Source organism: Shinella sp. S4-D37 (genome assembly GCF_040812195.1).
In the GTDB taxonomy this organism is placed as follows: Bacteria; Pseudomonadota; Alphaproteobacteria; order Rhizobiales; family Rhizobiaceae; genus Shinella.
In genome coordinates this window covers 57,139-110,098 of record NZ_JBFNXL010000007.1, presented here as the reverse complement: position 1 = coordinate 110,098, position 52,960 = coordinate 57,139, and the positions used below count along the sequence as shown (strand labels likewise).

Here is a 52,960-nt window from a genome sequence, read left to right as displayed (position 1 = left end):
GCCGTCGGCGCGGTCGCTTCCGTACTTGCGGCGAGCCCGCAATACAGCAGTCTTCTGCTCGGCGACCTGATGAAGCTCGTCATGGAGCCATTGGCAAGGGGCCGGCTGTTCATCGCCTGGCCCTCATCCGGAGAGCGGCGCAAGGCCTTGCCCGGCGGTATTGCCGGCATCGTGTTCACGGCCTGCGTATCCACGCCGGTCGATCGCAAGATGCGCCGGCTTATCGAACGAGGCCAGTTTCCAATCCTGCTGGAACCATCTGAATGGATAAGCGGGAATATCCATTGGATACTGGACGTGCTTGCTCCAGATGCCGGAAGCGCCGTATCGCTCGTTGACAAGTACCAGCAGACGCTCAACAGCCAGACGCTGCGGATTCATCCCCATCTCATCGGCAAGCTCGGCCTGGAGCAGCTTTCCAGCATCGGACTGGCGCAGGCAGCGAAACGCCAGCTCAACTAGCCCGGACGCGCCGCCTCGAAGGCGAGGGAAAGAAGAAGTCCGGATGCAGGAATCTGCCGAGCGGCAGGCTGCACTTGGTCATGCTCTCCGCAGGCCGTCGATGTTACGATACGAAGGTGCGTCCGCTGACCGGATCGGACCGAGCGGCCTCACCGGTATCGCTCAAGCGGATCGTCGGCAAGCCAGGCGGTGCGACCGCGTCCGAAGGTCCCTCCAGACAGAGCGGGGCTGATTGGCATGCCGTGTGGCGACCAAAAGGACATTTCTATTTTGCTGGGCGGCGGACATTCCAACTCATCCGCCACAGTCAGTCGTCAGGAGGCGAAGGCGTCATGCAGAGGCAATCGTCAACCTTCATTCCTGCACGACGCCTAAGGGCAGGATGCGGATGGCGGAAGCATCGCCGTAGGCCATGGGTATATGTCTACCGTCAGTCAGCTCCGACACGCGCGTCGCCGTCTCCTGTACCACCTCGCTCCTCGTCAGGCCTGGTGTCGAAAGGGTTTGCAGAAGGGCGATCACGAAGGGGCTGTCCAGCCCGCTGCCGTCGGCCGCGGTCTTTCCGGGCTGGGTGGAGTGGAGGATGAGATTGTTCAGGGGCGCTTAATGCGGATGCATCGGGCAAGCCCTTGGCTTCGCCCTCCATGGAGCGGGTAAGCTCGGCCTCCGCTTCATCCGCAGACAGGCTGGGCCGTGGGTCGTCGATGGAGCGACGGATACGGGCACGCACCGCTTCTAGGCGTTCGGCATCCTCGATGCGCTGACGCTGCCACACCCGCACGGCATCACGCATGGCTTCGCTGGTGGTGGTGAATTCACCGGATTGAACGCTCTCGCGGATAACCTGCATCTGTTCACTGGTCATCGTGACGCTGACTTTCTCGGCGTTTCGCATGGTCATGTTCCTTTCGCTGGTGGCTCTATGGTAGGATAAATTCCTACCTGACGCCGAGCCTTTCCAAGAACCGGGCATATGGTCTGTATCCTGCCGGCAACGCCGATTCCTTATCTTCTGCTTCCATCCCCGAGGAGCGCCGGATCGCTCCTCACAGCGTGCCCATGCCGCCGTCGATCATGATCTCGCTGCCGACCGTATAGGCGGCCTCGTCCGATGCGAGGAAGATCACGGCCTTGGCGACCTCGGAGGGGTGCCGAAGCGGCCGACCGAGACGAGGTCCTTGATATTCTGCTCGACCGACTCATACGGCCCCTCACTGATCAAAACCCATAGGCCCATTCTCTGCGCCCGATCGACATGATGCGCCAGGGTTGGCTTTCGAGCTTCCGCCAGGCATCGCAGCAATGATCGACGATGTCGTCGTATGATTTGAACACGCGGTTTGATAACCAGTTGTCGCGCATGAAATGCCAGAGGTTTTCGACCGGGTTCAGCTCCGGCGATTTCGGCGGGAGTGGCAGAATGGTGATGTTTTCGGGCACGACGAGATTGTTGGACATGTGCCAGCCTGCCTGATCCATGATGAGGATAGCGTGCGCGTCGGCATCGACGTGTCGGGCGATTTCGGCCAGGTGCTGGGTCATGGCGTAGGTGTCGCACCATGGCATGACCAGCGCGGCCGCCTTGCCGAGCTTCGGGCAGATTGCGCCGAAGATGTAGGCCGACCTTGTGCGCTGATCGTGCGGTGCTGAAGGCCGTGTTCCTCGCCTGGCCCATCGGCGGGTGATCTTGTTCTTTTGCCCGATACGGGCCTCATCCTGAAACCAAATCTCTATGCGTTTTCCTCGGGCCGCTCCAGCGGCAATCTCTGCCACTGCGGCAGGGAAGCTTTTTTAAAACCCTCAATGGCTTGAGGGTCTTGCGCGTGATGTTTGGGCCGGACAGCCAGCTTGCGATAGCCCATGGCCCGCACCTCCCGGCTCAGCGTTTGCTCGCTCACCGAAACGCGAAACTCTTCCCAAAGCCATTGCGCCAGATCGCACAGACGCCAACGAACAACGCCGTCGAGATAGGGTGTCGGCCCACGCTCGATTGCTTGCGCCAAGGCCGCACGCTGCTGATCGTTCAACCGCGACTGCGGACCGGGAGCCTTGCCATTGATCAGGCCTTGGGGACCGTGTTCGTTGAACCGCATGACCCAGTCCCGGACAATTTGGAGCGTGACGCTGCCGAGGCGGGCGGCATCGGAACGCGAGCCTCCATCGTAGATTGAGGCGAGTGCCAACAGACGGCGCGCTTGAGCGGCATCTTTCGTCTGCCGCGCCAGCCGCCGCAGATCGTCTCCATCAAAATCCACCCGTAATGAAATCCCTGATCGCATCGCAGACCTCCGGTTTGCACCAGAGATTCAGATTCACCGCACTTTGGGAAGGCCAAAGAGTCGAGGTCAGGGAGGCGGCGTATCAGGTCCACCTCGCTGAAGCCGCGCTTGCCGTAGAGAGTTTTCTCCTCCCTCAATAGGGAGCCAGTATATCTAAGAACGAACGCGGGGCTGGTATTGTCATCGCATTCACAGTTGGTGGGCTTACTTGGATGTTTGTGTTAACTTACAGGAAGAGACGAAATGCTTGAAACTTTGGGGAGGTCTGGTGAATCCGGTTCAAGCATGGCGCCTATTTTGACGGGACGGAAACTTAAATACTGGGGTGACGATGGCAAAGCAGCGAAGGATAGAGGAAGTCTCAGATGATCTTTCCGCAGCCATAAATGATGCCACGCTAGGACGGCGTGACTGGTCAGATGTATGCGCATATTTAACGACGGCCTTCCCTGGGGCTTATGCAGCCATCCTCAATCAGAATTTTGTAAGACCTGAGGTTAATTTCGCCGTTTCCTCCGGTATAGAAGAAAGCCACTTCAGGTCTTTCCTTACCCACTATTCCTATGTGAACCCATGGCGGAAATTTTGGGAACATGCCAAGAGCGGATCAATAATTGTCTCTGAAAGAGATGCCCCGGCGAGAAATTATGCCGATACCGCATTCTATAACGAATGGATGAGGGCTGTCGGTGATTTCGATGCCGCCATCGGCCTCAGGCTGCGGGTCGATGACGAGCAGATCATCTATGTGCCCGTTCATTTTTCCGAGAAGTTGGCGAACAGCTATACTCCCCTGCTGGATGTTGTCATGCAGGGTATCCGTCACTCTCTCACCAATTCTCTTCAAATCGCCTCCTACATGCGAGAACCCTTGGAGAAGGCAGCGGCGAAATCGGCTTTGATTGATAGAGGCAATGTCATTGCATGTGTTGTCGATGATGGAATGCTCCTGCTCGAGGCCAATCAGAAAGCTGTCGATACTTTTAGCACTGGTTACCCGGTCCGATGTCGTCTGGGGCGTGTTCGTTTTGCCAAGCCATCCATTGATGTCAGCTTGATGGCTGCCATTCGAACCCGGCCACGAGATCTTACCGGAAAATTCGTGATGACGACCGGAAACGACCAATGGCTGATAACGATAAATCAGCTACCGCGGGCGGCAATCGTCAGTTTGGTAAAAGGCCAAAAGCAGTTTCTGCTGCAGGTCCATAGGCTGGCTCCGCAAAAGGGTAAAGTCGATGGCGACCTGCTTTTCGAGGCTTACAAGTTAACGCCCTCCGAAATCCAGCTATGCCGTGCTCTCGCAGGAGGGCTACTCCTAGCCGAGGCAGTGAAATTTAATGGCATCAGCTATGAGAATGGCCGACAGAAGCTGAAATCGATCTTTAAGAAAACCGGCGTTTCCAGTCAGATGGATTTGAATTCACTTCTCAGATTGCTGTGTTGAAGACTGTAGGAGTGAATTGCGGTGGAGCGGGCTGAAGCGATAGGCCAACTCTTCTACAGGATGGCGAAAGCCGCCCGAAAAAATCGGGCGGCTTGGAGGCCGCGCTATGCTGGGCGCGCGGATGCTCACAGGATGAAATCACTTTCGAGAAGGGTGTATTTGCCATCCAGCTTCACGACGAAGTCAGCTTTCTTATCGCCGTCCGTATCGCCGTAGATGAAGCTTTCATTGCCCTTCACCTGATAGCTCAACTCGGCGCCATTACCGGAGAATTTCCCCTTGCCGATGAAGTCGAAGTCGGCGACCTTCGATACATCGATATGGTCGCCGTCCTTCCGGGAGAAGTCCTCGATCACATCGGTCTTGGCCGCCGTGGAATGGGAGGCGGACAAGAAGACGAATGTATCTGCCCCGGTATCGCCGCCGAGCCAATTCTTACCGGATCCGGCGACTAATCGGTCATCTCCTGTATAACCCCAGGCCCAGCCCTCGGCTTTTCCAAGCGTGATATTGTCATCGAATGCAGAGCCGTTAATGTTCTCGATGTTTTTGGCGGTCTCCTTGTTGCCAAACCCATCATCGAGAATATTGACCTTCGCCTTGCGAAGATCCACGACGATACCCTTCTGGCCGAGGTCTTCCCAGAATTCGAAATTAAGGGTGTCGGATCCTTTGCCGCCGTCAAAGCTGTCCTTGCCGCTAAGGCCGCGGAACTCGTTGTCCTTCGCGTCACCCTTGAACTTGTCATTGAAGTAAGTACCGATAACGGACTCGATACTCTTCACAGTATCTATGCTGCCGAAGCCGTCTTTGATCGTTCCATTCTCGAGGTTGGCGACAATGCCTTTCTTCCCGTCGTATTGCTGATCCCGATAATAGCGGACTTCATCCCATCCCTTACCACCGTCAATATTGTCTTTGCCGCTCAATCCGACAAATGTCTCATTCTTGCCGCTGCCGATAAATTTGTCGCCTAAATACGAGCCCCGATATTCCTCGAAGTTCTGGAATTTGTCGTTGCCGCCCCAACTGTTTTTCACGGTACCTTTCGTGGCATCAAGCACGAGACCTGTCTTGGCATGGCCCTTGTCCCAGTAGGACTCCTCATATGTCAGGGTATCCCGTCCCTTGCCGCCATTCATCGTGTTGTTGCCAGGGCTTCCCTTGATGAAGTCATCACCACTGCCGCCAGAAATCCTGTCGTCACCTGCGTTCGTACCGATGATGATATCTTCCTCATTACCTGTCCCTTTGATCACGTCGTTCCCGGACGTTAGACGCGAGACCAGCTCCCAGAAATCCTTCGCCTTAAGCTCAGAGAAGATCTCGGATGCTTTAAACTCGGCCTTGGTGAAGGTCAGGTATTTGTTGCCGGAACCAGCAATGAAATCGACTCCTGTCACCGTCCCCTTGGTTGCAAAATCGCCCTCGAAGGAAAGACCCTTGCCTGTCAGCGTGATCTGGTCTCCGTCATCGTCACGATAAACAGCTTTGGTCGTTGACTTCGAAACCAGCTTCAGCGTGTCCAGATCGTAGAAGTCCTCAAGCCACGCTGAATCCTTGAGAGCCTTGCCAAATGTAATATTTGCCACGCGCCTTCTCCTCGAAAAAGGGATGCTGCCAGAAGGCAGTATCGTTCGGTTAAGGACGGACAAGTGCACTGCGTCTAGAAGTAGAATGCGCCGCCCTGGAGGGTCCCGTCCTGAGGCACCATGGAACATACCGATGGAAGAATGCGCCCCCCATTTGGGAGTTACGGCATTCCTGCAAGTTGTCCCCAACGTCGTCGTTGATTCGTCTTGTTCTTATGCATCCAGCAAAATTGTGCCGCGAATAGCGGAGGCTATCCAATGGACCGTCAGAGCTTTGCGAATGTGTGGGAGACACTGAAAACATGCCGGCCGAGGCCGCGCATATGTCCATTCGGTCCAATCTACCATCATGATGGTCGGAAAAGCGCGCCGCCGAGATCGAGGCACACGGGAAGCCTTCCATTGCCGGAGCGACCGCTTCGATCTGGAAGACGGCCTTCGGCCGTCCTCCGCGCCGCTACGGCCGTGTCTGTCGCTACGCGTGGCGGTACATGTGAGCATCGGATGGGGATATCGGTCCCGCGCTGCGGGAGGGTTCGATCACGCCTCCGGCGCGGATTGAACTGGGAACTGCTGGGTCGGCAAGGGCTCTTGAAAAACCCAAGCTGTTAGGTTAATTTAAAGCATGGTCACCGTTCTTCGTGAAGCAGGAATGCGATTGTCATTTACACGGATGACCACGAGCCGGCGCACGCACATGTCTATGGAGACGGAAGCCGCATCAATACCCTCGATGTCACCGTGTTATCGAACCGGGGAATGACGAAACGGGATTTGGGAAAAGCCCTTGCCATCGTTCACGCGAACAAGCGTCTGTTCATCGAAAAATGGGAGAGCATCCATGGGTGAAGTTGTCTTTGAGGAGCGTCACTACCGCGAAGCTACCATGAAGGGGGACGCAGAGCGCGCCCGCGCGCCAATTCCTGCTTCGGCCCGTTTTGATGAAGCATCCGGGCGCATCGTCGTGGATTTCACTAACGGCGCGGCGTTCATGGTGCCTGCCCGATCGATCCAGGGCCTTGAAAAGGCAACGGTTGCACAGTTGGCAGAGGTTGAGCTCCTGGGCGAAACCGGCCTGCACTGGGAAAGCTTGGACGTGGACTTCACCATCGTCGGGTTGATGAACGACATATTCGGGACTGCCAAGTTCATGGACGCGCAGCGCCGAGGTGGTCAATCGCGATCTGCGGCCAAAATCGAAGCAAGCCGTGCTAACGGCGCCAAGGGCGGACGGCCCCGGAAGATCAGCTAGGTGTGCCTCGGGCATCCTCCGCACGGATTTGATCGCGCCTCCGGCGCTGATTGAAGAGGGAGTGGGCGGGAAGCCCACCCCTGGTCCCTCTGGACTCGATGATCAAGATCGATAGGACAGATTCAACCGGTCGCCGCAACACCCCGAAGCCGGAGGTGATGGTGATTACAGGAATACGGAACTTAGAACGCTCAACGGGGCAGAAATTATTCTCGTCAGGTCGGCCCAATGTTCAGGAACTGGCTGAGGACCTAAACCGGTGTGCGATGATGACAGGGAGCGATTCTTCGACCCTCAGCGTCAGGGCGGTTGTTTCCTCGAAGTTTCTCCTGGAAGAAACGTCTTCTGCTTAGGTTCGACCATTCGCCGCCAGATACTCATCAGCGTTTTCCGGCGGCAAGATGGTCAGCTGGCTCAGATGCGTCCATAGCCGTTCGGCATCTAGCAGTTCTAGTGCCAATTATTCAACCCACTTTAATGGGTTGAATAATTTCAGAAAGTGCATTAACTGAACCATTGAAGGGGTCAATTAATGCACCTAACGCTCCAAATCCATTTTACTGGAGAGTGGCATCACGCCGCGACGCTAGAACTCAAGGACGACGCGGCGGGCTTCCAAGGCGCCTCCATCATCGACTACGATCTCGACTATTTCGTCACTGTCGCATCGGCGGAGTTTGCGGCCGGAGAGACAGTTCTTGACCATCGCGCCTTGTCCGTTGGTTATCCCGTTGATCTCGAAAGCCGATATAGCCGCAGCTGGCCGCCGTTCCTCTTGGATCTCATGCCCCAGGGACATGCAAGGCGAAAGCTTGCCGAGCATCTCAGCCTTGCTGAAGGCTCCCGCGCTTCTGATCTCCCGCTGCTTTTGCGATCAGCAGCAGGCGGTATAGGCAATATCCGGACCAAGGAAGCGGCCGAGGCCGAAATGGAACGCCTGCGTGGTGTGAAACGCCAAGGGGTTACAGAAGCAGACATCCTTGAGCGCTCGGATCGTTTTATGGACGTCGCCGATCGCTTCGAAATGCTCGCCTCCGGTTCAAGCGGTCTTCAAGGCGAATGGCCGAAGGTCTCGATGACCCAGGCGAATGACGGTCTCTACTATCCCGACAGCTTCGTGACCGATGATGAAGCTGTGCGCCACGTCATCGTCAAGCTGGTACGTAGCAACGAGCCTGTGGACCGCCTTATACTCGAAGGGGAAGCCCTCTATTCGCGGATAGCTCAAAGAATCGGTCTAAATGTCAGCGAACCATCGACCTATGCCGAAGGTGTCCTCATCATTCCCCGTTTCGATCGGAAGAAGAAAGAAGGCGGCGGAACCGTGCGGCTGGGCCAAGAAAGCCTGGTGTCAGCCATCGGCGTTGCCGATTTCGGCCATGTCGGCACGCATGAGGCCTATATCGACGTTCTGCGCCAATATTCGGCCGATCCCTTCGCGGATATTGTGGAATACCTGAAGCGAGACATCGCCAACCTGGCGCTCGGCAATCCCGACAATCACGGCCGGAACTCCGCACTCAGCAAGCACCAAGACGGCACGATCCGCCTGTCTCCGCTCTTTGATTTTGCACCAATGCGGCTCGCCAAGGAGGGAATCGTTCGCTCTACGCGATGGGCGATGATGCGTGACGGTGGTCGTGATCATCTTCCCGACTGGAAGCACATTTGCGCTGAACTGATGCTCGATTCTGCAGAGCAGAAAGCGCTCGCGGCTACGCTTTCCGAGTTCGCCAAACATCTGCGCGGGGCTCCTGCCATAGCGAAGGATTTGGGGGCGCCTCCGGACATTTTAGACCGTGCGATGCGACGCTGCATCGAGATCGCAGATAGCGTTTTGGCGGCGTGCCACTGATGGCGAAGGGCAGCTAAATGGCTCGATGGAAGAAACCCACGAAAGAAGAGATCCTCGTAAACCGGCGAACATTGGCGGAGCGTGCTCGAACCGGTGATCTAAGGTTGCCTGGAGCCGTTGCAGATATCCGAAAAGGTTTCGGCATGACCCAGGAGGAGTTTGCCAGTTCGTTGGGCCTTACCAGGCGCCAGGTCGCCGAGATTGAAGCTGGTACCGCAAATCCGACGATGGAGACGTTGGAAAGGATTGGTCGATTGTTCGGCTTTGGTGTGGGGTTTGTGCCCAGAATCGGCAATAGAACCCTATAGAAGCGCCTCCCAAAACGGTGCACGATGTTTCTTCATGGCCCGCCTCCACAACTTGAGGTGATTATATTTCCAGATCTTGATTGGCAATGGAGGTTCGCCATGTCGCCTGTTCTTCGCCTGATCCTTGCCGTCGGCGTTGTTCCTGCCATGCCTGTTCACGCCGAGACGCTGGTTTGCGCGCCTGTTGCTGTTGCGGAGACAATAGGCCTGCCGGGTTCCCTGACAGTCTCCGCCGCCGACAAGGAGTTGGGCAATCCTGTGCTTTTCTGGATCGACACCAAGACCGGGGAATTGCAGGAACATGCAGAAGGGGGCGAGCGGTTCATTACCTACACGGGCAAGCTGGACCTGCAGGAAGCGGACAAGAGCATTTTCATGGCCCATCACGCGGAGCAGGACGAATTCTATCGCATAGACCTCGGCGTCTCCGTCCATCCGTTCCAGCGGAGCGTGGACGGGGCGTTGACGTCGATCGGGGCATGCGTTCCGGCGGTAATGGGGGAACTGCCGCCGGAGGGCGCCGCGCCGACATGGCCCTTCCCCTATCGCAAGGCGGGGTAATTCCGGGCGGATGGTTCGACCCTACAACATTGGGAGGCGGCATGGCTACGAGGATGGGATATATCGCCTGCGTGGCGCTTGCGGGATTCTCGCCGGCCTATGCGCATGACTGCCTGCCCCCGCCGCCGACGATCACCGGCCAGTTGCGCATCGTCGAGAGCAGGCACCCCGATGGGACGCCTATCCGCGCCTTTGTCGTCTTCGTCGAAGAGGGATCATGCGTTTCCCTCGAAGACGTGGACGGCGCGCCGGCCGATATCGTCCTGCGCGATGTCCATCTGGCGCCGAAAGACGGCGAAACTCCGCACTGGAGTGAGGCGGTCGGGAGCGAGGTGACGGTGCAGGGCAGGATGGGCCTTCCCTTCACCCGATGGCACATCGGCTCCTCCATGATGTTCGATGCGACCCTCTCGGCGGTTCACGCGCCAAGCGACGAGTAACCGTCGCCGAGCACATCTCCGCACGCTTGCGTCATGCAAGCAAGGGCACCGCCTTCATTCCTGCACTTCCCCAGGCAGGATGCGGATGGCGGAAGCATCGCCGTAGGCCGTGGGTACCTGCCTGCCCTCGGTGAGCTCCGACACACGCGCCGCCGTCTCTTCTACCACCTCGCTCATCGTCAGGCCCGGTGTCGAAAGGGTTTGCAGAAGAGCGATCACGAAGGGGCTGTCCAGCCCGCTGCCGTCGGCGGCGGTCTTTCCGGGCTGGGTGGAGTGGAGGATGAGATTGTTCAGGGGCGGCGTGGGGGAGACGGCAAGGCCCATATGCATCCTTTCGGGAACGGAAGCATCCGACGGACGGGCGAGACCGCGTGACGACGCGACAGCCTTTGCCTCGACGAACGGATCGTCCCTGCATGCATCTATGATGATAAGTGCGCCCTGGCGTGCCTTGCTTGCCGCCGCTGCCAGGTCTTGCAGCGCCAGCGCGGTCGTTTGCAGCGCAGCCTCGTTCTCCACGGCAGCATCGACCGGGACGAGATAGTTGACGCCACCGGTTTCGACGCCATGCCCGGCATAGAACACCACCACGATGTCGGCCTCACCCGCGCGTTCGGCAATATAGGCCGGCAGGGAAACCAGGTTCTTGCGATCGATGTCCTCGGCGATCTCCACCACGTCGAACCCCATATCCGCCAGCCGGTTTGCGATGATCGCGGCGTCGCGCCGGGCATTGGGCAGGTCGGGGAGCTCGCTATAGTTTCCGGAACCGATGACGAATGCCAGCCGCTTCACGCCATCGGGCGACGGGTTGTCGGGCACGATACCGAACTCGAAGCCGGGAACGAACTCTCCGGCGCGCCGTTGCAGGATCGGCTGCGTCAGCCGCTTCAGGCGCCAGGCGGCATCGTTCCGCTCCAGGAGGTTCGGGGTCGAGTGCGTGCCGTCGAGAATGCGTTCGTAAATCCCGATGGCTTTTTCCTTTTGTCCGCGGGCCTCGGCTGACCGTGCCAGCCCGAGCTGCCAACGCCAGTCGTGCGGCGCCAGCCTTGCCGCTTCGTTGAAGAGGTTTTCGGCGATATCGGGGTTTTTCAGGCTGTCGAGTGCGAGGTCGCCGGCACGGATCAGCAGATCCATGTTCATCGCGTGAGCGTCGGCGCCCGACATGTCGCCGGTTTCACGAGCGGCCGAAAGCATGTCGTCGAAAGAGGCCTGCAGATCGCCCGTCCGGATCTCAATCTCCGATTTCTGAATGAGGGCAAGCCGCCGGAAAGGCGGTCCCAGCGCGATGGCCGCCGACAGATCCTCACGTGCTTTCGCCAGGTGCCCCAATCGCCGCAGCAGAAGGCCACGGGCCATCAGCGCCGGCCCGAACTTCGGGTCGCTCTCAAGGGCACGATCGAGGTCGGAGAGAGCAACACGCATCTCGCCCCGGCGTTCTGCCTCCAAGGCCCGCTGGACAAAGGGTGTGGCATCCGCAGATGTGGCGATCGCCGCCTCGATATCGCCGGCGACATCGTCCGATTGTCCGATGGCCTGATGTATCGTGACGCGCAAGGCGAGGGCTTCTCCCTTCAAGGGGCCTTCCAGCGTGATGGCCGTCCCGACGTCGGCAAGTGCCGCGGCCACGTCCTCCCGAGTCGGAAGGGTATATTGCGCCATCGAGCCGTCGGCATTGGTATCCGGCGCCATGCCGGCCTGCATTACCTGCAGAAAGCGCATGAGCCCGCGGAAGAATGCGGCTTTTTGCCTGTCTGGCTCGCTCGCCGTCCCCTCAAGTACCCGCGTACAGGAGGCCTCGGCGCTCACCATTTCCTCTATCGGCAGCATTGCCGTCTTGACACGCTCGTCAGTGCAGGCGGTCAGGTCCGTCGCGATCTCCGCGTAAGCCGATGCGACGGAGTATAATGTGGAAAGCAATGCGGCATTCAAAACTGCCCTGAGACGCATTTTCATCCCCAGCCCGATAAAAATAGGCTGCCCCTTACGGTTGTCCCGAAGGGAAGACGGGCTTGGCAGGACTTTTATTTCGAGGCTTCACCTTGGCGGCGCTTCGTTCCTACGAAGATCGGATCATGATTTACAATACCGACGCGAATTAATGAGGGGGCTACTTATGCGCGAGTATCTCGGAAAGGTATCTGCCGTCATCGGTGAACACCTCGATGATCCGCCATCTGTCATCCTCATCGTCATCGCCGATCATGCCGAAGTTGAGTGCGTAGACAGTTCCGTCCTTGCCAGAAAGAGCGGCACGTACCCTGGCTTCATAGTCACCGGAAACCACAAGCTCGGTGGCGACCTTCTCCACTTGAATGACTGGCCCCACAAGGAACGCCATTCCAGCGTCCGATGCGCCATTCTCCCAGGCTGCCGCGGTCTCCACATACCATGCCCCATGACCGCCCGGCGGCAAATCCTTCCAGGGGTATTTGGCGTAGATGCCCGCGACAACGTCGATAGGCTCGCCTGCATGAGCGGGCGCCGACAAGCCACCGGTCATCGCCAGAAGCAGAGTCACGGATAGGATGGCTTTGAGCATGTGCGCCCTCTCTGCTCGTTTCCGATATTCATGCCAAAGGCGAAACGAATTTCTTTTTGGTGGCTTCCTGCCTTCTCTCAGCTCGATCGCGTATTCAGGGCGCCAGTTGATCCGGCGATGTCACGTTGATCCCGAATGGCTGAAAATGTTTCAGGTTCGCCGTGATGACCGTTAGACCATGAGCGCTGGCGGTCCCTGCGATCATGGCGTCTGCCGCACCGGGATTATAACCGGCAGACATCGCCTTCGCTTCCAGTTTTCCGCCTTCCCGTGCGACCTCGGCGTCAACCGGAAGAATCCGGTCATCGTACCCGACAATGAGCCCCCGCAAAAATATCTCGATCCCCGCCGCCTTGGCCGTCGCACCTTTTGCTTCCAGCAGCCTCACACCCTTCTCAATTTCGTGGATCGTGACAGCGGATAGATAGATCGCGTTAAGCCGCTCCTGCTCTTCCAGCCACGCTATAAAATCAGCCGTGGCCGTCGCCTTTGACGGCGACAACATCGAAATGACGTTGGTATCGAGCAGGAAGCCACTCACAAATCCACCTCACGCGATGGAGTCGGGTTCCTCGCGAAAACATCGCCGTCGAAGTCCGCATCAGCGGGAAACGTCTTCAGATACTGGACGAGGCTGGGCCGCCCTTTGGCAAGGGCTCTTTTCGCTGCTTCTGCGGCCCGTACAGAGACCAGGACAGCAGCGGCGCGACCATGCCGGGTAATCGTGACGAAATCTCCAGCGGCGGCTTGATCGACGATATGCGAAAAACCAGCCTTGGCATCCTTGAGGCTAATCGTTGACACAGCCACACTCCAAAATGGTCACATATGACCTTTTGTAAGATTCTTATCTCATAAAAGCAAGGCATACATACCGTGAATGCTAGCATAAATCGCTTGCAGATTTGATCGGTGCGCCCTATGTTGCTAGCATGAACAGCAAGCAAAAGAAGACGTTGGCAGCCGTATTCAAGAACCCTGTTTCGGGCACCCTTGAGTGGGCCGACATTGAAAGCCTTCTCGTTGCTGCTGGCTGCGAAGTCGTTGAAGGCAGCGGCTCCCGCGTCCGTTTTGTCAAAGGTGAGAACGTAGCCAGCTTTCACCGTCCTCACCCGGAGAAGGAAGCCAAACGCTACCAGGTTAAGGACGCACGCGAATTCCTTAACTTAATAGGAGTAACTCCATGACCAACGTTATGAATTACAACGGCTACAGCGCTCGAATTGAATTTGACAGCGAGGACGAAATCTTCTTCGGGCGTATCGCCGGCATCAACGATGTTGTTGGCTTTCATTCGGACTCCGTCGCCAGTCTGAAAGACGCCTTTCATGAGGCAGTCGACGACTATCTCGAAACTTGCGCCAAGGTTGGCAAGGAACCCCAGAAGCCATATTCGGGCAAGATGATGTTCCGTGTCGACCCTGCTGTTCACCGTAAGGCCGCCATCGCCGCTGAACTTTCCGGTAAAAGCCTCAACCAGTGGGCCGAAGAGGCTCTTGAGGAGGCGGCCAACTTCGCTGAGTCCAGGCTGGCAAGCTGACGCATAATCAGTATCAAGGCTTGAGTTTTGCTCTTTCAGCGCTGGCCGGGGGAAAATTGCGCAGTGATATTCGTATCGATGAGCAAGCCACTATTCGGCGGCCCAGGATACGACATGAAAGTCGCCAAAGTTCAGCGGAGACCGCTTCAGGGCCGCGGCTGCTTCGACATTGACAAGCAAGCATCGCCGCGGGTTTGATCACGACGTCCCCCCGCAGCTCAGAGCCCCGCGGCCTTGGTGAGGTTGACGCGGAAGCGATCGCGGCGGCGCTGGTAGCGGCGGGTCATTTCGGCCGAGGCGTGGCCGAGCTGCTTCTGCACATGGCGCTCGTCGACTTCCGCCGAGGAGGCGAGGCCGGCGCGCAGCGAGTGGCCGGCGAATTTTTGCGCCCGCTCGGCTTCCGACAGGTCGCCGCGCACGCCGGCGGCCAGCGCCGCCTTCTTGACGAGGCGCGCCACCTCCTGGTCGTTGAGCCGGTCCGGCCCGACATCCTTGCCCTGGCCGGTGACGCGGCGAAACAGCGGGCCGCGGGCGATCTTCGCAAAGCGGATCCAGGTCTCGATCGCGGTGACGGGGCAGGTGGCATCGGACGACCCGCGGCCGATCTCCACCTCGCGCCAGCCCGTCTTGCCGCGCAGCGTCACCAGGGCGCCCTTGTCGAAGATCTCGATCCAGCCGCGCCCGTCCTCGCTCTGGTCGCGGCCGAGGTCGAGGCCGGTGATCTCCGAGCGGCGCAGGCCTCCGGCAAAGCCGATGAGCAGCATGGCCCGGTCGCGCAGGCCCCGCAGCGAACCGCGGTCGAGCGTCTCCAGCATGGCGATGAGGTCTTCGGGAAGCAGGGCTTCCTTCTGGCGCGGCGGGGCGGCATGCCGGTTGCGGATGCCGGCCATGACGGTGGCGATGGCGCGGTCCTTGCGGTCGAGCTTCGTGCCGCGCTGCGCGCAGTTCCAGCCGATCGCCGCAAGGCGGCGCTCGATCGTGGAGACGGTGTTCGGCCTGCCACCACGTTCGGCCGTGCCGGAGGCGCAGGCGGTGACATAGAGGCCGACGACCTCGGGATCCGGCGGAAGGGCCGGCAGGTTCTGGCGACGGCACCAGGCGGAAAAATGCTTCCAGTCGGAGGCATAGGCCTTGCGCGTGTTGGCAGAACTTGCCGCCTCGACATATCCGCGGGCTCGATCCGTGAGATCCTGCAGGTGGGCCGGCAGGGGCGGCGGGGCGGATGCGGCAACGAGGGCGGCCGACTTGCCGTCGTCCACCGGTGTGCCGTGCGGCGTCGCCGAATGTTCCGAAGATTGATTTTCAGTGGCTTCGCCGTCGATTCGCGTCATTCCCTCTATAAAGACCGGAACGAGCGATAACGCAAATTCCGATCCTCCCATACCTTTCAATCTCGGCGACGAATGTCACGACCGGCACATAAGCTGAGCTGACGATGAAGCTGTTATCTGACGACGGCTAGTCGCCCCGCGCGCTTTCGAAAGGGTCCATGGGGGATTTCAGGCGGTGCGAAGCTGTCGGCACTGGCGCGGTCCCATCGATCGTGCCAGTCGGCCAGTTCGGGGATCTCCCCGCCCGACACGAGGAAGCCTTCGGGCAGATAGGGATAGGCTTCGTTGCCATCCAGGAACTCGTTGTCCTTCTGCCGGAACATGAAGTGGTAGGGCATGAAATCGCTCGGATTGCCGAGGCCTGCGGCGCCTGCAATTTCCCCAAGCGCATGCATCGTATTGCGGTGGAAGCGGGCGACGCGATCGCTCTTGTCGCCAAGGTCGATCGCGCGCTGGCGTATCGGATCCTGAGTGGCAATTCCCACCGGGCAGCGGTTGGTGTGACACGATTGCGCCTGTATGCAGCCGATGGCGAACATGAAGCCGCGTGCGGCGTTGCACCAGTCTGCACCGAGGGCCAGCGTGCGGGCAATATCGAAGGCGGAGACGATCTTTCCGGCTGCACCGATCTTTACCTGGTGGCGAATACCCGCGCCGCGCAACGTGTTGTGAACGAAGGTCAGGCCTTCCAGCATCGGCATCCCCACCCGGTTGGCAAACTCCACCGGGGCCGCACCCGTTCCGCCTTCAGCGCCGTCAACCACGATGAAGTCGGGAACAATGCCCGTCTGCAACATCGCCTTGACCATGCTCATGAATTCGCGGCGATGCCCGATGCACAGTTTGAAGCCGACCGGCTTTCCGCCGGAAAGCTCCCGCAACTGGCCGACGAACGCCATCAGACCGAGGGGCGTCGAGAACGTGCTGTGGGCTGCGGGCGATGTACAGTCTACCCCCATGGGAATGCCGCGCGCTTCGGCGATCTCGGGGGAAATCTTCGAGGCAGGAAGCATGCCGCCATGGCCCGGCTTGGCGCCCTGGCTCAGCTTGATCTCGATCATCTTGATCTGGGGATCTGCGGAAAGCTCCGCGAATTTCTCTGGAGAGAACCGGCCTTCCTGATCCCGGCAGCCGAAGTAACCCGATGCGATCTGGAAGATCAGGTCGCCGCCGCCTTGGCGGTGGTAGCGGCTGATGCTGCCCTCTCCCGTGTCATGGGCGAAGCCGCCCTTCTTTGCCCCGGTGTTGAGTGCAAGAATGGCGCTGGCGGAGAGCGCACCGAAGCTCATGGCCGAGATATTGTACAGGCTGGCATCGTAGGGCTGCTTGCAGGCCGGGCCGCCGACGCGCACCCGGAAGTCTGTGTCGGCGATGGCGACCGGTGTCGCGGAATGGGTGAGCCAGGCGTATCCGGAACCGTAGACATTCTCGATGGTGCCGAACGGCCGCTTGTCTTCCACCCCCTTGGCACGCTGGTAAACGAGGCCGCGATCCTGCCTGTTGAACGGAACGGCGTCGTTGTCGCTTTCGATGATGTACTGACGAATCTCCGGCCGGATGCTTTCCAGCAGGAAGCGCAGGTGCCCGACCACAGGATAGTTGCGCAGAATCGCATGCTTGTGCTGGCGCAGGTCATGAATGCCCAGAAGGAACAGTGTGCCGCAGATCGCAGCGACGACGAGGAGCCATCCATTGTACAGGAGGCCACCGCCGAAAGATGCGGCGGCGGCTACCCCGACACCGACGAACACCGCATAGCGCTGATTGGAAACGAGAGCCTTTACCATGATGTCTTGTCCGAAATTCGCTGCTATCGAGTGAGGGCCGGTATGCCGGGATACGCAGAGAGACTGCGGCGAACGGCACGGCCCTTCCTATAATCATCTGTGTAACAGAATGCTTATAGGATGATGACGGGCCGGTCGTTCGCCGCGGACCGGGCCGTTAGAGGCTTACGCCTTCCAGTTTCCCAATCAGCGTGTTGCGATCCTCAATGGATTTCAGCCGCACAGTGAGGGCTTCGCTCTTGACCGGCACCTGGGGCGGCAGGGATACGGCGACGCTCGGAATGTTTTCGGCTGCCCACTGCTTGAAGCGAGGCAACTTGTTCGGGCCGCTGATGGGGAAAGTATGGCTATATCTGAAAGTCATTGCTGGCTCTTCCTGGGTATGGGCAACGGGCCGGCGAAAAGGGGCCGGCGTTGCTCCGCAAGTTTCAATCTCGATTGGGAAACGCCTGACGCCACTCTTGCCCTCGCAGTTAGTGGCGCCAGGCAGTCAGCGTCCGACGCTGACCCTGCGGATGGGAAAGGCGGAAAGCCGCCGGGTTTTGGAACCTGTCTCGAACATCGTCGCCACCTCAGCTTCCGGGCGTGCCAAGGTCGCTGAACGACAGGTTTCGCCCGCCGGAGCGGCTGTTCGGCTCCAGGCGGTCCGGCTCTGTCTCGAGAACTCTTACGAACGCGGCAAGCTCGATATCGTCAAGCTTGCCTGCCGCTGCTTCGAGGGAAAACCACCTTCGCTGTCTTTGCTCCTTCTCGCGCCAATGGCTCAACGTGCCACGCACGTTCATGCCGAACACCGTGACGCGGCAGGCAACCTGCGAACCGTCGCCCCGGGCCTTCATGTATCGATAGGTCGTCACCGGCGCGGGCGAGATGTCACCGATGATCCCCGCCTCCTCGAACGCCTCCCGCGATGCAGCAGCGAAGGGCGGATAGCCCTTCATGGGCCACCCCTTGGGCACGATCCATCGCCCCCGCCTGCGCGAGGTGATGAGCAGCAGCTTCCGCTCGCCATCGCGCCGGATGCGCCACGGAAGAACCCCGACCTGCTGCAATTCGTCCGCATCACTAGCCATCGGAATGCTATCGTCGATTATCGTCGCGCAACTCATCGCCCTGCGTCCTCGCCGAGCCAGAAGAAGGCCCGTCGGGACGCGCTGTGTTTGCGAACAGCGGCACGGCGGGCGGCAGTGGAGGGGATCGACGTCTTGCACCACGGGCAACGGGCCGCGGCGCCCGGCAGGGGCCGGTTACAGGTAACGCAGGTGGGACGGGATCGAAAAGGGGACATGGATTCGCTCCATTGGCACGTCGCATGAACGACGCGAAACGAACCGCACTTTCATCGTGGGGTTCCCGGAGCGGCGGGGGTCTGTGGCGGCGTTACAGGATCACGGCTGCCAGCTCCGGGCGTGGGAGCATGCTTGATCGGTGAGCCTGAAGAAGAGGGACGCTACAGTTTCTTGCATGACGTCAATGTGGGCAGGGGCCGTGCATCTTTCAAGATGACGTTTCGCCGCAACGAGGCGGAATTCCAGAATCTCTGCATCAAGACTGTCAAGGAATTCTCCCGGAACGAGGAAATAGCCCGGTTCTGCCGTGCCTCCACCGACACAGTGTTTTCGCCAATTTGATCCAAGTCTTGATTGCAAGACGGGATAGGGCGCATCGGTAGAGCCGCGGCCGCCTTCCGCCTCACGCCAGCGGTCTTACCACGCAGAGCCATTGGTGCTTAGCAGTTCAAGGTCGGCGAACCGGTTGCGGCATCACCGCTCAGCCCTGCAAGTCAAGGCGCCCTGACCACGGCGTCTTCGGCCGTAGTATCAGAATAACACCCGTTTCAAAAACATCCCGCCTAGTCTGCTGCGCTAACCATCACAGCAAGGGAGGATGTAGGATGGCGAAGATTCTCATGATCACTGGCGATTTCACTGAGGACTATGAAACCATGGTTCCGTTCCAGACGCTTCTGGCCTGCGGCCACAGCGTCGATGCTGTTTGCCCCGGCAAGCAGGCGGGCGATAAAGTGAAAACAGCGATCCACGACTTCGAGGGAGATCAGACCTATTCGGAAAAGCCCGGCCACAATTTCGCTTTGAATGCCGATTTCGCCGCTGCCGACCCGGCGAGCTACGATGCACTGGTCGTTCCGGGCGGCCGCGCCCCCGAATATCTGCGCATGAATCCGGACGTGCTTGCCAAGGTGAAGCACTTTTTCGAGGAGGGTAAGCCAGTCGCCGCGATCTGCCACGGTGCGCAGCTGCTTGCGGCGGCAGGCGTTCTCAAGGGCCGCACTTGCTCGGCCTATCCGGCCTGCGCTTATGAAGTGACGGCATCGGGCGGGACATTCGCCGACATCGCGGTGACAGAGGCCGTCACCGATGGCAATCTGGTGACCGCGCCGGCATGGCCTGCGCATCCGGCATGGCTCAAGCAGTTTCTGGCAATCCTGTAAGGGCAGTCTGAAGCTCCCGGCATGACCATACGGATATAGTAGGCCTCGGCCGGTTCGAAGACCATCTGGACTGCTCCGACGTTCATGGGAAGGGAGACCTTACGATGTGCGAACTCTTCATCAAGGCTGATGCCAGCCAGTGGGAAAGCCGCACCCACAGTCTGCGCATCGACGGGGTCGCCACCTCGATCCGGATCGAGAACCATTTCTGGGATACGCTCAGCGAAATCGGCTTGCGCGACGGCATGACTGTCGCGCAGCTTATAACGAGGCTCTGGCACGAGGCGATGGACGCCGATCACGATCTCGGCAACTTCACCTCGTTCCTGAGGGTATGCTGTGCCCGCTACCATGCGCTCATTGCCGCCGGTGAGATTTCGGCTGATCTCAATATTCCGATCGCTGGCCACGCGGCGCGGGAAATTCTCGCCCGGGAAGCACAGCGGCGTAGTGCGGTGATCAACTGATGAGGAGATGGTGGCTTCGCTTTCGCATCAGCCGGTCTGGTGGTCGCCGAAAGCGTTGCAGTCCATCGCAATGTTACTGGCTAGAAGATTAGGCCGGCTCAGCGCGCCGATCGTTGGAACAAGAACTGCATGATTGGCGCCACCGTTTCGAGTGGGCGCGTAGATGCAGGCCTTCAGCACTGCCGTGGTCTCGATATCCTGCGCTGGCGGGAGCGCCGGCAGATCGTTGAAAGCGCGGTCGGGTCGAAACGCCATGCGGGAACAGCCGTTTTCAGGAACTTGATACGAGACTCCAGAAGCCGGTCTTGCGGCCGTGATCGCGCCTTAGGCTCGCAACATAGGCCTCGTGCGATCCAATGGCCTCGAAGTCATCAACTTGCATCGCCAGCGACCGGCATTCCGCCAGATGCCGGGCTGCATGCTTGTAGCGGCTGGCTCTTGCGCTCTCCAGCGTGAAATCGACCATGGCCCGCAAGACTATGGTTGCGGCGAGCGGATGTTTTTCCGAAAGCACCTCTGCTGCTGGCGTCAGCAGTTCGTAATGGTCGCCGTCGAGCTCGAGGCGGCGCTTTATCAAGAGCTTGGCGGCCTCCGCCGGCGACGGCCATCGCAGGAAGAAATACAGGGCCCGGTGGACATCCGGAAAGCCTTGCGCATAGGCGAAGGCCTTCTCTTCCGCCTCCAGATCGTCGAAGTCAGGCAGGCGTCTGACATAGGCGCGCAGATGTCCGTCGCTCAGCGATTGTTCAAAACACTGCCACCGGTATGCCTGGGCCTCGTCTTCCCGTTCCAGCGCCTCGAGCGCTTCGACGCGGGCAAGCTGCCAGTCGAAGGGAACGTCGTTATGGCCCTCGGCGTCGACCTTGTCGAGCGCCGCCAACGCCTCCTCCGCGCGGCCGGCCGAGATCAACCGGTTGGCGATTTCGGCTGCGACCATCGGAGCGGCCCGGGTCTTTTCCGGCTGCAGGGCGATATAAGCATCGACATCGCCTTGGGCATCGGCAATTTCCTGTAGCCCGTGGCTGATGGTGCGATCTTTGTGGCGGCCAAAGACCTCGTCCTCGTAGATCTCGCCCCGGCTGCTCCAGCCGACGATCTTGCGGCCTGTCCTGGCGGGCTTCTCCTTCGGCTCTTTCGACCAGGCGATAAACAGCGCCTTCAAGCTCTCCAGCCCGGCGTTGCCGAGCGCCGGTGCCATGGCGGTAATCAAGCTATCGAATTGTCCATAGCCGTTGTCCTGCACAGCCTTGAAGGCTTTCTCGGCAAGGAGGTCATGGTCCACATTTGCCGTCTTGGCCAGGACGCCTGCGTCATTGCATGCCTGGTGAAAGCTCTGGATCAGCGTGCCGCTGCCATCGTCGGACCGGGCGAAGATCGATTCCGCCAGGGCGAGAAACTGCCAGACGAGGTCAAATGCTTCGGCGGGATCGTCCTTGGCAACGGTCTCGACGATCATCTTGCGCTGGGTTTCGAGATCGAGCTTCGTCGCCTTCAGCTTTCGCCAATCGATGAATGTCCGGGCGCGGGCGATGCTGGAAAGCCGTTTGCGGACCTGGCGGGCGATCTCGGCACTCGAATGGTTGCCGGCGAGTTCAAGGCGCAGGCGGCGTTTATGCGCGGCATTGCCGGTGGAGATTTCGATGAGAAGCTCGGCCAGGCGTTGTGCGCCGAGCGCTTCGAGGTTCTTTGCATTGAGCGTCGTTTTCGTTGCCATCGGTGTCCCGGAGTTCCGCTGCCGTGTTGACGTCGCTTTGAACCATCTATGCCGGCGACTGGCAATCTGTACGTCAGACAGGAACGGACGATAGGAGAACGCGAACGCCTCTCGTTCACATTTTCTCTGGTCCGCAACGGCGCGAGATCGTGCTATCAATCTCGTGAGATCAAATCGGGAACGCGCGCAGATGCTGAAAACGGATACTCGACAAGCTCACTGGCGTCGTTCCAATCCAGCCAAGTACGACGCTCACCTTGCTGTGCAGCGGGCGGTCAAGGCCGGTGAACTGCAAAAGCAAAGCTGTGAGGTCTGCGGCGCCATATCGGTAGATGCCCATCACGACCGATATGACGAGCCCCTGTGCGTACGTTGGTTATGCCGACGGCATCACACCAGGCTCCATCACTATGGTGAAGACATGTTTCCGATAAGGCGCTCTCGATAGAGTGCACTTACATAAAAGCATGTTTGCGCTGCCCTACTAATGCAGCGCCTCAATACCCCGCCGCCGGATGACGTTCAGCAAGGCGAGCGCCGGCCCCTTGGCCTGCGCTTCACCGCGCTCGAGCTGCGACACATAGCCGGGCGTTACATTGAGATAGCGGCCAAACGCAGCTTGGCTAAGATGTGCTCGCTCGCGCACGGCCCGCACCTCTGCGCCCGTCATCGGCGTTTCGGTTGGCAAGACTTTCTCTCCAAGGTGCCGTGCCGTGATCTTCTCATAGGTCGCCTCGTCCATGATCCCGAGGCGGCGCTGTGCGCCCGCCATTTCCGCTATCTCTCGGGAAAGGCGGCTAGGCTTCGTTGTCGTCATGCTCGATCTCCTTCAAATCTCCGTCCTCAATGGCTTGCCCGACCAGCTCGGCCGGCGCTGCAAGCCAGTTCGCTCCGATCGTGCGCAGGGCCGCTAGCTCGTCATCGTCAATGTTGTCGCGGTCGCTCTTGGCGAACGCATACAGAAACACCGCGCGTCCGGCCGCCCGATAGGCGACGATCATCCGATACCCGCCGGAACGCCCCTGACCAGGCCGCGCCACGGCTGCTTGATGAGGCCGCCGCCAAGATCGGCATCGATAGTGCCGCGCTCGGCCCGCTCGATAGCCTCGCTCAAGCTGGCGTCGGCAATGCGTTGCCGGCGGGCGAACCGCATAACGCCTCTGGTCAAGAAAATCCGCACGGAACCTCCCTGTAGCACCATAAACTATAGTGCATACTATTATAGTTTATGGTGCCTATTGGCGCGTCGGTAGCCCCGGGCAGGCCCGCTCTCATCCTCTAGGGCCGCAGGGATGGCCGAGCGCGGATGATTACATGCTTACCTGCAATCATGTTTGCCTGCTCCGAAAGGAAGCTAAACAGGCAGGCGACTTCCTGGGCGGCGCGTCCCTGCGGTTCCATCTCTTGCGGCGTCTGCCCTAACCTCGGCAACCGGCTTATTCTCCTGGCTGATGAGCTGGCGAGCGTGTGCGATCTGCTCGGCCGACAGGGTAGGGGAGGGGCCGAACCGCACGCCCCGCGCCTTCGCCGCGATCCGGCCGGCGCTCGTGCGCTCCACGATCAAGCTGCGCTCGAAATCCGCAATGCCGGCAAACACGGTCAACACCATGCGGCCGGCCGGCGTGGGGGCGTTGGCGATCTCGACGATCCTGGTGGCCATGAATTTGCTGTTCGTTGTCCGTTTCTGCGTACGCCGGCCTATGAGACGTGCGCGTTTGAAATTCGCGCGTTAAGGCCCTATGGGGGCAGTTGCTGCATTGATAGCGTAATGCTATTATGCAATCAACGCAATCAAGATTGGAAATGAAAAGCAATGCCGTCCATCACAATCCGAAACGTTCCGGAGGAGGTGCATCGCGCGATCCGAGTACGAGCGGCCATGCACGGCCGCAGCGCCGAGGCCGAAATCCGCAGCATTCTGGAACAGGCTGCCAAGCCCGAAGGGCGCTTGAAGCTCGGTTCGCTGCTGAACTCCATCGCCCGCGAAGCCGGCGGCCTAACCGATGTCGAGTGGGAGCGCTTCAACCAGCTTCGCGACAAAGCACCGGCCGAGCCGATGAGCTTTGAATGATCGTTCTCGATACAAACGTGATTTCCGAGCTCTGGAAGATCGAGCCAGATCCCAATGTTCTGGCCTGGATCGACGCGCAGACGGTTGAAACCCTCTATCTTTCGGCGACTACCGTGGCTGAGATTCGCTTCGGCCTGGCGACAATGCCGGAAGGCAAGCGACGCATGATCTACCAGGATCGTTTGGAACGGGAGGTTTTGCCAGCTTTCGCAGGTCGTGTTCTGTCCTTCGATCTAGATGCTTCGCGAGCCTATGCCGAGTTGATGGCACGTGCGAGGGAGGCTGGTAAAGCCATTGGCAAGGCGGATGGCTACATTGCCGCCATAGCCCGCGCACGCGGCCTGATGGTTGCCACACGCGATACCAGCCCATTCGCGTCCGCCGGACTGAATGTCATAAACCCTTGGGATATCACGCAATAAAGGTGATCGGTGGCGGTTGGTGCGCAAATGCCGCTCTGGAATGCTCTATCCAGAACCCGGTAGAAGTCCGCAGTGTCATTTAGCACCGCGACATTGCCACGATCTGTTGATTGCCAACGAACAAGCGGCAAAAGGCGGCGTGAGTAGCTTTCCAATACGGCTCGATAGACATCTATGCGGTCCAGGATGACTGACGAGACCGGAAAGACGAGACCGGGGGGGGAGAACCCGCGCTCGGCGAGAACATGATGGATCAGATAGCGGTGCAGCCGGCCGTTTCCGTCCTCGAAAGGGTGGATGTAGACGAAGCCGAAGGCGAGAGCCGCGGCGGCGAGAACGGGATCGAGATGCTGTGCCGCACTGAGGTCGAAGGAAGCCAGGCCATCTATCAGCGCGGGCAGATCTTCGTGTCGGGCGCTGATATGATCGGGGATCGGTGCCCCTGACAGTCGATCATGCTCGCCGATGAAGTCACCCTCGACACGCAGGCCGAGATGGACGAAGCGCGCGTCGCCGATGACGATGCGCTGCAACCGCTCCAGTTCGCCGCGGTCTATCGGCCGGCGGCCGGCCTCTCCGATCGCCTTGCCCCAGCGCTGGATGCGATCTTGCGGGGGGTCTTCTCCCTCGATCTGGAAACTCGAGCGCGAATCCCTGAGCAGTAGGAATGCTGCGGTGCGTGCAAGCAGGTCCGCCGGCACTTCGGCGATCAACTGCCGCGCTTCGTCGCCAAGCCGGCGCGCAACGAATGCGTCGAGCGAGGGCGTGCGGAAGATCATCGGGCAGAAGGCCGGTGTCCCGGGCAAATTGTTCCTCACCCGATGTCTTGTCGAATTCGTTCCACCCACCGCGAACTGCCGCGCGGGATCGACGACAAGGGCATAGGTGCCCTGTGCAGCGTCGGGCAGATCGAGCCGTGTATCGAGCAGCCATTCGTAGAGAAACCACAGCCGTCGCGCATAGCCGCCAGTAGGCGCCGCGCGCACCATGTCGGCGATCGGTTCAGGACCTGTCTCCCTGAACAAGGCTCTCAGGACGGCAAGGTCCAGCCCTTCATAGCGCAACGCGAAGGTAAGATGTCCCGCAAGGTCACTGTCCGGCTGGTGGCGTGGGGTGTAAATGTTCCAACTCTCGGCCTGATACACTTTATGGCGTGGGCCGATCGCTGACAGGGTGATTGGCACAGGTACGGGTAGTTCAAAGGCATCGATGAGGGCCGCATAGCCGACAGGGATGGCGGCTTCCGGCATCCAGCGGCCGTGAAAAATGCTGACCGCGCCTGAAAACGGCTTTCTTTGTCCATGTTCCATGAATCCTGATATCCGCTTATGAAAATTAGTTCCGGAACGACGCTCTCATGAGAATGTCTATGAGGACGCCGCGTCAGGAAAGAAAGAGGACCGGCCCGGTCTCGCAGCTTGCCTGAAGGCGTTGCGTCGTGGTGATACGCTCGTAGTCTGGAAGCTCGACCGCCTCGGCCGTGATCTCCGCCACCTCGTCAATCTGGTCGACGATCTGACCCAACGGCATATCGGCCTCAAGGTCCTGGCCGGCGAAGGCGCGTCGATCGACACATCGACCGCCAATGGCCGGCTGGTATTTGACATTTTCGCCGCATTGGCCGAATTCGAGCGGCCGTTGCTCATCGAGCGTACGAAGGCAGGATTGGCTGCCGCCCGCGCTCGGGGACGGAGCGGCGGCGCGCCCTTCAAGATGACGCCGGCGAAATTGAGACTTGCCCAAGCGGCGATGGGAAAGCCGGAAACGAAGGTAGCGGATCTCTGTACGGAACTCAGCATCTCGCGGCAGACCCTATATCGTTTTGTCGATCCAAAAGGAGAGCTGCGTGCTGATGGCACGAAACTGCCGGACCGCCGTAAGCGCGGAGGCTGACTGAGTTTGCAAGATGAAGATTCAAATTGCTCTGGCGGAAAACCGCGACCTGAAACCATGGATGATGCTGGCTACGCAGGTAGTTCCGTTATTCGGACCCATGCCTGATTTTGAAGCAGTTCTTGAACGGAAGATCAGACAGGAACAGGCTTTTTGCGCGCGGACCACCAACCAGGGCTCAGTCTTCATCGGTGGGGTGCTGATTGGTGGTACTGGAAATGAACACTGGATACGGTGGCTGGCAGTTTTGTCCGAGCATCGACGGCTCAGCGTTGGCAGAAGATTAGTGGAAACGGCAATTGCCGCGATCCCTGCCAATTCCACGATTTACGTTGATACTTTTGCAGAAGGAAGCCCCGGAGCCTATGCTGCAAACCGCCTTTACCGTGACTGCGGCTTTGAAGCAGCCGAGCTTTGGAAGACTGGAACCGTGATCCGCCAAAGGTATGTGCTGCGCCGTCCCGCCACATAAGCCTCAGCCTACCGTATATCTGTGCCCCTTTAATGTTCAGGGGCCAAGTTGCCTTGACCTCAGGCGCGCTTCTTTACGCTTTGTGCTTAGTGCGGCGCGTAGGTAACCGCTTCAGCATCCGGTCATCTCCGTCGACACTATCGGCCGCGTAGTACGCATTTTTACGCTCATACATTAGCGCATCCGCTCGCCTGATAACGGCTTCGACCGTTTCGCCAGGCATACTCGTAGCGGTTCCGAATGATATACGCAGCGGAGCGCTTGAGTAGAACTGGTTGTTGATTTTGAGCAACTCGTTGATCGTCTCTGCCATGGCAGAGGCGGCCTTTGTATCTACGCCAGGCATTAGGACGGCAAATTCGTCGCCGCCGATGCGGCAGGCGTGATTGGGCTGCGAAACTGCGCCATTCAATATTTCTCCGAACCGGCGTAGCAAATCATCACCCGCATCATGGCCGAGCTGGTCATTGGCTTCCTTCAGGCCATTCAAGTCAAATATGATGGCAGAGACGGGTCGAAGTGACTTTCGCTCCAGCCGATTGATCTCCTCCGCGTAAAAGGCCCGATTGTAGAGCTTGGTGAGCACATCGTGCTTACCGAGATATTCGAGATAGGCCTCCGCCTTCTTGCGCGCCGTGATGTCGGTGAGTGCCACCTGCACGCGAGACCAGTCGAGTTCATGCCCCGGATACACGGAGAAGTGCAGCAAGAGATGGCGCACGGTACCGTCGAGTGCGTAGTTCACGACTTCTCGATGATGATGGAGGTTTCCATTCCATAGTTCCATAAGCTGCTCGCGGAACGGCTTTTCCATGTCGTCGCGGAAAACCTCGTTCAGACGATGCAGCAACTCGTTCTGCTCGGTCGCGCAAAACAGGTCGAGCGTTGCACGATTCAGATCGATGACGCGGATCTCGCTCATACATTGGCGCACAAACTCGGGATGAACATCTATAAAGGTGCGGAAATCACTGATACCCCGGTCCCTGACGCCCTCAATCAACTCCTTGATCCGACTGAAATCCTCGATCCACAAGGAGACCGGAGAGTATTTGAAGATGCCCTCGGCATGGCCTCTCTGCAGGGCTTCGGCTCGCCGTGCGTCTTCGCGCGCTGTAATGTCCTCAGTCGTCAAAAGCAGCTTGCCGAGCGATGTTTCGTAGCCGGGCATGACGGCCCCGCGAAGCTGGATGTCGAGACGTCGGCCTGAGATCGTGTAGTTCGACGTGGTGCTCTCGAACACGAGCTCACCATCGAAAAGCTTGGCGAGTTCGATCACGTGCGTTTCAAGCATGTCGCCACGAAAGATGGTCGAGAGGCTGGCACGCAGGTGGTCAATGTCGTCGGCCTCGAAGAGCTCCAGCGTCTTTCTGTTCACGGAGAGCACCTTGATGCGACCGGAGCACTGCGCGACGCGATCCTGGTCCTCGCGAAGGAATGCGCGGACGTCCGTCACGCCCAGTGCGCGCCAGTCGTCAAACAAGGCTTTTACATCGCTGAAATCCTCGATCCACATCGCCGTGGGTGCGAGATTGAAAATATCGGAATCGACGGTGTCAGACATGTGGCGCTCATGGCTCGGAAAATGTATCGCCGCTAAGGCGTGGTTTCTATTTATCAGCAATAGGTAAACTGAGGTTGAAACGTCTGTGTTACCTGCAGCCTTCTATCCTTGAACATTGAAGCGGCAAACGACGCCCGTGAGGACGATCGCAACGATACTGTCGGCTACGGCATTGCCGGCCAGCGTAAGCGGAATTCGCGACCCGCAAGAGGTCCAGGCGTTCGCGCGCCGCATGGCCGCTAAAGGCGCCTCGCCGCCTGCGAGCACATTGTCGGCGATGCCCTCGAAACACTTTCCCCTATGCGCAGACTGGAAAACGACCGATGATAGATAGAACCCCAAAGCAGATCGCGGAAAACTTACGAAAACGGTCGGAATTCCTTATGTTAGAGGCTCTATGAACAAGAACCTTGTGTTAATCCTGACGACGGTGAACGCACCCTACAGCAATCAGCTGGACGGCGCGATGCTGGCTCATTGCCTTTCGGATATTGAGCTTGCCAAGGTATTTTCTGGCCAGGTCAGTTCTTTCTTCGGCGAGGTGCCGCTCGATCAGCAGACCGAGTTTGCTGCGGAGTTCGGTATTGCAGTCGATGATCTGAAGAGGCTTGCTTCCGATTTCTCGGCGTGGTCCGGCGAGAGCTATCATCTTGCCGCCTGATGGTTGAGGCACACAACCAGCGACCGTCGGAGTGGCGACGGCTCTTTGCCATCGCTTGTGATCTGTTGGATCAAGTCAGGGACCAAACCGGCGGCTACCCGTTTCAGTGGTCCTTTGGCGGTGGCACCGCGATGATGATCCGGATTGGTCATCGGGAAAGCCACGACATCGATATTCTCCTGGATGACAGCCAGATCTGGGGATTTCTCGACCCCGCAAAGCCGACCTGCGCTTCAGGGAGATTCCTGCATCCTACGGCGGAGACGGTGCGCGGTTTCAGAAATTCGCCTTTGAGGAGATTGGCGAGATCGATTTCATCGCTCGGGTGTTGACGACGCGCGCCACCTCCTGGTCGTTGAGCCGGTCCGGCCCGACATTCTTGCCTTGTCCAGTCACGCTGCGGAAGAGGGGTCCCTTGGCGATCTTCGCGAACCGGATCCATGTCTCGAGTGCCGCGACGGGGCAGGTGACGTCGGCTGAGCCCCGGCCGATCTCCACCTCGCGCCAACCGGTCTTACCGCGCAGGGTGACGAGGGCGCCCTTGTCGAGGATCTCGATCCAGCCGTGGCCGTCCTCTGTCTGGTCACGGCCGAAGTCGAGGCAAGTGATCTCGGAACGGCGCAAGGCTCCGGCAAAACCGACGAGCAGCATGGCGCGATCGCGCAGACCGCGTAGCGCACCGGTCGACAGTTTCCAGCGTGGCGATCAGGTCTTCTGGCAGGATCGCTTCCTTCTGCCGGGGCGGGGCTGCGTGTTTGTTGCGGATGCCGGCCATCACCGTCGCGATGGCGCGGTCCTTTCGATCCAGTGACATGCCGCGCTGCGTGCAGTTCCAGCCAATAGCGGCCAAGCGGCGCTCGATGGTCGAGACGGTGTTCTGTCTGCCAGCGCGCTCCGCCGTCCCGGAAGCGCAGGCCGTGATATAGAGCCCGACGACCTGTGGATCCGGTGGAACGGGAGAAAGGTTCTGACGCCGGCACCAGGCAGAAAAGTGCTTCCAATCTGACGCATAGGCCTTGCGGGTTTTGGCCGAGTTGGCGGCCTCTACATAGCCGCGCGCGCGATCGGTGAGGTCCTGCAGGTGGGCCGGCAGTGTGGGGGAGGGGACTTGTATCAAGGCGTGCATCGAAGCGTTGCCAGCGGTTCGCTTCTCGTCGGTGTTCATGGTCATGCCGCCCTGATGTCGGTCTGTGAGAAGTCGTTACCCTTGTAGAGCAAAGGCTCGCCCGTCAGGAAGGCGAGAGCGTAGGAGAAGCAATCTCCGTAGTTCAGCCCTGCCGGGTGCCGACCCTTGCCGTAGCGCCGCCAGGCGCGGCGCGCCTGGTCAGCATCGCCGGTGGATACGGGGACGATCTCGGCGCCGATTTTGTGAAGCCATAGATCCAGTTCGCTGCCGCCAGCCTCGCCAAGCCGCGTTTCAAGCACCATCGCCGCTTCGAGCACGGTAGCTGCAGAAATTAGGCGTACAGGGTCGTCAGCGATGCGTTCTTCGAAGGACGGGGCCTCTGGTTCGTCCAGTGCGATCGCCACGATAGCCGAGGTATCGATGACCATCAGTTGGGCAGCCCGTTCTCGTCGTAGCCAATAATCTCGTCGGCGCTGCGCGTATCCAGCACGGGCAAGCTGCTCCAGCGCCGCCTGCTGGCGGCGAGATCCTCCAGCAAGGCAGCCTTGCGCACACTGGATCCGAGCCGCCGCAAACGTTCTTCGAGTGCGGTCCGCGTCGCAATGGTGATGCTTTCGCCAGTACGCTCCGCGAGTGTGCGGGCCAGACGTTCGGTTTCCGGATCTTTTATACTGAGGGCCATCTTCAAAGGTTCCTAGTGATCTATATTCTACCTATATAGCCGGTTAGGTACCGAATTGCACGCGACGCTGAGCGGCAAAATGTTTCCAGGCGGGGCGTAGCCCTCTCGTGTGTTGGCTGAGCCGGCGACCTCCACGTAATCGCAGGAGCGTGCGGTGATATCCGGCAGAAGGGTCGGCAGGGCAGGGGATTGCGTGTCTGGACGCTGAAAAACCGCAACATCGTCCGAAACCGCCGTGCCGGGAGACGGCGCAGACTGTGCCGAAGGAGATTTTCGCTGCTCTGCTCGACGATAGCGGCCATTTCCCCGGTAAAAAACAAAACGAATGATAAGGCAATCTTATCGAACATTATTTGTTGGCGACGGGGCGCGCGGTTAAGATCGATATTTCTGGCATAAAGTGCGCCTCTGATTTACAGTCAGCCGCATGGATTCACACGCGCCGTCCGCTTCAACCGCTCCCGCCTGGTCGCCCCGCGTGCCGGGATGGGCACTATCTCGTGGTCGCGACATCAACGAGACAGACGCCGCCTTCGGCGCTGGTATCGCTCTGAAATTGCTCGACGATCTGATCCGCGTCGACCCTTCATGGCTCGGCTGCTGGCGCGATCGGCTTGCCCTCAAATCGGCTGCCGTCGCTGCCAAGATGCTTGGCCGCAGCGAAGACGAAGGTGCCATCCGGGACGCCGTCCTGCTGACCGTCGCCGGCGACGATCCCGGCCCGGCTGGAAAGCTGTTTCTGGCGACACGAATGTTGACGCGCCGATCCGGACCGGTCACCACCTTATGCGTCAAAGATATCGCCGACCTTTCTGGCTTACGGTGGGACGACGGACTTGCCTCAATTCCCGATATCGTCGATTCTGCCATCCAGTCCGGGCGAGCAGCACCCTTCGCGGTGGCGGACCTTATGACGGCGATCTCTGCCGTTCGCCCGGATGCCGAGGTGCTGGCGCTTGGCCTGGCCGAGGTCGTTCTGGCGCATAAGCTGAGCTGGCCGAAATCCGTGCCGCTGCTGCTGCCTCAACGCTATGGACCGGCTTTTCGCACGATCGGCGGCAGAGGTCGCGTTCGGCCGGGCGAGCCGGCGTATCCGAAAGCAATCTGTATGGCGCTGGTCGACGGCGTCGACTCCGCGTTGCGCTCCGCCGTCGAAATCGATCGTCTTGCGGCGCGATTGCTCTCCGTGGCGCCGAAGCTGCGCACCAAAGGCGCCGAGCCTGTCATCCGTAGATTGCTGAACGAAGACGCCGTTCCGGCCTCAGTGCCCGGCAGCAGTCTGTCGCGCTGGGCGTCCACGCTGCTGTTCGAGCGTCTCGAAAGTTTCGAGGCGGTGCGGGAGCTGTCCGCCCGCACCTCCTTTCGGATATTTGGGTTGTGACGATGGCGGAAGTGAGCACAGCCAAGACCGGTCGGCGCCAGGCTAAAGATCGACAGCACGTGCTCTTCGATCGCGAGCTCGAAGACCTGCCATCAGATCTACGCTGGCGGGAATGGATGATGCGCGTGGAGGCGGTGAACCGCCCCGGGTTTGCCGGAGGCCTTCTGGTTTAAGTTATGCCGCCATGGCGGGTTCTTCCAGCATGGCGTAGTAGCGTTCCTCAGCTTCGGCCGGCGGGATGTTGCCGATGGGCTCCAGCAGCCGGCGATTGTTGAACCAGTCGACCCAGGTCAGCGTGGCGAACTCGACGGCCTCGAAGCTTCGCCATGGTCCGCGCCGATGGATGACCTCGGCCTTGTAGAGGCCGTTGATCGTCTCGGCCAGCGCGTTGTCGTAGCTGTCGCCGACACTGCCCACAGACGGTTCGATGCCGGCTTCGGCGAGGCGCTCGGTGTAGCGGATGCTGACATATTGCGATCCGCGGTCGGAATGATGGTGAGCGCGACGAACACCCCACCTTTCCTTTTGCGATCGCGGCCGCGAGAACAGCTCCTTCACCGATAGGAGCGGAACGGGATGGTCGAAGATCGCGCTGATGCCATGCTTGAAGCCATGGATGAAGGCATGCATGAAGCCAGGCATGAGGGAAAGTATCGTCGGATCGAGGTGATCACGGGTCGACGCCAGCGGCGGAATTGGACCGACGAGGAGAAGGCGCGGATCCTTGCCGAAAGTGCAGAACCTGACGTGAACATCTCGGCGATCGCCCGGCGCTGGGGCGTCAATCGCGGCCTGCTGAACGTCTGGCGGCGCGAAGCCGGGCTGACCTCTCGACGATCCGCGCAAGCCGGCGCACAGCAGGCCATGTTCGTGCCGGTGACGGTGGTTGGCGATAGAACGTCTTGCGAGAACTCGCCGTCGGATGTCGCCCATGACGCCGCGGGGCGTATTGAGATCGAGATTGCTGGCGCGCGTATGACCGTGATCGGCTCGGTGGCGCCCGAATTGGCGCAGGCGATCGTGGCAACGTTGCGAGCACGCCGGTGATTGGACTTTCGCCTGGTGGAGTGAAGATCATGGTGGCGACGCAGCCGGTCGACTTCCGGCGCGGCATGAATGGGCTTGTTGCGCTGGTGGCGTCAGCGCTTGCAGCTGATCCCTACTGTGGTGACGTGTTCGTGTTCCGCGCCAAGCGTCTCGATCGCCTGCGCTGCATTTATTGGGACGGATCAGGCATGATCCTGGCGACGAAATGGCTGGAGGCTGGCACGTTCGTTTGGCCACCGATCCGTGATGGCGCGATGCAGATGAGTAGCCAGGAGTTCTCCCTTTTGCTGGCCGGTATCGACTGGACGCGGGTCAGGCGAAACACCGTAAAGCGGCCAACGAAAGCAGGCTGATCCTATTGGATTTGCTTGAAGATTCAGGGTCATGTGCTAGGGTCTGCCATGCCGCTTCGACCCGACCCTTTACCTCAGGATGCCGCGCAATTGAGCCGAATCATTCTCTCGCTCGATGCAGAGAATGCCGACCTCAAGGCGCGCGTTGCCTTCCTGGAGCGGCAGCTCTTTGGGCCGAAATCGGAGAAGATGACGGCGATCGACCCGAAGCAGGCGACGCTTGCCCCTTTCGATGCAAGGACTTTTTACCGCCGAGCGAGTGATCGGGTGCGTACATGTTTCAGACCTCATATTGCGGCCATGACATGCCGCGGGCCGGTATGGTGATACGCGGATTGGATTCCATATCAGTGCAACGAGCTGAGGGCTCCCTGAGAACTACTGGTTTATCCAACCCCGATCTGTTCGATCATTTGCCCATGCGGATCATGTCCTCCTCACATCGCCGGCACTCCGACTGAAACGGTCGCCGTCAGCAGACCGCTCCAGTCGGATCTCTGTAGTCTTCATTGCGTACGAGCATAGCCCAAACCACCCGCGCCATCTTGTTTGCCATCGCGATCGCCACCAACATACGCGGCTTTCGGGCGAGCATATTCGAGAGCCAAGATCCGGGTCTTCCGCCGCCGCGGCCCTTCCAATGCACGACCGACATCGCACCTATGATCAGAAGCCTTCTGATATCTCGTTGTCCCATCTTCGAAGTGCGGCCAAGCTTTTGCTTGCCTCCACTCGAGTGCTGTCGGGGGACAAGGCCAAGCCAGGCAGCAAAATCGCGACCGCGCCGGAATTCCTCCATCGACGGCGCGAAGGCCGTGATTGCCATGGCGCAGATTGGCCCGATGCCCGGCACCTTCTGGAGCCGCCGGACTACATCGCTTTGCCTCGCCTCTGCGGCGATGCGACGATCGATCTGATCAATTTCTTCGTTCAATTGGGCGATCTGGCTAAGGTAAAGTCGGCTCATGCTCTGTACCAGCTCGGGTAGATTGTCCGATGTGACTAGGGTTGAAAGGCGCTCCACATTCCCCAGTCCTTTGCCCACAATGACACCATGTTCCGCAAGATGTCCGCGCAGAGCGTTCACCATCTGCGTTCGTTGGCCGACAAGAAGATCGCGAGTTCGGAATAGCATTGCCCGAGCTTGCTGATTTGACGTCTTCACAGCGACCGTCCGCATGGTCGGCCGCATCGCAGCTTCTGCAACAGCCTCCGCATCGGCAGCATCGTTCTTCTGGCGCTTGACGAAAGCCTTTACATAAACCGGCGGGATCAGCCGAACGTCATGGCCGAGCCCTGCCAACTCGCGCCCCCAATAATGGGCTGTGCCGCAGGCCTCCATCGCGACTACGCAAGGGGGCAGTGCCGCCATGAATTTTGGAAACTGAAGACGCGAGAGCTTCTTACGAAACAAAACCCGGCCATCCGATGCTGCGCCGTGAACCTGGAAAACCTGCTTTGCAAGGTCGACGCCGACGATGCTAACTTCCTCCATGGATGCCTCCTCCTCTGTGGGTGACGTAACGCATCACCATCTTGGCACACTGCGATGCCGGTGGGAGGGGCATCCAACCCATCAGTGGCAATCAACAATTTGTCGTAGTTGTCTCATGGTCAGCCTTCTCTTCGCAGGCATCAGCATCTCCTCGTTCGTCACGAGGAAACACATGCCAAGGTTGCTGACCCAAAGGCATCGGTGGACCGCCTAAACTGTCCGGCTATTTATCGGAATCGCGTCCGGTATTTAATCGGAACACCGTCCGGTTAACTCCCGGAATCCGCAGTGGGGGAGCATGCCGGGGCCTTTCGGGGGCTAATTCATATCACGTTTCTCAACATATTTTCGAATCGACTAAAGGAATGATTTTCATCATAAAATCTCCGCGAAGCGGTGGAAAATTCACAGCGCCGGGAGACGATCTCGTCAACTGCTGGGAGTAATCCCTCTAAGTCACTTACAACGGTCGAAGGCCCCACTTCTTCAATCCATCGGAAGAGCGGGAGGGTTTCATCAGGTTGGATTCGCAGGATAGGAATTCCTGCGCCGAGAACCTCTACACGGGCCTTCCCTCCACCAACCGGAAATGACTCGAGATAAAACGTGGGCGATATTTCCTGAAGAGCACCAATTAAAGACGGGACGTTCCCCATGAATATTAACTTTGCCGAATGAATTCCTCTAGTGTCCAAGTATTCTCTCAGAAACGTCTGCTCGGGGCTGGGAACGTCACCAATGTGATAGAATGTCGAGATGGTTCCGGCAAGGAGTTTCTCCAGAACAGCAGGGTATGTATATCTCAAGCTTCCCTGGAATTTATGATATGCTCCTGACGTAACTGCGACTATATCACTTGAGCCTGTTGATATGTTTACACTTTGAGTTGAATAAGGAACGGCCATATTCAGCATAAATGGGCTTGGTGTGAATCGCGTTTTGCAGACTCGATGACACTCTGCCGTTAAATCTATATGATTGTAGTCGGAGCGTGTTGCTCCTAAGCATGGTAGATGATCTGCATGATGCAGAAAATTTACATTATTAGACGATAAACCAGATACTACGCTATGTATAACTACATCTTCATGATGTGAATTTATAAAAATTGAACCTGGCTTTATTTCTTCTAAATATCTCCTAAGTTCATCAGCGCGTTCTATTAGCCCGCTCTTCAACAAAAATATGACATTTACACCGAGACGCCGAAACCTCTCATGGAGTAAGAGAGGCAACTGGGTCCTGAAAATTTCGTCAAACATTATAGATGTAAGTATAAGTATATGTTTTTTATCTGGTAGAGCAGCAACAATATCTTCAAAAACACGCGTGTGTCCTCCGGTTACGTATACGTGAGAGGCGAGATGTACGATCGTGTTGGAATCTAGATTCTTGGGAAGCGACGACAGGCCGGAAGTTGCTAGTTTGTGTAACCATCGATCCGAAATTGGTTCAAATAGAGCCTTTCCGTAGAGTGACTTCTCTCCACGCAATCTTTGAAACAACGTCCGCACCTCGATGAGTAAGGACTCATATTCACCGGAAGAAAAGAGCTGGCCTAGTCTTTTATCAAGTCCACTGATATTAACCTGCACGCGGTTGTCTCCCTTCTATCCAGAACGTTTTCCGATGACTGACCTCGGATCATATAGCTATCAATAATTTTGATCTCTTACCTCACCGTTCGGTATGCAAATGCGCAAAAATTTGCCTATATAGATTACGATAGGGGTGATGCGCCCCGATGCATGTTCGATGGTCGCATCGTGAAATAACGTATTTTCTGACCTGGTAGTACAATGGAATCAGTTCGCCTCATAGAACTTCCCCAAATCCATGATCCCCGAGGGGATTTAACTTTCATAGAGGGGGAGCGGAATATCCCGTTTTTGATTCGGCGTGTTTATTATTTATATAACGTACCTGTAGACGCTGAACGTGGCGGGCACGCCCATAAGAACCTAAAGCAAGTCATATTCGCGCTCTCTGGAAGTTTTCGCATAAAGCTGAACGACGGAAGGAAAATAGAAGAGTATTGGCTTCGTGATCCGAAAATTGGTTTATTTATTGACCGGTTAGTTTGGCGCGAGATAGATTGCTTTAGTCAAGGGGCTGTTTGCATGGTCATAGCATCGGAGTTCTATGATGAAGAGGACTATTTTCGTACATACGATGATTTTCTAAAAGCTAAGGCGGACCTCAAGAATGATTCCCTTTCTTGATCTTAAGGCTACCTACCTGGAGGCGAAGGCAGAAATCGATGCGGCCGTCTCCCGTGTGCTTGACAGTGGGTGGTATATTCTCGGTGCAGAGGTTGAGGCATTTGAGGCGGAATGGGCTGCTTGGTGTGGCGCCTCATATGCAATTGGCGTAGCCAATGGGCTTGACGCATTGACACTCGCACTTCGAGCGCTGGATGTGGGGCCGGGCGACGAAGTTATCGTGCCATCAAACACCTATATCGCAACTTGGCTAGCCGTGTCAGCCGTTGGTGCTAAGATAGTTCCCGTGGAACCCGATCCTAGTACCCATAATATCACGGCGGACTCTATTGAAGGCTTGATCACTTCTGCCACAAAGGTCATTTTGCCCGTACATCTCTACGGGCAGGCCACGGATCTCGACGAGATCGTGCGTACCGCGCGCCGTCATGGGCTATTCATTGTTGAAGATGCGGCTCAAGCTCATGGCGCCACCTATAAAGGCAAGCGGATCGGTACGCATGGGGACGTAATCTGTTGGTCATTCTACCCAGGAAAAAACCTGGGTGCCTTTGGCGACGCGGGAGCGGTTACAACCGATAAGCCACACCTAGCAGAACGCATTCGTCGGATGCGAAACTATGGCAGCCATGTAAAATACGTTAACGACGAGTTGGGGATAAACTCGCGGCTAGATCCGATTCAAGCCGCCATCTTACGTGTAAAGCTAAAATATCTGGACGAGTGGCTCAACCGGCGTCGTCGTATAGCTGAAATATATCAAAATGAAATTATGAATGAGAACATAACGCTACCAGCTGTACCAGATTGGTGTGTTCCAGCGTGGCATCTATATGTAATTCGTTGCTCGATGCGAGATGCGCTACAATCAATACTAAGAGAATCTGGGATAGATACCCTAATACACTACCCTATTCCTCCCCACCGGCAAAACGCATATGCTGGGCTAAAACTGGAAGATAGCAGCTACCCTGTTGCATGCATCTTGGCACGCGAAGTCCTGAGCCTTCCAATAGGACCACATATGACAACAGACGACGCGAGCATGGTGGCACGTATAATTTCAAGCAGGTGCGTCTAAAGCCTTGCTCATCTGACTGTATCTCTCAAACGAGAATGGCCTTTCAATTCGGGGGTGAGCATCTGCGATGACGAACGAGAAACTTCTTTGGCAACCCAACATTTTCGCAAAGAAGGTAAACCGGCTTGAGCTCTTAAGAATTAAAGGAGATAACTCAGAGTCTCAATTGAAACTTGGCGTTATTCGCAATCATACCTTCGAGACAACTGGTAGCCTGGTTCAGAAGTTTCTTCTGTTCTCCAATGTTTCTTCTGATATTGAATTTAGTGGATATGACGATTCACTATCCGCATCATTATCGCAGGTAGCAATAACAATAATTTGGCTCGACTACGCACGCTACAACATGATGTGTTCAGCCGAGCTGGTATCGTGGCTCGTAGGTAAGCTCAATTTCCTGCGCTCTTCGAGTCGCGCGCAACTCATCGTTGCCAATGATCCAGATGATTCTGAGCGTGCCCGTTTAATAAATCATCACCTTGCCGAGTGGGTAGCGGTAACTCCAGGGGTCGCCATTTTAGACCTAGTCAAAATTAAAGAGGCTCTAGGCGAGAGTTCATTTTATGAGCGCCGCCCACATCTGACCGGATCCAGGTTTTCCGATCAAGCTGGCCTCGAGGCTGCCCGGGAACTCGGCTTGCGGCTTATCCCAAATTTCGTTCATCCGAGGATAAAAGCCATTGCCGTTGATCTCGATCATACCCTCTATTCAGGGGTACTTGGGGAAGATGGGATCAACGGCGTTCGTATATCCGATCAGCATGTACAAATTCAAACACTCCTAAAGAAACTTGTTACGCAGGGGCTTCTTATCTCCATAGTTTCCCGAAACGAGCCGGACGACGTGCGTAAATTATTCCAGGAAAGAACAGATTTTGTGCTAGAAGAAAGCGATATATCTTCTTGGCACGTTTCGTGGGGAAAAAAGTCGGAATCAATAAAGGATGCTGCAAAGATGTTCAACGTCTCTCCGGCAAGCTTCCTATTTATCGATGATAATATTGGAGAGATATCTGAGGTTGTATCGGAGATTCCGGACATTCGAGTGATTTTTGCAGGGTTTTCACCCGAAAATACCGCTTTGGCTTTAGAGAAGTTTCCTTGCCTGTGGCCTCAGACGTCTACCCCGGAAGATAGCTTACGCGCCGAGGATGTAAGAGCAAATCAGCAAAGAAAACTCCTGAGCAAAAAAGACGATTTTGCATACTTCAAAGACCTGTCAATTGTACTGGATTTATCTATAGGTAGTAATAATGACATAGCACGGCTATCGGAAATAAGCGCGAAAACAAATCAGTTTAATTTGTCGCTTTCCCGCTTCACACAGGTTGATGTTGCCGAATATGTCAAAGACATCAACCGTCGTGTCATTCATTTCCGCATGAAAGATAAATTAGCAGACTCTGGATCTATTGGATCATTATTTGCTCGCCGAGAAAGCGGAATCCTATTTGTAGATGAGCTGTGTATTTCATGCCGCGCCATGGGACGCAGAATAGAAGATACTCTTATTACTGCCGCCATTCGACGCTTGCTGGAGGATTTGCCGTCTGACGTAGTTAGGTTTGCATATACGAGGGGAGATAGAAACCAACCAGCTCTACGATGGCTCGAAGCGTACTCTGGGCTAGGCGTGGCCAATGATAAAGGACTTGTCGATTTGCCCTGGGCGACACGATATGTGAAAAGGCATATTGAATCTGTTCCCATAACAGTCTCTTGGAGAAGCTGATGCACGACGATGTCGACGGAAGAATAGCGGATATATTATCTACGGTACTCGGCAGAACCGTCTTAGCCAGTGAAAATGTAGAGAGAGACGAAGATTCCTTATGGGATTCATTGAAGCATATTGAGATAATTTTTCTAATAGAGGACGTATTTCACCTTCAGCTTTCGGAAAATGATATAGAAAGCATCAAATGTAGCCATGATATAAGAAATATAGTAGCTGGACGAAATGGACCATAATATATTAATTGATGGGAATACGTTTTCATTGAGGCCGGTCAGATTTGCCGACTCGAAGTTTATCGTGGATATTCGACGTTCTGATAGAGCTAGTAAATATATGCACGACGGGGCAAAGAATGAATATGAGCAGGACTATTGGACTAGAGCGTATTTCAAGAGGCCTAATGATTGGTATTTTATTGTAGAGAGGATTTCAAATAGAGAGGCAGTCGGAACGATATCAATCTATGATGTAGATGAGGGAACAAAGACGGGAGAATGGGGAAGATGGATCATTCAACCGGGGTCACTCGCTGCAATTGAGTCCGCCTTACTGATATATAAAGTAGCCTTTAGCGTACTTAAGTTACGAGGTGTTTTTTGCCGAACCGTAGCAAATAACAGTTCTGTAGTGTCTTTTCACGATTCAAGTGGTGCCATCCGTCGGCGCGTTTTGACCAATCATGTTGAGTTGCGGGGAACTCAGTACGACAGCATCGAACATGCTGTTGATCTTGACGTTTGGAGAGAAATGTGCCCGAGACTCGAACAAATGAGCGCTAAGCTGGATAGGATTATTCAGAGAAATCGCAATGCTTGATTCACTAGATTGTCATTTTCACCATTTGGGAGTCGCTTGTCGCGATATTGAGCAGGAAGCCCGTTCCTGGCTTCGCTTAGGATACAAGAAGGAAACCGAGATATTTGTGGACCCTACTCAACGTGTTAGAGGGCAGTTTTTGGTAGGTGTTGGACCGAGACTCGAATTGCTACAAAGTTTTTCCCCAAATGGGACAATAGCGGAGCTGGCTGGGCGAGGTATCAAGATTTATCATCAGGCTTTTGAAACCACGAAGTTTGAAGAAACTGTTGATTCGTTAAGGGGGCAGAATTGCAAATTGGTAGAGGGACCCGTACCAGCGGTAGCCTTTGAAGGGAGGAGAATTGCCTTCCTTTTTATGCCCAATATGGGACTGATTGAAATTATCGAGAAGGATGCTCGTTGTGAATATTGATGCCGAACAGGAACGTAATAGGCTGGATTCGATAGCATCCGTCTCTCTTTATGGCCATGGAGCAAACAGAGCAACTATTAGTTATTCATATAGAATATTTAAGAGATTTATCCAAGAAGGACCAATACTAGAACTCGGCCCAGCGGAAGGATTTATGACGGATGAGCTTGTAAAGCTTGGCCTTCCTATGACTGCTGTTGAGGGGGCCGTCGATTTTTGCTCCTCTCTAAGGCAACGCTACCCCCAAATTGAAGTTGTCCATGCACTTTTTGAAGATTACGTTCCGGACCGCAAATACGATAGCATCATTTTAGGTCATGTCCTTGAGCATGTGGATGATCCGATCGATATCCTTTCTCGTGCTCGCGAGTGGTTGAGTGAACGAGGCCGTATTCTTATTGCAGTTCCCAATGCCCGTTCCCTTCACCGGCAGGCGGCTGTAATTATGGGAATGTTGGAATTCGAGGAGCAGCTAAACCAATCCGACATTCATCACGGGCATCGGCGCGTCTATAATCCGGAAACGTTACGCCGGGACTTTTTGAAGGCCGGTTTGAGAATAGAGGTATTTGGGGGTTATTGGATGAAGCCACTTTCCAATCCTCAGATCGAGAAAGACTGGTCACCACAGCTCCTCGATGCATTTATGGAGTTGGGAGAGCGTTATCCAGATATTGCAGGAGAGCTTTATGTAGTCGCAGGGTTATAAACGGCGGTGCAAACATCGGCTATGGTAGCGGCGGAAAATTCGCACCTCAACATTTTAATTGTCGTGCTGTATTAAGGCCGGAAAAATAGGGCGTCATGCCTTATCCATTCCCGAAACGCCGGAAATCACCTTCATAGAGCCATCCAATTGCACCATGGAACCTCGATGATGAGCGTGAGCGCCACGAACACCCCACCTTTTCTTGTTTCGGTTGAGACTTGAGAATCTGCCTTTCGATTTGGAAGGGCGATTTGATGGACGACGAGAACGATAGTGCCAATGGGGGTGGAGACGGCGCTTACCCTGATGCCGGAAAAGGGGTGTAAGAAGGGTAAGCGTCCGGTCAGGCCATTTCTGACGGAACTTGCAGGTTCCACGGCAGGAGTTCGTCGATCCGGTTGATGGGATGATCGGCGATGCGGGTGAGGACCTCCCGCAGGTAGGCTTCTGGATCGAGGTCGTTGAGCTTTGCGGTTTATGCCGACCGGCGAACTATGCCGATTAATCAACTTTTTGCCAACGTTTCCGGCACCATAGCGGTCGCCTAGTCGGCATAGCTTAGTGTCTCTCCGTCGCAATTGACGCGAAGGAGAGGACACATGAACGCAACTGACTATTTGAATCGCAGCGCCCTATACCGGAAGCTGGTCTACGGTCCGTATCGGGAGTTTGCGGGCGTTTACGCTGCCAAAATGTCGAACGAAGGTTTGGGTCGGCAATGCACGTGGCGCTCGCTGAGCCTGTTTCGGGATCTGATGGACTGGCATGTTGGCAATGGACATGCTCCGCAGGATTTGAGCGAGGTTCACGTCGATCGCTTTCTTGAACATCGTTTCAAACACTGGAAGCCCGACTCGGGCGATCGATCGGCGCTCCGCCGCTTGCTTTTGGCGTTACGGGAGAAAGGGTTGATACCAGCCGCGCTTCCGATTCAGCGCAGTGAGCACGAGAAGATCGTCGATGTATTCGGGCAATATCTCTCGACTGAGAGAGGGCTCGCCGCCGCGACAGTGGGGAGCCACAAGCTTCTGTCGCTTCGATTTCTCCGGGAGGTGTGTCCTGCCGGCGCAGACGGGTTTGCGGCGCTCACCCCGGAGATCGTTATCGGTTATGTGGAGCGACACGCGCTCGACGGTTCCGCCGACAGTGGTAAAGCCATGTGCGGGGTCGTGCGTGCCTTCCTGCGCTATTTGCATCTGAAGGGCTTAATCTCGACGGCGCTGGCCGACTGTGTGCCGTCCATCCGCCGCTGGCGACTTGCCGGCCTTCCAACATTCCTGCCGCCGGAGAAGGTGCAAAAAGTTCTCGATGCTTGCGATCGGACGACGGCAATGGGTCGTCGGGACTATGCGGTTCTGATGATCCTCGCCAAGCTCGGTTTGCGCGCCAGCGAAGTTGCCACCCTCAATCTTGACGATATCGGCTGGCAGTCGGGCACGATCCTCGTACACGGAAAGGGACGGCGGCAAGCGACTATGCCGCTGCGTCACGACGTCGGAATAGCGATCGTCGCTTATATCCGGCATGGGCGCCCAGCCTCGGCATGTCGGCGAGTTTTCTTGCGAACACTTGCGCCGCATGTGGGCTTTGCCTCCGGCTGCGCCATCACGATGATCGCGAAGCAGGCACTCGAACGGGCAGGCATTGACGGCTATGCGCATCACGGTGCCCATCTTTTCCGCCACAGCCTTGCGACCGACCTTTTGCGGTCGGGCGCCAGCTTTGCCGAGATCGGCCAACTGCTCCGCCATCGAAGCATCGACAGTACAAGGATCTATGCCAAGCTCGATATTGAGAAGTTGCGTGAACTGAGCCTGCCCTGGCCGGGAGGTCTCCAATGAGCCAGCTTCGCACCGCGCTTGAGCGCTACATCGGCATGCGCCAAGGGCTGGGATACAAATATGACGGTCCGGCAAGACGATTGTCGGAGTTCGTCGCTTTCATGGAAGCTCGCGGCGCCGAGACCATCACGAATGATTTGGCAATGGAGTGGGTCACCTCGATGGGCCGGCAGCCGAGTTGGTCCATCCGACTGGCTGATGTGCGCTGCTTTGCCCAGCACCTCACTCATTTCGATCCTTTGACGGAAGTGCCACCGAGCGACGCTGTGGCGCCGGCACAGCGGACAAAGCCCTACATCTATAGCGAGATCGAGATTCAGGCACTTCTGGCGGCCGCACTGTCGTTGCCGCCGGCCAACGCCCTGCGACGCTGGACATATCACTGCCTGTTCGGGCTGATAGTGGTGGCGGGGCTGCGCCATTCCGAAGCGCTCGGCCTGCTCCGGGCCGATGTCAATCTCGACCAGGGCGTCCTCACCATCCGAGAGACAAAGTTTGGCAAGTCACGGCTGGTCCCGCTGCATGCCACGACAATTGCTGTCCTTTCAGGCTATGCCGCCCGACGCGATGCACACCTTGGTACGCCGCGCAGTCCCTATTTCTTCGTCGCCGAACAGGGCGGCAGATTGCTGCATCAATACGTGCATCGCGTGTTCTGGCGACTATCCCGGCAAATTGGATTACGGCAGGAGGGGAATCGAGATGGCCCACGGATTCATGATCTTCGTCACCGTTTCGCCGTTCAGACCCTGATCAACTGGCATCGCGCGGGCGAAGATGTGGAACGCGAGCTGCCGGTTCTCTCGACCTTCCTCGGCCATGCCAATGTTCGCGATACCTATTGGTACCTGTCCGCCACGCCGGAACTGATGAACCATGCCGTACGGCGATTGGATAAGCGCTGGGAGGTCCGGTCATGAGACGCACGAACGACCTAGCCGTGCTGATCGAGCGGTGGTTTACAGATCGGCTCATGAAGCATCGAGGTGTAAGTTCCAACACTATTGCCTCCTATCGCGACACCTTCAGGCTCCTGTTTGCGTTCGCACAGACGCGCCTTGGGAGATCCCCATCGCAGTTGACGCTGCGGGATTTGGACGCTCCCTTCATCGGCGCATTCCTGGAGGATCTTGAGACGAAGAGATCCGCCTCGGTGCGGACCCGCAATCTTCGCCTCACAGCCATCCGCTCATTCTTCCGATATGCGGCGTTTGAGGAGCCGGCACATAGCGCCCACATTCAGCGTGTGCTCGCGATCCCCAGCAAGCGATGTGACAAGCGGCAGCTTCAGTTTCTAACCAGGCCCGAGATTGAAGCGATCCTGGACTGTACGGATCTAAGCACGTGGCTGGGACGCCGCGATTACACTCTGCTATTGCTGGCCGCGCAAACGGGGTTGCGGGTCTCGGAGATCATCGCCCTTGACCGAGATTCGGTAATACTCGGCCAGGGTGCGCATGTGCAATGCGTTGGCAAGGGCCGCAAAGAGCGAAGTACGCCGCTCACAAAGCTTGCACAGCAAGCCCTTCGTAACTGGCTCAGGGAGCCCACAAAGCGAGGCGCAACGGCTCTCTTTCCGAATATGCACGGTGGCAGGCTCAGCGCCGACGGCGTGCAGGCGCTGCTGAACAAATATGTCGCCAAAGCCCGCCATCACTGCGTCTCCCTTCGCTCAAAGCGGGTATCGCCTCATGTCTTGCGGCACTCCGCTGCCATGGAATTGCTGCAGGCGGGCGTCGATTGCTCAGTGATTGCCCTGTGGTTGGGCCACGAAGCGATGGAAACGACGCTGACCTATCTTCATGCGCATCTCGAACTGAAGGAAACGGCACTCGCAAAGCTGAAGCCGTACGAACGCGCCAAGGCCGAGCGGTTTCGACCAAGCGACCGGCTTTTGGAATTCCTGAACGCCCTCTGAGCATGAGGACTATGCCGAGTGCCAACCAACGGCGACCCGCCGAACGGGCCGGGAACGCACGGTTTGCCGCAAACATTGGAAGAGGCACTCGGCATAGTTCGCCGGTCGGCATAAACCGCATTATGCCGCGCGCGGCATAACGCGGTCTCGATCAGCGACAGGATTGCAGCGGCGCGTTCGCCGCCTTTGTCCGATCCCGCGAACAGCCAGTTCTTGCGGCCGAGCTCCATCTTCCGGACATTCTGCCCATATCGGGGAAGAAGTCGAGATCCATTACCGCTGGCATGCATTTTACGGCCGGCAGGTTCGACTTTACTACGGCGAGCAGCGCCGCGGATCCGCTGTCGTCGTTGTCGAGCATGAACCGGGAGTAACGACGGCCGTAGAACGGTGGATGCTCGACCGCGCGACCTGTGCCGCGATGAAGCTGGGAGAGCCGCAGGTATCGGTGCAAGCCCTGACGGACCTCGATCGGGTACTCAATGATCATGGACTCAGGCAAGTCTTTTCAGATGACGCAACAGTTATCGAGGAGGCATGTGATGAAAGCGAGACAGCACCCCGCCATCGTAAAAAGACCCTGCCAGCTCAGCATGACGTTGGAAACGCCCGAGGTGAGGCGGATGAACGCCGCGGAGCGACAAGTGATGATTATGCGCCTCGCGCAATTGATCCTGCAGGCGGGCGGAATAAAGGTTCCGGAGGGCAGCGATGACGAACGTTGATCTTCCCGCATCGCTGTTGAAGCGCAAGGCCGTGGTTTATGTCCGTCAGTCCACACCGGCCCAGGTACAACTCAATCGCGAGAGCCAAAGACGCCAATACGAGCTTGTCGAGGAAGCGCGCCGGCGCGGATTTCGGGATGTCGAGGTTATCGATGACGATCTTGGCCGCTCGGCGAGCGGGACCGTCGCGCGACCGGGTTTCGACAAGCTGGTGGCTTGGTTGTGTGCTGGTAACGTTGGCGCCATCCTTTGTCTCGACGCTTCCCGTCTGGCCCGCAATGGCCGCGACTGGCATCACCTCTTGGAACTGTGTGGCCTGGTTGAAGCACGGGTATTCGTCGCGCTCACGAAAGATCGACGCCTTCCCGCGCGTAAATCTCGGATTGGCGATAGAGAGGCAGGTGATCGCAGTATTTGGCGATCAGCACATGGGCGACGAGACCTGGCCCCGGCTTGCCGCGTTCGATGGGCAGCGACGGCATCTCGGCCTTAACCTGCGTATCGCAGCCCTTGCAGGTGAAGCGGGGCTGGATATGGCGCACGACACGAAACGAGGCCGGGACATAGTCGAGAACCTCGCTGACGGTCTCACCTGCACGGATGAAGTCGGAGCCGCCACAGACCGAGCATGAGCAAGTTGCCTGGTGCGTCACGTCATGGCGCGGCAGGTGATCGGGCAATGGCTGGCGGCTTGGTTTGCCCATCCCAAAACAGCAGCTTGATGCGATCACCACGACGGCCTCGAAACGCAAACACCGAGCCGGACGCGGGCTTCTGGCGGAGCGACGATTGCACCAGCGACATCAGGCCGTCGATCCCCTTGCGCATGTCCGTCACACCGCAGGCGAGATAGACGCGCACATTTGCGCCTGGCGCGATCATGCGTCTTCAACCGAGCGGATCAGTGCCTTCAGGACATCAGGCGCAATGTTGGCTTCCACCTTCAAGACGCGACCGCCTTTGCAGCCGATCTCGATCCGCATGGGACGTGCCGCACGCTTGCTGAAGGTTTGTCCGTCGGAACTGATTGCTCAGCTTCGTCGCTCGTTCCCGAGGCGATCAGTGCGACCGGTAGAAAAGAAACCACCGGCTCAGCCTGCTCCGCCGCGAACTTCCGCCGCCAGGTATAAATCTGCTGCGGTTTGATATCGTGCCGACGCGCTACGTCGGCAATCCTGGTATCCGGGTCGGCTGCTTCTTGCAGTATCGAAAGCTTCTCGTCGTCAGACCAGTCGCGCCGACGCTCGACGCCCGTCAAAATCTCCATGCGGCCCATAGTTCATCCTTGATGACGTCTCCAATGACGGAATTAGTGACGTAACTTCAGGTGTTCGCGGGAAATCTCAAAGACGGCGTCACCGGACGCTTACTAAGAAGGCGACGACCCGAATGGGCAAAATGATCGAAAAGCCAGCAGTCATCAGGCCGCGATGCCGATCATCAATTCAGCGGTAATTCGAGGTCTCCAACTCGGTATCAATTCGCTGACTCAGGAATCTTGGAAAACAAGACGATCGCTCCACGGGAGTGATTCTGGTCGTAGTGAAAGCCGCGGTCATGGAAAGTCTGAAACACATCCCGCATGCCTTCAGGTCCAAGGACCCGTTGATGCAATTCCGTATAAACATTGCGAACACCGACAAGATCGGAGGTTGGGAAAAGCGCCCTCTCTCCGCCCTCGATATCGCAAACAATCACGTCCGGGCGTATGGCCTTGATCGTCTTGTCAAAGCTGGCGAGCGGAACCGGGCAGGAGCGGATTGTGCCTGGTGTCTTACGAAGAGACGAAGCCCAGAAATCCTTGTGGATATGAAAATCGACCGTTCCTATATCTTTTGCGCCAAGAATATTGTTGTGAAGCTCGAAGCGCTGTCCGCCGAGGTTATTGTCATCGAGCGTTCTCTGGATCTTGGAAATCAGCAAAGGATTGGCCTCAAAAGAAACGACCCGCGCGGTGGCTGGATTCTTGAGCATCAGAGCGGTCATGAAGCCAATACCCGCGCCAATCTCGAGAACAACGTCTCCCGGCTGAATGATATTGCCGATCTTGCGCGCTTCACTCGTCTCGTACTGACCATTGCGCAGAGCTTCTATCAGCTTGGGTGACATGAATTCTCGGTCGATACGTAACCGTATACCGAAATGATCGATGATATCAGACAACTACATATTCCTCCACTTAATTTATAAAATTTCTGATATGTACTGGCCTCTACCAATATCTTCCATAATTCCAGAATCTATCATTGGTATCTCCGCCCAGCTGTCATCGAGTATGCTCGAATTCTCGCAATTCAGGTACTCTATTTAGAGCCATACCCCAAAGCTCATTGCGCCTTGACCATAGATCTAAGTACCAGTTAATTCTCAGCGGCGCTTGTTGCGCAAACATCCTCTCTCTTCTTACATAATCCCAAGCATTATAACCTAATTTCCTTCTGTATTCCGGAGAAACTAAAAGCCTTTCTAGCTTCTCTGGCCATTCAATTTCATCTTTAACCAATATACCAGTTTTCCCATCTTCGATAGTTCTTGAATATACCAACTCAGACGCGATGGTCGCAAGACCATGCGAAGACGCTTCAATGTACTTAATGTCACTTTTAAATTTCTCACCGAGAAGCCCCCTAAGTGGAGATATCAATATATCACATTTTCTCATTACATTAATGTAATCATCATAATTCAAGTGATGATAATATGTTTTATTTTGTGATTTTATACCATCGTAAAAATTTCTATCCGATACAACATGAACAAACGCGCCATATTTAATTACTACATCACTTATAAGACTTGCTATTTCCTTTGAATATGTATCCCTATTTAGGGCCCCAAAGAATATCTGTGGCACATCATTTTCTTTTCTGAAGAATGAAATATTATGACAACTATTGTCAAACCACCTTACATTTTCATTATATAATGAAAATTCATCAGCAAGCGGCTTCGTAGACGTTTGCACAGCCATTGCAGATTTAAGCAAAATTTTCGTGCCGACATCCTTCTTGTTAATTTTATCCACAAGGTCAAGATGGTCATCTATCTCATATATAAATAAACAATCATTATTTCTCAACTTTGAAAGTGCTTTAAGCCATTTTTGAGAGTCATCTATTCTTGGTCTCTGAGCAATTACTATTTTAGGTCCATTGAACCCCGTAAGATTTCCAATACGTATCTCATTTTTACTATATACTAGATCGATATCATGCATTTTTGCTATAAATTCATAAGGCAATCTCGTTCTTACATCCATGAATCTCTCAGAAAATGCACAGAAATTTATTTTAATAGTTCCATCATCAGGCGAAACATTCGACATTTAATCCACCTCCTATGAATATACTGATATAGCGATGCCATATCCTCAAAGCTCTCGAACGGAAAGAGGATTTTCACCAAGCAGGGGTCATCGGGTTCTACTGGCGTCCATGTCGTGCGCCAATCGACCTCCTCTTCCTCCCAAAATTAAAGGCGCTACCATCCGGTTTCGTCAGCTCAATGGCAATGTGGCCCATTTCGACACTCTGATGGAGAAGTTGCTGCTCGAGTCATCGTCCTTCCAAAACCGAAGCATTCGTCCTAGGCGCCTTCTAGTCAGCCGTCTCTTTGCCGACATCGACATCTTCTCGTCGATCACGGGAAAAAGCATACCAAGGCTGCCGCTCAAAGGGGTAGTCACGACGGCAGAACGATTACCCCTGGAAGGCAGAAGAATTTTACCGAAACCGACGGACGCTGGCTGACCGGCACATTTAAATACACACCCATATTGAATGTTGCGAGATTTTCGCGTAAGCAGAATTCGCTGTGCCGTGGAAATCAGCGCTAAGAGGTAAGAACGCGGGAGGTTTGCTGGGCCTTCCGCGTTTTTCTTTCTCAAGCTTCCAGTCACCTTTCCCAAAACACCGGAAACCGTTGCCAGTCGGCAACAGGCTTGGAAATTTTTGGGAGAAAGCCATTTAAAATTTAAACGGCCACGCCTAGGCCTGTTGGTTCAGGGCTTTTCTGCAAAGATGCGGAGTTGACTTTCTAAGCTAATCTTGGCATGCACGTCGTTGCGCGGCTGTAGCTGCGCAACCCAGCAGTTAAACATTCTTCTTAAAAGGGAGCCTCTAAAAATGGCTACGATTACCGGCACGGTAGGCAACGATATTCTCAAAGGTTCGAAGGAATCCGAAGTCATCAACGCGCAAGGCGGTGACGATTTTGTAGTTGGCGGTGACGGCGCCGATACCATCGACGGCGGCGCAGGCAACGACTCGATCTGGGCCGGCGCCGAAGACAGTGGTAATGACATCATTACGGGCGGCGCAGGCAACGATGTTATCGGCGGCGGCGACGGCAACGACAGCATTGATGGTGGTGCCGGTGATGATATCATCTACGGCGGCGCTGGCGATGACACTCTCGGTGGTGCCGATGGCAAGGATGAAATCTGGGGTGGCGCTGGTGAGGACCAGGTAACCGGCGGTACTGGTAACGACACCCTCGGTGGCGGCGCTGGTAACGATACTGTTGATGGCGGCCAGGGTGCCGACGTTCTGTATGGCGGCGCAGGCGCCGACACCATCAGCGGCGGCGACGGTAACGACTCGATCTGGGGCGGTGCTGGTGACGACACCATCAGCGGCGGCGATGGTCAGGATGTATTCGGCTTCCAGGCTGGCTTCGGCGAGGATACGATTACCGATTTCGAGGCCGGCGCTACCGGTGACAAGGTGAATCTGTCTACGTACGACTTTGACAATCTTGCCGATCTCCAGTCCCAAGGCGCAATTACGGAAGCTGGTGGCAGCACCATTATTACCCTCGGATCGGACACCATTACCCTTGAGAGCACGACCGCTGCTAATCTTACCGACGCCAACTTCATTTTCTAATGAAGTAAGTCAATGTTAAGATAGAGGGAGGGGGGCTACGCCCCCCTCCCTTGTTGTTTATTAACCTACCGGGATTGCAGCATCTTTCTTCTGCCACCTTTTGGGTGCTTTCCATGATGTTCTATGCATTCCAATGGCTGGCGCAGGTATGAGGCCGTAAATGAAGATCGGCGAGATATATAGCGCAGAGAAAAAAGCCGCATGGAGAGCGATGGGGGCCGTTGCTCTGATCTCCTTCATAGCCAGCTTCGGCATGCTGTCCATGCCACTCTATCTGTTTCAGGTTTATAGTCGCGTTCTGAGTTCTCGCAGTCTCGAGACCCTCGCGGCTCTGACCATTATCATTTTCGTGATTCTCGTAACTTTTGGTGCTCTCGACACAATAAGACAAGTGATGCTTGCCAAGATTGGCATGCGGCTTGAAAGCCGTGTGGCTGGATTATTGCTTGCTGGCGAGTTGGCTGAAACCCGTGGAGCTTCCGCACAAAGCCTTCATCATCTTTCCGAGATACGAAAGCTTATCTCATCGAATGTATTTCCCAACCTATTCGATCTTCCGATTATGTTATTTTTCCTGATAATTGTATTTATCATACATCCGGTCCTCGGAGTTGTTGTCACGCTTGGGATAATAACCCTCTTTGCCATTACGATATTTGGACATTTTTATACGTCCGGATATGTTACCGATGTTGAAAAAAACTCTTCTCAGGCTCACAAGGTATTAAATTCACAGTTTCAGCAGCAAGAATTCATTAAGGCCCTCGGACTCTATCCGCAGTCTATTTCTCAGTGGGGCAAACACCAGGAGAAGTATCTTTCGAGTACCCTTGTTCTGCTGTCGCGGAGCGGAAGCTTATCGGCATGCTCAAAGTTTACGCGGCAATTGCTCCAAATTTCGATGATTGGCGCAGGTGCCGTACTGGTGATCTACGACCAGGTAACGGCGGGATCGATTTTTGCTACATCCGTCGTAGCTTCCCGTGCCCTCGCTCCCATCGAGGGGCTGATCGGTGGGTGGAAACAGCTGAAGCAGGCAAGCTATAGTATGAAGGAGCTCGATAAGCGGGTTGAATCGTTCAAGCTTGTCGACCGCCAAACGCCGCTGCCGCGCCCATCGAAGCGCCTGCTTGTGGATCGTGTATTTTATGTCCCTTCACCAGGTTCCCAGCCGATTCTCAAGGGAATCACCGGCGTCATCGAGGCCGGTCAAAATATTGCGGTCGTTGGCCCTAGTGGCGCTGGGAAATCGACGCTCGCACGCGTGCTTGTGGGCTATCTGGAGCCGACAACCGGACAAGTCTTGCTCGACGGTCAAGATTTCAGGGCATGGGATCCTGTCACGCGCGGTACGCATATGGGGTATCTTCCCCAGCAGGTAGGCTTCTTTGAAGGCACGGTGCGGGAAAATAT

The 52,960-nt window shown here is 56.7% G+C and carries 59 protein-coding genes and 10 pseudogenes (2 of these 69 running past the window's edge); 37 read left to right on the top strand and 32 right to left on the bottom strand.

Translation table 11 applies throughout. The features are described 5' to 3' along the window. Window positions 1–462 carry the 3' portion of a hypothetical protein gene (locus tag AB3G45_RS28595; protein ID WP_367833909.1) on the top strand. Its footprint begins 87 nt before the window's first position, so 462 of the gene's 549 nt are visible here — the last part of the coding sequence; its start codon lies beyond the left edge, outside the window; it ends in the stop codon at window positions 460–462. 354 nt (window positions 463–816) lie between these two features. On the opposite strand, the gene AB3G45_RS28590 is transcribed toward AB3G45_RS28595, so the two are convergent. The 3 genes and pseudogenes from AB3G45_RS28590 to AB3G45_RS28580 form a co-directional block, all read right to left on the bottom strand. Further along, window positions 817–999, bottom strand: a complete 183-nt coding sequence (locus tag AB3G45_RS28590) for a hypothetical protein (protein ID WP_367833922.1) — start codon at window positions 997–999, stop codon at window positions 817–819. A gap of 509 nt (window positions 1,000–1,508) precedes the next feature. After that, window positions 1,509–1,663: pseudogene (locus AB3G45_RS28585) on the bottom strand (SDR family oxidoreductase); the annotation flags it as partial. 17 nt (window positions 1,664–1,680) lie between these two features. Then, window positions 1,681–2,741 (bottom strand): IS630 family transposase gene (locus AB3G45_RS28580; RefSeq protein WP_367828746.1). Its coding sequence is split into 2 segments (ribosomal slippage): window positions 1,681–2,249 and window positions 2,249–2,741, totalling 1,062 coding nucleotides; the frame shifts between segments, so codons are not numbered across the junction. 331 nt (window positions 2,742–3,072) lie between these two features. Between AB3G45_RS28580 and AB3G45_RS28575 the strand changes: the two genes are divergently transcribed. Continuing rightward, complete coding sequence (locus AB3G45_RS28575) at window positions 3,073–4,188, top strand: helix-turn-helix transcriptional regulator (protein ID WP_367833908.1); 1,116 nt, start codon at window positions 3,073–3,075, stop codon at window positions 4,186–4,188. Window positions 4,189–4,313: 125 nt separating this feature from the next. On the opposite strand, the gene AB3G45_RS28570 is transcribed toward AB3G45_RS28575, so the two are convergent. Then, complete coding sequence (locus AB3G45_RS28570) at window positions 4,314–5,780, bottom strand: hypothetical protein (protein WP_367833907.1); 1,467 nt, start codon at window positions 5,778–5,780, stop codon at window positions 4,314–4,316. A 657-nt stretch (window positions 5,781–6,437) separates the two neighbouring features. On the opposite strand from AB3G45_RS28570, the gene AB3G45_RS28565 reads away from it, so the two are divergent. The 6 genes from AB3G45_RS28565 (at window position 6,438) to AB3G45_RS28540 (ending at window position 10,196) form a co-directional block, all read left to right on the top strand. Then, window positions 6,438–6,629: a DUF4160 domain-containing protein gene (locus tag AB3G45_RS28565; RefSeq protein WP_367833921.1), complete on the top strand. Its 192-nt coding sequence runs from the start codon at window positions 6,438–6,440 to the stop codon at window positions 6,627–6,629. After that, window positions 6,622–7,032, top strand: coding sequence for a DUF2442 domain-containing protein (locus AB3G45_RS28560; protein WP_367833906.1), 411 nt, complete (start codon window positions 6,622–6,624; stop codon window positions 7,030–7,032). The genes AB3G45_RS28565 and AB3G45_RS28560 overlap by 8 nt, the downstream gene beginning before the upstream one ends. 532 nt (window positions 7,033–7,564) lie before the next feature. Continuing rightward, window positions 7,565–8,887, top strand: a complete 1,323-nt coding sequence (locus tag AB3G45_RS28555; RefSeq protein WP_367833905.1) for a type II toxin-antitoxin system HipA family toxin — start codon at window positions 7,565–7,567, stop codon at window positions 8,885–8,887. A gap of 17 nt (window positions 8,888–8,904) precedes the next feature. Beyond that, entirely contained in the window at window positions 8,905–9,195 is a 291-nt protein-coding gene (locus AB3G45_RS28550) for a helix-turn-helix transcriptional regulator (RefSeq protein ID WP_367833904.1), read from the top strand. A gap of 99 nt (window positions 9,196–9,294) precedes the next feature. Next, window positions 9,295–9,756: a hypothetical protein gene (locus AB3G45_RS28545; RefSeq protein WP_367833903.1), complete on the top strand. Its 462-nt coding sequence runs from the start codon at window positions 9,295–9,297 to the stop codon at window positions 9,754–9,756. A gap of 41 nt (window positions 9,757–9,797) precedes the next feature. Further along, the gene (locus AB3G45_RS28540) at window positions 9,798–10,196 is read left to right on the top strand and encodes a hypothetical protein (protein ID WP_367833902.1); all 399 of its coding nucleotides are present in this window, start codon (window positions 9,798–9,800) and stop codon (window positions 10,194–10,196) included. Between the two features lie 54 nt (window positions 10,197–10,250). On the opposite strand, the gene AB3G45_RS28535 is transcribed toward AB3G45_RS28540, so the two are convergent. From AB3G45_RS28535 to AB3G45_RS28520, 4 genes are all read right to left on the bottom strand, one after another. Beyond that, complete coding sequence (locus AB3G45_RS28535) at window positions 10,251–12,146, bottom strand: caspase family protein (RefSeq protein WP_367833901.1); 1,896 nt, start codon at window positions 12,144–12,146, stop codon at window positions 10,251–10,253. Window positions 12,147–12,306: 160 nt separating this feature from the next. Continuing rightward, the gene (locus AB3G45_RS28530) at window positions 12,307–12,738 is read right to left on the bottom strand and encodes a hypothetical protein (protein ID WP_367833900.1); all 432 of its coding nucleotides are present in this window, start codon (window positions 12,736–12,738) and stop codon (window positions 12,307–12,309) included. Between the two features lie 94 nt (window positions 12,739–12,832). Continuing rightward, entirely contained in the window at window positions 12,833–13,279 is a 447-nt protein-coding gene (locus AB3G45_RS28525; RefSeq protein ID WP_367833899.1) for a type II toxin-antitoxin system VapC family toxin, read from the bottom strand. Continuing rightward, complete coding sequence (locus tag AB3G45_RS28520) at window positions 13,276–13,542, bottom strand: type II toxin-antitoxin system Phd/YefM family antitoxin (protein ID WP_367833898.1); 267 nt, start codon at window positions 13,540–13,542, stop codon at window positions 13,276–13,278. The genes AB3G45_RS28525 and AB3G45_RS28520 overlap by 4 nt, the downstream gene beginning before the upstream one ends. 128 nt (window positions 13,543–13,670) lie before the next feature. Between AB3G45_RS28520 and AB3G45_RS28515 the strand changes: the two genes are divergently transcribed. Beyond that, window positions 13,671–13,925 carry a type II toxin-antitoxin system HicA family toxin gene (locus tag AB3G45_RS28515; protein WP_367833897.1) on the top strand — a complete coding sequence of 85 codons (255 nt, stop codon included), beginning with the start codon at window positions 13,671–13,673 and terminating at the stop codon, window positions 13,923–13,925. Continuing rightward, on the top strand, window positions 13,922–14,278 hold the full coding sequence (locus AB3G45_RS28510; protein WP_367833896.1) for a type II toxin-antitoxin system HicB family antitoxin: 357 nt from the start codon (window positions 13,922–13,924) through the stop codon (window positions 14,276–14,278). Before AB3G45_RS28515 ends, AB3G45_RS28510 begins: the two co-directional genes overlap by 4 nt. Window positions 14,279–14,496: 218 nt before the next feature. Here the strand turns inward: AB3G45_RS28510 and AB3G45_RS28505 are convergent, their stop codons facing one another. The 4 genes from AB3G45_RS28505 to AB3G45_RS28490 form a co-directional block, all read right to left on the bottom strand. Then, window positions 14,497–15,609: a tyrosine-type recombinase/integrase gene (locus AB3G45_RS28505; RefSeq protein WP_367833895.1), complete on the bottom strand. Its 1,113-nt coding sequence runs from the start codon at window positions 15,607–15,609 to the stop codon at window positions 14,497–14,499. A 113-nt stretch (window positions 15,610–15,722) separates the two neighbouring features. Then, window positions 15,723–17,396, bottom strand: a complete 1,674-nt coding sequence (locus AB3G45_RS28500) for an FMN-binding glutamate synthase family protein (RefSeq protein WP_367833894.1) — start codon at window positions 17,394–17,396, stop codon at window positions 15,723–15,725. A 157-nt stretch (window positions 17,397–17,553) separates the two neighbouring features. Beyond that, window positions 17,554–17,760: a hypothetical protein gene (locus AB3G45_RS28495; RefSeq protein WP_367833893.1), complete on the bottom strand. Its 207-nt coding sequence runs from the start codon at window positions 17,758–17,760 to the stop codon at window positions 17,554–17,556. A gap of 208 nt (window positions 17,761–17,968) precedes the next feature. Beyond that, a complete protein-coding gene (locus tag AB3G45_RS28490) occupies window positions 17,969–18,469 on the bottom strand; it encodes an NUDIX hydrolase (RefSeq protein ID WP_367833892.1) in 501 nt (166 codons plus the stop codon). A gap of 821 nt (window positions 18,470–19,290) precedes the next feature. Between AB3G45_RS28490 and AB3G45_RS28485 the strand changes: the two genes are divergently transcribed. After that, window positions 19,291–19,848, top strand: coding sequence for a DJ-1/PfpI family protein (locus AB3G45_RS28485; RefSeq protein WP_367833891.1), 558 nt, complete (start codon window positions 19,291–19,293; stop codon window positions 19,846–19,848). 104 nt (window positions 19,849–19,952) lie between these two features. Then, a complete protein-coding gene (locus AB3G45_RS28480; RefSeq protein WP_367833890.1) occupies window positions 19,953–20,315 on the top strand; it encodes a ribbon-helix-helix domain-containing protein in 363 nt (120 codons plus the stop codon). 27 nt (window positions 20,316–20,342) lie between these two features. Here AB3G45_RS28480 and AB3G45_RS28475 read toward each other — a convergent pair whose 3' ends face one another. Together AB3G45_RS28475 and AB3G45_RS28470 are read right to left on the bottom strand one after the other, a co-directional pair. Then, on the bottom strand, window positions 20,343–20,570 hold the full coding sequence (locus AB3G45_RS28475; RefSeq protein ID WP_367833889.1) for a hypothetical protein: 228 nt from the start codon (window positions 20,568–20,570) through the stop codon (window positions 20,343–20,345). Between the two features lie 16 nt (window positions 20,571–20,586). Beyond that, window positions 20,587–22,029 (bottom strand): DUF6880 family protein, encoded by a 1,443-nt coding sequence (locus AB3G45_RS28470; protein ID WP_367833888.1) that lies wholly within the window; start codon window positions 22,027–22,029, stop codon window positions 20,587–20,589. A gap of 190 nt (window positions 22,030–22,219) precedes the next feature. Between AB3G45_RS28470 and AB3G45_RS28465 the strand changes: the two genes are divergently transcribed. Next, window positions 22,220–22,477 carry a hypothetical protein gene (locus AB3G45_RS28465; protein WP_367833887.1) on the top strand — a complete coding sequence of 86 codons (258 nt, stop codon included), beginning with the start codon at window positions 22,220–22,222 and terminating at the stop codon, window positions 22,475–22,477. A gap of 36 nt (window positions 22,478–22,513) precedes the next feature. Here AB3G45_RS28465 and AB3G45_RS28460 read toward each other — a convergent pair whose 3' ends face one another. The 3 genes and pseudogenes from AB3G45_RS28460 to AB3G45_RS28450 all read right to left on the bottom strand — a co-directional run bounded on the left by AB3G45_RS28460 (window position 22,514) and on the right by AB3G45_RS28450 (window position 23,689). Then, entirely contained in the window at window positions 22,514–22,846 is a 333-nt protein-coding gene (locus tag AB3G45_RS28460) for a helix-turn-helix domain-containing protein (protein ID WP_367833886.1), read from the bottom strand. Then, window positions 22,827–23,182, bottom strand: a pseudogene (locus tag AB3G45_RS28455) (type II toxin-antitoxin system RelE/ParE family toxin). Before AB3G45_RS28455 ends, AB3G45_RS28460 begins: the two are co-directional and overlap by 20 nt. Window positions 23,183–23,383: 201 nt before the next feature. Next, window positions 23,384–23,689: a recombinase family protein gene (locus AB3G45_RS28450; RefSeq protein ID WP_367833885.1), complete on the bottom strand. Its 306-nt coding sequence runs from the start codon at window positions 23,687–23,689 to the stop codon at window positions 23,384–23,386. Window positions 23,690–23,842: 153 nt separating this feature from the next. On the opposite strand from AB3G45_RS28450, the gene AB3G45_RS28445 reads away from it, so the two are divergent. Together AB3G45_RS28445 and AB3G45_RS28440 are read left to right on the top strand one after the other, a co-directional pair. Next, on the top strand, window positions 23,843–24,100 hold the full coding sequence (locus AB3G45_RS28445; protein ID WP_367833884.1) for an Arc family DNA-binding protein: 258 nt from the start codon (window positions 23,843–23,845) through the stop codon (window positions 24,098–24,100). Beyond that, window positions 24,097–24,522 (top strand): type II toxin-antitoxin system VapC family toxin, encoded by a 426-nt coding sequence (locus tag AB3G45_RS28440; protein WP_367833883.1) that lies wholly within the window; start codon window positions 24,097–24,099, stop codon window positions 24,520–24,522. Before AB3G45_RS28445 ends, AB3G45_RS28440 begins: the two co-directional genes overlap by 4 nt. On the opposite strand, the gene AB3G45_RS28435 is transcribed toward AB3G45_RS28440, so the two are convergent. Further along, the gene (locus AB3G45_RS28435; RefSeq protein WP_367833882.1) at window positions 24,411–25,832 is read right to left on the bottom strand and encodes a Fic family protein; all 1,422 of its coding nucleotides are present in this window, start codon (window positions 25,830–25,832) and stop codon (window positions 24,411–24,413) included. The two genes, AB3G45_RS28440 and AB3G45_RS28435, sit on opposite strands and share 112 nt — an antisense overlap. Before the next feature lie 52 nt (window positions 25,833–25,884). Here AB3G45_RS28435 and AB3G45_RS28430 point away from each other — a divergent pair. After that, window positions 25,885–26,415, top strand: a pseudogene (locus AB3G45_RS28430) (recombinase family protein); the annotation flags it as partial. A 13-nt stretch (window positions 26,416–26,428) separates the two neighbouring features. After that, complete coding sequence (locus AB3G45_RS28425) at window positions 26,429–26,887, top strand: GNAT family N-acetyltransferase (protein WP_367833881.1); 459 nt, start codon at window positions 26,429–26,431, stop codon at window positions 26,885–26,887. A 73-nt stretch (window positions 26,888–26,960) separates the two neighbouring features. On the opposite strand, the gene AB3G45_RS28420 is transcribed toward AB3G45_RS28425, so the two are convergent. Next, window positions 26,961–28,451 (bottom strand): diguanylate cyclase, encoded by a 1,491-nt coding sequence (locus AB3G45_RS28420; RefSeq protein ID WP_367833880.1) that lies wholly within the window; start codon window positions 28,449–28,451, stop codon window positions 26,961–26,963. A 397-nt stretch (window positions 28,452–28,848) separates the two neighbouring features. Between AB3G45_RS28420 and AB3G45_RS28415 the strand changes: the two genes are divergently transcribed. Continuing rightward, window positions 28,849–29,112, top strand: coding sequence for a hypothetical protein (locus AB3G45_RS28415; protein ID WP_367833879.1), 264 nt, complete (start codon window positions 28,849–28,851; stop codon window positions 29,110–29,112). Beyond that, on the top strand, window positions 29,112–29,444 hold the full coding sequence (locus AB3G45_RS28410; protein ID WP_367833878.1) for a nucleotidyl transferase AbiEii/AbiGii toxin family protein: 333 nt from the start codon (window positions 29,112–29,114) through the stop codon (window positions 29,442–29,444). The genes AB3G45_RS28415 and AB3G45_RS28410 overlap by 1 nt, the downstream gene beginning before the upstream one ends. On the opposite strand, the pseudogene AB3G45_RS28405 reads toward AB3G45_RS28410, so the two are convergent. The 3 genes and pseudogenes from AB3G45_RS28405 to AB3G45_RS28395 all read right to left on the bottom strand — a co-directional run. Then, window positions 29,443–30,238 (bottom strand): annotated as a pseudogene (locus AB3G45_RS28405) (integrase); the annotation flags it as partial. The gene AB3G45_RS28410 and the pseudogene AB3G45_RS28405 overlap by 2 nt on opposite strands. A 41-nt stretch (window positions 30,239–30,279) precedes the next feature. Then, complete coding sequence (locus tag AB3G45_RS28400) at window positions 30,280–30,666, bottom strand: type II toxin-antitoxin system VapC family toxin (RefSeq protein WP_367833877.1); 387 nt, start codon at window positions 30,664–30,666, stop codon at window positions 30,280–30,282. After that, complete coding sequence (locus AB3G45_RS28395; RefSeq protein WP_367833876.1) at window positions 30,666–30,920, bottom strand: type II toxin-antitoxin system VapB family antitoxin; 255 nt, start codon at window positions 30,918–30,920, stop codon at window positions 30,666–30,668. Before AB3G45_RS28395 ends, AB3G45_RS28400 begins: the two co-directional genes overlap by 1 nt. Window positions 30,921–31,347: 427 nt before the next feature. On the opposite strand from AB3G45_RS28395, the gene AB3G45_RS28390 reads away from it, so the two are divergent. Further along, window positions 31,348–32,301, top strand: coding sequence for a DUF1403 family protein (locus AB3G45_RS28390; protein WP_367833875.1), 954 nt, complete (start codon window positions 31,348–31,350; stop codon window positions 32,299–32,301). 2 nt (window positions 32,302–32,303) lie between these two features. Continuing rightward, window positions 32,304–32,438 (top strand): annotated as a pseudogene (locus AB3G45_RS28385) (segregation and condensation protein B); the annotation flags it as partial. Between the two features lie 37 nt (window positions 32,439–32,475). On the opposite strand, the pseudogene AB3G45_RS28380 reads toward AB3G45_RS28385, so the two are convergent. After that, a pseudogene (locus AB3G45_RS28380) lies at window positions 32,476–32,796 on the bottom strand (integrase core domain-containing protein); the annotation flags it as partial. A gap of 81 nt (window positions 32,797–32,877) precedes the next feature. On the opposite strand from AB3G45_RS28380, the gene AB3G45_RS28375 reads away from it, so the two are divergent. The 3 genes and pseudogenes from AB3G45_RS28375 to AB3G45_RS28365 all read left to right on the top strand — a co-directional run. Next, window positions 32,878–33,348 carry a transposase gene (locus tag AB3G45_RS28375; protein ID WP_160788234.1) on the top strand — a complete coding sequence of 157 codons (471 nt, stop codon included), beginning with the start codon at window positions 32,878–32,880 and terminating at the stop codon, window positions 33,346–33,348. Further along, window positions 33,345–33,701, top strand: coding sequence for an IS66 family insertion sequence element accessory protein TnpB (tnpB, locus tag AB3G45_RS28370; RefSeq protein WP_160788235.1), 357 nt, complete (start codon window positions 33,345–33,347; stop codon window positions 33,699–33,701). Before AB3G45_RS28375 ends, tnpB (AB3G45_RS28370) begins: the two co-directional genes overlap by 4 nt. Window positions 33,702–33,749: 48 nt before the next feature. Then, window positions 33,750–33,923 (top strand): annotated as a pseudogene (locus AB3G45_RS28365) (IS66 family transposase); the annotation flags it as partial. 250 nt (window positions 33,924–34,173) lie between these two features. Here AB3G45_RS28365 and AB3G45_RS28360 read toward each other — a convergent pair. Together AB3G45_RS28360 and AB3G45_RS28355 are read right to left on the bottom strand one after the other, a co-directional pair. Beyond that, on the bottom strand, window positions 34,174–35,196 hold the full coding sequence (locus tag AB3G45_RS28360) for an IS110 family transposase (RefSeq protein ID WP_367833874.1): 1,023 nt from the start codon (window positions 35,194–35,196) through the stop codon (window positions 34,174–34,176). Window positions 35,197–35,519: 323 nt separating this feature from the next. Then, entirely contained in the window at window positions 35,520–36,791 is a 1,272-nt protein-coding gene (locus tag AB3G45_RS28355) for a hypothetical protein (RefSeq protein ID WP_367833873.1), read from the bottom strand. Between the two features lie 204 nt (window positions 36,792–36,995). Between AB3G45_RS28355 and AB3G45_RS28350 the strand changes: the two genes are divergently transcribed. The 6 genes from AB3G45_RS28350 (at window position 36,996) to AB3G45_RS28325 (ending at window position 42,177) form a co-directional block, all read left to right on the top strand. Continuing rightward, entirely contained in the window at window positions 36,996–37,418 is a 423-nt protein-coding gene (locus AB3G45_RS28350) for an FdtA/QdtA family cupin domain-containing protein (RefSeq protein ID WP_367833872.1), read from the top strand. Beyond that, window positions 37,402–38,499, top strand: coding sequence for a DegT/DnrJ/EryC1/StrS family aminotransferase (locus tag AB3G45_RS28345; protein WP_367833871.1), 1,098 nt, complete (start codon window positions 37,402–37,404; stop codon window positions 38,497–38,499). Before AB3G45_RS28350 ends, AB3G45_RS28345 begins: the two co-directional genes overlap by 17 nt. Before the next feature lie 67 nt (window positions 38,500–38,566). After that, window positions 38,567–40,231: an HAD-IIIC family phosphatase gene (locus AB3G45_RS28340; RefSeq protein WP_367833870.1), complete on the top strand. Its 1,665-nt coding sequence runs from the start codon at window positions 38,567–38,569 to the stop codon at window positions 40,229–40,231. Window positions 40,232–40,459: 228 nt separating this feature from the next. Continuing rightward, a complete protein-coding gene (locus tag AB3G45_RS28335; RefSeq protein ID WP_367833869.1) occupies window positions 40,460–41,053 on the top strand; it encodes a GNAT family N-acetyltransferase in 594 nt (197 codons plus the stop codon). Beyond that, window positions 41,046–41,468, top strand: a complete 423-nt coding sequence (locus AB3G45_RS28330; RefSeq protein WP_367833868.1) for a VOC family protein — start codon at window positions 41,046–41,048, stop codon at window positions 41,466–41,468. The genes AB3G45_RS28335 and AB3G45_RS28330 overlap by 8 nt, the downstream gene beginning before the upstream one ends. Further along, entirely contained in the window at window positions 41,458–42,177 is a 720-nt protein-coding gene (locus AB3G45_RS28325; protein WP_367833867.1) for a class I SAM-dependent methyltransferase, read from the top strand. The genes AB3G45_RS28330 and AB3G45_RS28325 overlap by 11 nt, the downstream gene beginning before the upstream one ends. A gap of 343 nt (window positions 42,178–42,520) precedes the next feature. Here the strand turns inward: AB3G45_RS28325 and AB3G45_RS28320 are convergent. Beyond that, window positions 42,521–42,652, bottom strand: a pseudogene (locus AB3G45_RS28320) (transposase domain-containing protein); the annotation flags it as partial. 124 nt (window positions 42,653–42,776) lie between these two features. Here AB3G45_RS28320 and AB3G45_RS28315 point away from each other — a divergent pair. The 3 genes from AB3G45_RS28315 to AB3G45_RS28305 are packed head-to-tail and all read left to right on the top strand — an operon-like array spanning window position 42,777 to window position 45,936. Further along, window positions 42,777–44,018 carry a site-specific integrase gene (locus tag AB3G45_RS28315; protein WP_367833866.1) on the top strand — a complete coding sequence of 414 codons (1,242 nt, stop codon included), beginning with the start codon at window positions 42,777–42,779 and terminating at the stop codon, window positions 44,016–44,018. Continuing rightward, window positions 44,015–44,938 carry a tyrosine-type recombinase/integrase gene (locus AB3G45_RS28310; RefSeq protein WP_367833865.1) on the top strand — a complete coding sequence of 308 codons (924 nt, stop codon included), beginning with the start codon at window positions 44,015–44,017 and terminating at the stop codon, window positions 44,936–44,938. Before AB3G45_RS28315 ends, AB3G45_RS28310 begins: the two co-directional genes overlap by 4 nt. Beyond that, the gene (locus tag AB3G45_RS28305; protein ID WP_367833864.1) at window positions 44,935–45,936 is read left to right on the top strand and encodes a tyrosine-type recombinase/integrase; all 1,002 of its coding nucleotides are present in this window, start codon (window positions 44,935–44,937) and stop codon (window positions 45,934–45,936) included. The genes AB3G45_RS28310 and AB3G45_RS28305 overlap by 4 nt, the downstream gene beginning before the upstream one ends. A 151-nt stretch (window positions 45,937–46,087) precedes the next feature. On the opposite strand, the gene AB3G45_RS28300 is transcribed toward AB3G45_RS28305, so the two are convergent. Beyond that, window positions 46,088–46,426, bottom strand: a complete 339-nt coding sequence (locus AB3G45_RS28300; protein WP_367833923.1) for a hypothetical protein — start codon at window positions 46,424–46,426, stop codon at window positions 46,088–46,090. Window positions 46,427–46,478: 52 nt separating this feature from the next. Between AB3G45_RS28300 and AB3G45_RS28295 the strand changes: the two genes are divergently transcribed. Together AB3G45_RS28295 and AB3G45_RS28290 are read left to right on the top strand one after the other, a co-directional pair. Continuing rightward, the gene (locus AB3G45_RS28295) at window positions 46,479–46,661 is read left to right on the top strand and encodes a hypothetical protein (protein ID WP_367833863.1); all 183 of its coding nucleotides are present in this window, start codon (window positions 46,479–46,481) and stop codon (window positions 46,659–46,661) included. Beyond that, window positions 46,648–46,995, top strand: a pseudogene (locus tag AB3G45_RS28290) (recombinase family protein); the annotation flags it as partial. The gene AB3G45_RS28295 and the pseudogene AB3G45_RS28290, both read left to right, overlap by 14 nt. Before the next feature lie 16 nt (window positions 46,996–47,011). Here AB3G45_RS28290 and AB3G45_RS28285 read toward each other — a convergent pair. From AB3G45_RS28285 to AB3G45_RS28265, 5 genes and pseudogenes are all read right to left on the bottom strand, one after another. Continuing rightward, window positions 47,012–47,350 (bottom strand): annotated as a pseudogene (locus AB3G45_RS28285) (IS66 family transposase zinc-finger binding domain-containing protein); the annotation flags it as partial. Next, on the bottom strand, window positions 47,316–47,465 hold the full coding sequence (gene tnpB, locus AB3G45_RS28280; protein ID WP_367833920.1) for an IS66 family insertion sequence element accessory protein TnpB: 150 nt from the start codon (window positions 47,463–47,465) through the stop codon (window positions 47,316–47,318). The gene tnpB (AB3G45_RS28280) and the pseudogene AB3G45_RS28285, both read right to left, overlap by 35 nt. A 139-nt stretch (window positions 47,466–47,604) precedes the next feature. Continuing rightward, entirely contained in the window at window positions 47,605–47,937 is a 333-nt protein-coding gene (locus AB3G45_RS28275) for a transposase (RefSeq protein ID WP_367833862.1), read from the bottom strand. Between the two features lie 200 nt (window positions 47,938–48,137). Beyond that, the gene (locus AB3G45_RS28270) at window positions 48,138–48,824 is read right to left on the bottom strand and encodes an FkbM family methyltransferase (RefSeq protein WP_367833861.1); all 687 of its coding nucleotides are present in this window, start codon (window positions 48,822–48,824) and stop codon (window positions 48,138–48,140) included. A gap of 103 nt (window positions 48,825–48,927) precedes the next feature. Then, window positions 48,928–49,986, bottom strand: coding sequence for a glycosyltransferase (locus AB3G45_RS28265; protein ID WP_367833860.1), 1,059 nt, complete (start codon window positions 49,984–49,986; stop codon window positions 48,928–48,930). A 799-nt stretch (window positions 49,987–50,785) separates the two neighbouring features. Here AB3G45_RS28265 and AB3G45_RS28260 point away from each other — a divergent pair. Together AB3G45_RS28260 and AB3G45_RS28255 are read left to right on the top strand one after the other, a co-directional pair. Continuing rightward, a complete protein-coding gene (locus tag AB3G45_RS28260; RefSeq protein WP_367833859.1) occupies window positions 50,786–51,547 on the top strand; it encodes a calcium-binding protein in 762 nt (253 codons plus the stop codon). A 160-nt stretch (window positions 51,548–51,707) separates the two neighbouring features. Then, window positions 51,708–52,960, top strand: the 5' portion of a protein-coding gene (locus AB3G45_RS28255; RefSeq protein ID WP_367833858.1) for a type I secretion system permease/ATPase. 430 nt of this gene lie beyond the right edge of the window; only the first 1,253 of its 1,683 coding nucleotides appear in the window; the start codon lies at window positions 51,708–51,710; the stop codon falls past the right edge of the window.

What these genes read in the sequence shown, in the direction of transcription:
- AB3G45_RS28575 (WP_367833908.1), top strand. Translation starts at nt 3,073, where the DNA reads ATGGCAAAGCAGCGAAGGATAGAGGAAGTCTCAGATGATCTTTCCGCA.
- AB3G45_RS28560 (WP_367833906.1), top strand. Translation starts at nt 6,622, where the DNA reads ATGGGTGAAGTTGTCTTTGAGGAGCGTCACTACCGCGAAGCTACCATG.
- AB3G45_RS28555 (WP_367833905.1), top strand. Translation starts at nt 7,565, where the DNA reads ATGCACCTAACGCTCCAAATCCATTTTACTGGAGAGTGGCATCACGCC.
- AB3G45_RS28550 (WP_367833904.1), top strand. Translation starts at nt 8,905, where the DNA reads ATGGCTCGATGGAAGAAACCCACGAAAGAAGAGATCCTCGTAAACCGG.
- AB3G45_RS28545 (WP_367833903.1), top strand. Translation starts at nt 9,295, where the DNA reads ATGTCGCCTGTTCTTCGCCTGATCCTTGCCGTCGGCGTTGTTCCTGCC.
- AB3G45_RS28540 (WP_367833902.1), top strand. Translation starts at nt 9,798, where the DNA reads ATGGCTACGAGGATGGGATATATCGCCTGCGTGGCGCTTGCGGGATTC.
- AB3G45_RS28535 (WP_367833901.1), bottom strand. Translation starts at nt 12,146, where the DNA reads ATGCGTCTCAGGGCAGTTTTGAATGCCGCATTGCTTTCCACATTATAC.
- AB3G45_RS28530 (WP_367833900.1), bottom strand. Translation starts at nt 12,738, where the DNA reads ATGCTCAAAGCCATCCTATCCGTGACTCTGCTTCTGGCGATGACCGGT.
- AB3G45_RS28515 (WP_367833897.1), top strand. Translation starts at nt 13,671, where the DNA reads ATGAACAGCAAGCAAAAGAAGACGTTGGCAGCCGTATTCAAGAACCCT.
- AB3G45_RS28510 (WP_367833896.1), top strand. Translation starts at nt 13,922, where the DNA reads ATGACCAACGTTATGAATTACAACGGCTACAGCGCTCGAATTGAATTT.
- AB3G45_RS28505 (WP_367833895.1), bottom strand. Translation starts at nt 15,609, where the DNA reads ATGACGCGAATCGACGGCGAAGCCACTGAAAATCAATCTTCGGAACAT.
- AB3G45_RS28500 (WP_367833894.1), bottom strand. Translation starts at nt 17,396, where the DNA reads ATGGTAAAGGCTCTCGTTTCCAATCAGCGCTATGCGGTGTTCGTCGGT.
- AB3G45_RS28495 (WP_367833893.1), bottom strand. Translation starts at nt 17,760, where the DNA reads ATGACTTTCAGATATAGCCATACTTTCCCCATCAGCGGCCCGAACAAG.
- AB3G45_RS28490 (WP_367833892.1), bottom strand. Translation starts at nt 18,469, where the DNA reads ATGGCTAGTGATGCGGACGAATTGCAGCAGGTCGGGGTTCTTCCGTGG.
- AB3G45_RS28485 (WP_367833891.1), top strand. Translation starts at nt 19,291, where the DNA reads ATGGCGAAGATTCTCATGATCACTGGCGATTTCACTGAGGACTATGAA.
- AB3G45_RS28480 (WP_367833890.1), top strand. Translation starts at nt 19,953, where the DNA reads ATGTGCGAACTCTTCATCAAGGCTGATGCCAGCCAGTGGGAAAGCCGC.
- AB3G45_RS28475 (WP_367833889.1), bottom strand. Translation starts at nt 20,570, where the DNA reads ATGGCGTTTCGACCCGACCGCGCTTTCAACGATCTGCCGGCGCTCCCG.
- AB3G45_RS28470 (WP_367833888.1), bottom strand. Translation starts at nt 22,029, where the DNA reads ATGGCAACGAAAACGACGCTCAATGCAAAGAACCTCGAAGCGCTCGGC.
- AB3G45_RS28465 (WP_367833887.1), top strand. Translation starts at nt 22,220, where the DNA reads ATGCTGAAAACGGATACTCGACAAGCTCACTGGCGTCGTTCCAATCCA.
- AB3G45_RS28460 (WP_367833886.1), bottom strand. Translation starts at nt 22,846, where the DNA reads ATGACGACAACGAAGCCTAGCCGCCTTTCCCGAGAGATAGCGGAAATG.
- AB3G45_RS28450 (WP_367833885.1), bottom strand. Translation starts at nt 23,689, where the DNA reads ATGGCCACCAGGATCGTCGAGATCGCCAACGCCCCCACGCCGGCCGGC.
- AB3G45_RS28445 (WP_367833884.1), top strand. Translation starts at nt 23,843, where the DNA reads ATGCCGTCCATCACAATCCGAAACGTTCCGGAGGAGGTGCATCGCGCG.
- AB3G45_RS28440 (WP_367833883.1), top strand. Translation starts at nt 24,097, where the DNA reads ATGATCGTTCTCGATACAAACGTGATTTCCGAGCTCTGGAAGATCGAG.
- AB3G45_RS28435 (WP_367833882.1), bottom strand. Translation starts at nt 25,832, where the DNA reads ATGGAACATGGACAAAGAAAGCCGTTTTCAGGCGCGGTCAGCATTTTT.
- AB3G45_RS28425 (WP_367833881.1), top strand. Translation starts at nt 26,429, where the DNA reads ATGAAGATTCAAATTGCTCTGGCGGAAAACCGCGACCTGAAACCATGG.
- AB3G45_RS28420 (WP_367833880.1), bottom strand. Translation starts at nt 28,451, where the DNA reads ATGTCTGACACCGTCGATTCCGATATTTTCAATCTCGCACCCACGGCG.
- AB3G45_RS28415 (WP_367833879.1), top strand. Translation starts at nt 28,849, where the DNA reads ATGAACAAGAACCTTGTGTTAATCCTGACGACGGTGAACGCACCCTAC.
- AB3G45_RS28410 (WP_367833878.1), top strand. Translation starts at nt 29,112, where the DNA reads ATGGTTGAGGCACACAACCAGCGACCGTCGGAGTGGCGACGGCTCTTT.
- AB3G45_RS28400 (WP_367833877.1), bottom strand. Translation starts at nt 30,666, where the DNA reads ATGGTCATCGATACCTCGGCTATCGTGGCGATCGCACTGGACGAACCA.
- AB3G45_RS28395 (WP_367833876.1), bottom strand. Translation starts at nt 30,920, where the DNA reads ATGGCCCTCAGTATAAAAGATCCGGAAACCGAACGTCTGGCCCGCACA.
- AB3G45_RS28390 (WP_367833875.1), top strand. Translation starts at nt 31,348, where the DNA reads ATGGATTCACACGCGCCGTCCGCTTCAACCGCTCCCGCCTGGTCGCCC.
- AB3G45_RS28375 (WP_160788234.1), top strand. Translation starts at nt 32,878, where the DNA reads ATGGTCGAAGATCGCGCTGATGCCATGCTTGAAGCCATGGATGAAGGC.
- AB3G45_RS28360 (WP_367833874.1), bottom strand. Translation starts at nt 35,196, where the DNA reads ATGGAGGAAGTTAGCATCGTCGGCGTCGACCTTGCAAAGCAGGTTTTC.
- AB3G45_RS28350 (WP_367833872.1), top strand. Translation starts at nt 36,996, where the DNA reads ATGGAATCAGTTCGCCTCATAGAACTTCCCCAAATCCATGATCCCCGA.
- AB3G45_RS28345 (WP_367833871.1), top strand. Translation starts at nt 37,402, where the DNA reads ATGATTCCCTTTCTTGATCTTAAGGCTACCTACCTGGAGGCGAAGGCA.
- AB3G45_RS28340 (WP_367833870.1), top strand. Translation starts at nt 38,567, where the DNA reads ATGACGAACGAGAAACTTCTTTGGCAACCCAACATTTTCGCAAAGAAG.
- AB3G45_RS28335 (WP_367833869.1), top strand. Translation starts at nt 40,460, where the DNA reads ATGGACCATAATATATTAATTGATGGGAATACGTTTTCATTGAGGCCG.
- AB3G45_RS28330 (WP_367833868.1), top strand. Translation starts at nt 41,046, where the DNA reads ATGCTTGATTCACTAGATTGTCATTTTCACCATTTGGGAGTCGCTTGT.
- AB3G45_RS28315 (WP_367833866.1), top strand. Translation starts at nt 42,777, where the DNA reads ATGAACGCAACTGACTATTTGAATCGCAGCGCCCTATACCGGAAGCTG.
- AB3G45_RS28310 (WP_367833865.1), top strand. Translation starts at nt 44,015, where the DNA reads ATGAGCCAGCTTCGCACCGCGCTTGAGCGCTACATCGGCATGCGCCAA.
- AB3G45_RS28305 (WP_367833864.1), top strand. Translation starts at nt 44,935, where the DNA reads ATGAGACGCACGAACGACCTAGCCGTGCTGATCGAGCGGTGGTTTACA.
- AB3G45_RS28300 (WP_367833923.1), bottom strand. Translation starts at nt 46,426, where the DNA reads ATGATCATTGAGTACCCGATCGAGGTCCGTCAGGGCTTGCACCGATAC.
- AB3G45_RS28295 (WP_367833863.1), top strand. Translation starts at nt 46,479, where the DNA reads ATGAAAGCGAGACAGCACCCCGCCATCGTAAAAAGACCCTGCCAGCTC.
- tnpB (WP_367833920.1), bottom strand. Translation starts at nt 47,465, where the DNA reads ATGTCGCTGGTGCAATCGTCGCTCCGCCAGAAGCCCGCGTCCGGCTCG.
- AB3G45_RS28275 (WP_367833862.1), bottom strand. Translation starts at nt 47,937, where the DNA reads ATGGGCCGCATGGAGATTTTGACGGGCGTCGAGCGTCGGCGCGACTGG.
- AB3G45_RS28265 (WP_367833860.1), bottom strand. Translation starts at nt 49,986, where the DNA reads ATGTCGAATGTTTCGCCTGATGATGGAACTATTAAAATAAATTTCTGT.
- AB3G45_RS28260 (WP_367833859.1), top strand. Translation starts at nt 50,786, where the DNA reads ATGGCTACGATTACCGGCACGGTAGGCAACGATATTCTCAAAGGTTCG.